This window comes from Nocardiopsis yanglingensis (genome assembly GCF_045809185.1).
Taxonomy (GTDB): Bacteria; Pseudomonadota; Gammaproteobacteria; order Xanthomonadales; family Xanthomonadaceae; genus Stenotrophomonas; species Stenotrophomonas yanglingensis.
The window spans coordinates 1-47,937 of sequence record NZ_JBJNRH010000013.1 but is presented as its reverse complement, the minus strand read 5'-3'; the positions used below and the strand labels follow the sequence as shown (position 1 = coordinate 47,937).

Below are 47,937 nucleotides of genomic sequence, written 5' to 3'. Positions count from 1 at the left end.
AATGCGGGGAGGGTCCGGTGGCAGGGGTGTGAGCGGCATGGATGCCGCGACCAAGCCCCCATGGACGGGTTTACGGCGTCCCCTGCCACCGGACCCACCCCGCCATCCCACAGTAAGCCCGCTGTTGCTGTTGCTGTTGCTGTTGCTGTTGACGTTGCTTGAGGCGGGTGCAGGGCGCAGCCCTGCCAGTACCCCCCACCCCGGCCGGGCTGGCAGAATAGGCGTCTCTGCCGTTATCCGAAGCCGACGATGCGCCTCTCCCAGTTCCACCTGCACACCACCAAGGAAACCCCCAGCGACGCCGAGCTCACCAGCCACCGACTGATGCTGCGCGCGGGCATGATCCGCAAGCTGGCATCGGGCCTGTACACCTGGTCGCCGCTGGGCCTGCGCGTGCTGCGCAAGGTTGAACGCATCGTGCGCGAGGAAATGGACCGCGCCGGCGCCGTGGAATTCCAGATCCCGACCATCCAGCCGAAGGAACTGTGGGAGCAGACCGGACGCTGGCAGAAGTTCGGCCCGCAGCTGCTGAAGATCAAGGACCGCAAGGACCAGGTGTTCTGCTACAGCCCGACCGCCGAAGAAGCCGCCTGCGACTTCGCGCGCAGCGAGTTGTCCAGCTACAAGCAGCTGCCGGTGAACTTCTACCAGGTGCAGACCAAGTTCCGCGACGAGATCCGTCCGCGCTTCGGCGTGATGCGTTCGCGCGAGTTCCTGATGAAGGACGCCTATTCGTTCCACCTGCACGATGAGTGCCTGGTGCGCGAGTACGAGAACATGAAGTCGGCCTACAGCCGCATCTTCACCCGCCTCGGCCTGGACTTCCGCATGGTGCAGGCCGACTCCGGCGCGATCGGCGGCGATGCCTCGCAGGAATTCCATGTCATCGCCGATTCCGGCGAGGACGCGCTGGTGTTCTCCACCGGTTCGGACTACGCGGCCAACATGGAAGCGGCGATCGCCGCCGATCCGGCGCCGCGTGCGGCCGCCGGCGAAGCGATGCGCAAGGTCGACACCCCTACCCAGAAAACCTGCGAGGATGTCGCGGCGCTGCTCGGCATCGACCTGCAGCGCACGGTGAAGTCGGTGGCGCTGATCGCGGGCGAAGGCAAGGCACAGCAGTTCGTGCTGGTGCTGGTGCGCGGCGACCATGAGGTCAACGAGATCAAGCTGGCCAAGGTTGCCGGCCTGGACGAACAGCGCTTTGCCAGCGAGGCGGAAATCGCCGAGCACCTGGGCAGCGTGCCGGGCTTCCTCGGCCCGGTCGCCCCGGCCAAGGCCATCCGCGTGGTGGCTGATCGCGAAGTGGCGGCGATGTCCGACTTCGTCGTCGGCGCCAACGAAGCCGGTTTCCACCTGGCCGGCGTCAACTGGGGCCGCGACCTGCCGGAACCGGAAGTGGCCGACATCCGCAACGTGCGTGCCGGTGACCGCGCGCTGGACGGTGGCGAACTGAAGATCGCCCGTGGCATCGAAGTCGGTCACGTGTTCCAGCTGGGCCGCAAGTACGCCGAAGCGCTGGATGCCACCGTGCTGGACGAGAACGGCAAGGCGGCGGTGATGGCGATGGGCTGCTATGGCATCGGCATCTCGCGCGTGGTGGCTGCCGCGATTGAACAAAACCATGACGATGCCGGCATCATCTGGCCGGACGCGATGGCGCCGTGGCAGGTGGTGGTGTGCGTGATCAACCCGAAGGGTGATGCCGCTGTGGCCGATGCAGCCGCCAACCTGCTGCAGGAGCTGCGCGATGCCGGCCTGGACGCGGCGCTCGACGACCGCGGCCTGCGCCCGGGCGCGATGTTCGCCGACATGGAACTGATCGGCATCCCGCACCGCGTGGTGGTCAGCGAACGTGGCCTGGCCGCCGGGACCTACGAGTACCGCTCGCGCCGCGCCAGCGAAGCGGAAAGCCTGGACAAGGCCACCCTGCTGCAGCGCCTGCAGGGTTGATCAGGAAAAGACCGGGGCATGCCCCGGTCTTTTTTTAGCTGACGCCCATTTGAGCAATATTGCAGCGGACATAATCCGGTCAAAATAGACGCAATGCAGCCGGGATGCTGGCCAGGCCATGACCCGTCTGCATTTGTGCTGGGATTAATTCATCTTTATTCTGTCCCGCGACGCCATGGACTGGCTCGTCCCGTCCACTTATTAGTTTCCGGAGTAACCGTAAATGAGCATTGACCTGACCGGCCTGTCGGCACGCGAGCTGGGCGCCCTGATCCGCACCGCCAAGAAACAGCAGACCATCGTCGCCAAGCGCCGGCCGATCACCAAGGTCCGGGCACAGCTGAGCAAGCTGGCCAAGACCGAGGGTTACACCATCGAGGAACTGTTCGGCGACGCCCCGGCCCCGCGCGCACGCAAGGTGGCCAAGGTCGCCAAGGCTCCCTCGAAGACCGCTGGCCGCAAGCTGGGCAAGGTTGCGCCGAAGTACCGCAACCCGGCCAACCCGAAGGAAACCTGGACCGGCCGTGGCAAGCAGCCGCGCTGGATGGCCGAGCTGACCGCCAAGGGCAACAAGAAGCCGGAAGATTTCCTGATCAAGAAGGCCTGAAGCCGGATCGGGATGCAATGAAAAACGCCGGCGAAAGCCGGCGTTTTTCATTCTTCGGTGTGTGGACCAACGGTCCACACCTACAGGGTTTTGCGGGCCGGCATCAGCAGGTTGCCGAACAGCAGGCCGGCGACCAGGGCCATCACTACATTGAGCACAGTGAGGAACACGCTCTGGCCGGCGCCCACGTCCTGCTGCTGGACTAGGGTCAGCACGCCGCGCAGGCTGGTGCTGCCTGGCACCATCATGATGATGCCAGGCAGGCGGATGATCGCACCCGGTCGGCCAACGAGGCGGCCGAACAGATTGCCACCGGCGGTCAGCAGCATCGCCGACAGGAAAATGCCGGCCGGCGCACCCCAGGCGTGGCCACCGAACTTGGAGATCGCGTAACCGGCCACCGAGGCCGCGATCACCCACGGGTAATCGCGGCGGTTGGCCTTGAACAGCATCGCGAAGGCGAACGCTGCGGTCAGCAGCGAGCCCCACTCCACCCACGGCCCCTGCGGCCGCGTGGCGCGGATCACCGGGTCAAGGCCGAGCACGTCGGCCAGGGTCACCGCGATCATCGCGCCAACGCTGAGCTTCATTATGGTGGTCAGCGCACCGGCGAAGCGCGCGGTACCCGATACCCAGTGCTGGCTGGCCAGTTCGTTGACCGCATTGGTCAGCGACATGCCGGGCAACAGCACCACCAGCGAGGCAATGATCACCGTGTTGAGGTTGAGCGCGCCGATGAAGGACGCGACCAGGGTGGCGACCAGGCCGGCCAGCAGTGCGGCCAGCGCCTCGGCCGCTTCGCGGGTGGCCGGGCGACGGTCGGTGACCATGCCGAGCAGGCCGATCATCAGGCCGATGACACCGGCGGTCGCGATGTCCAGCCACGGCAGCTTCCACATGCCGGCCACGCCGGCCGCACCGAGGGTGAACGAGAGGATGGTGCGCAGCTTGCCGCGCCGGCCCGGATCCTTGTCCAGCTGGCGCAGCGCGGTGTGGCCCTGGGCGATGCTCATCCGCCCGTTGGCCACTTCTTCGGCGATATGGTCGGCGACGCTGAGCTTGTGCAGGTCGTTCTCGCCGGGCGCCAGGCGGATCACGCGGGTGATGTCACTGGAGCCGATCGCCTGCGCCGGGTCGCTGAAGCTGAGGATGATACCGGTGGGATTCGACCACGGTTCACAATCCAGATCGAGCTGGCGGGCCAGTGCCACCACCGCTGTTTCCAGGCGCTGAGCCGTTGTGCCATAGCTGTGCAGGCGTCCGGCGATCTCGGAAACGAAGGCCACGCGCTGCGCGTAGGTGGCCTGGGGCGTGGGGATCGTGTGAGCGTCTGCGGACATGCGCCGTAGTATTACCTAGGCTGGGCCTTACCGGAGAAATTCATCCGAGTTCGACGCGATGCCCAATACAGAACGGTTATGCTGCGACCCGAATGGCCCAAGTGACCCCGAACCACGCCCCCCAGCTCGAACAGGATGCCCATGACCCGGGCGTGATCCACCTGTCCGGCACCTGGACCCTGAAGACCGCGCTGGCCGCGGCCGAAGTCCTGCGCGGCGTTCCCGATACGCTGACCGGCATCGATGCCACCGCCATCGAGAAGATGGATTCGGCCGGCGTGCTGCAGGTGCTGCGCGTGGCCCATCGCGCCGACCTCGGCGAGGACGCACTGAAGTTCCGCCCGGATCACCAGGCGCTGGTGTGCACCATCGAAGAAGTCGCCGACGACCGGCCCAAGCCCAAGCGCGACTTCGGCGTGCTGGCGGCGCTGGAACGACTGGGTGTCAGCGTCCATGCCACCGGTCACAACATCAAGGCGCTGTGCAGTTTCCTCGGCGAGAACCTGGTCAAGGCGGCGCGCCTGGTCAAGGAACCCCGCCGTTTCCGCCTGACCGCCACCGTGCACCAGATGGAGCAGGTCGGGCTGGACGCGGTACCGCTGGTGGCGCTGCTGTCTTACCTGGTCGGAGCGGTGATCGCCTTCCTCGGCTCGACCATCCTGCGCGACTTCGGCGCCGAGATCTATGTGGTCGAACTGGTCAACATCGCGTTCCTGCGCGAATTCGCGGTACTGCTGACCGCGATCGTGCTGGCCGGTCGCACTGCCAGTGCGTTCACCGCGCAGATCGGCGCGATGAAGGCACGCGAGGAAATCGATGCGATGCGCACCCTGGGCCTGGATCCGATCGACCTGCTGGTGCTGCCACGGCTGCTGGCGCTGCTGGTCACCCTGCCGCTGCTGACCTTCATTGCAATGGTTGCCGGCCTGGCCGGCGGCATCACCGTCGGTGCGTTCGACCTCGACATTCCGCCGCAGATGTACATCGCACGCATGCACGAGACGATGGAAGTGCGGCACATGCTGGTCGGCCTGTCGAAGGCGCCGGTGTTCGCGCTGGTGATCGGCCTGATCGGCTGCCTGGAAGGACTGAAGGTCGAAGGCACAGCGCAGTCGGTCGGCGAACGCACTACCTCCAGCGTGGTGCAGACGATCTCGCTGGTGATCATCATCGACGCCTTCGCGGCGTTGTGGTTCATGCACATGGACTGGTGACATGAGCACGCATCCGACACCCGAAGAAATTCCCATGCAGGACGACGACGGCCACGACCTGGCCATCCGCGTGCGCGGGCTGGTCAACCGCTTCGGCAGCCAGACCGTGCACGAAGACCTGGACCTGGACGTGCGTCGCGGCGAAATCCTCGGCGTGGTGGGTGGTTCGGGTACCGGCAAGTCGGTGCTGATGCGCTCGATCCTCGGCCTGCGCGTGCCCGATGCCGGGCAGATCGAAGTGCTCGGCCGCGACGCGCGTGCCGACGATGCCGAGAGCCGCCTGCACATCGAACGCAACACCGGCGTGCTGTTCCAGGACGGTGCCCTGTTCTCATCGCTGACCGTGGGCGAGAACGTGCAGGTGCCACTGAAGGAGCACCACCGCGAGCTGCCCGAGCGCTGGCATTACGAACTGGCGCTGCTGAAGGTGAAGCTGGCCGGCCTGCCCGCCGATGCGATCAACAAGCTGCCCTCGCAGCTGTCCGGTGGCATGCGCAAGCGCGCCGGCCTGGCCCGGGCGCTGGCACTGGATCCGCCGCTGCTGTTCCTGGACGAACCGACCGCCGGTCTCGACCCGATCGGTGCGGCGGCGTTCGACCGCCTGATCAAGACCCTGCAGGAAGCGCTGGGCCTGACCGTGTTCCTGATCACCCATGATCTGGACACGTTGTACGCCATCTGTGACCGGGTGGCAGTGATCGCCGACCGCAAGGTCGTGGCCAATGCGCCGCTGCCGGAGATCGAGAAACTGGATCATCCGTGGATCCAGGAATACTTCCACGGACCGCGCGCGCGCGCCGCGCGTGGCGAACAGATCGAGAGTGCCTGAGCCATGGAAACCAAAGCCAACTACGTGCTGATCGGCGCGTTCACCCTGATCACCGGCCTTGCCCTGCTGGCCTTCGGCCTGTGGGCCGCCAAGTACTCCTCCGACCGCACCTGGCAGGAATACCGCGTGGTGTTCCGCGAAGCGGTGACCGGCCTGTCGGTGGGCAGCCCGGTGCAGTACAACGGCATCGCCGTGGGCTCGATCACCGAACTGAACCTGGTACCGGACGATCCGCGCCAGGTCGTCGCGCGCATCCGCCTGAACTCCAACACGCCGGTCAAGACCGATACCCGTGCCAAGCTGGCGATCACCAGCCTGACCGGCCCGTCGATCATCCAGCTCAGCGGCGGCACGCCGCAGTCGCCGGCGCTGACCACGGTCAACAAGGACCCTGCGCCGATCATCCCGACCACGCCGTCGGCCCTGCAGAACATCACCGACGTCGCCAACCGCATTGTCGAGCGCATGGACCAGATCCTCAGCGACCGCAACGTGGCCTCGATCAACGCGACACTGGCCAACCTGGAAACGATCAGCGGCGGCCTGGCCGACCGCGACCAGGGTACCCAGGCGCTGCTGCTCAGCGCGCGCGATGCCGCCCGCAGCCTGGACACCACGCTGAAGACCACCAACGGCACCATCGAGCGCCTGGACAAGAACCTGGTGCAGCAGCTGCCCGGCATCATCGACAAGCTCGACGGCACCCTGGCCAAGCTCGATTCGGCCGCCGGCAACGCCGATTCGATCCTCGGCGAGAACCGCGCCGCGATCAACAGCTTCGCCAACGATGGCCTCGGCCAGCTGGGCCCGACGCTGACCGAACTGCGCGGGCTGATCCGCGACCTGCGCCGGGTCAGCGACCGCCTCGAGAACAACCCCGCGCGCTACCTGCTGGGCCGCGACGCACCGAAGGAGTTCGAACCCAAATGAGCCCGACCACCCTTCCGCGCCTGCTGCTGGCCGCTTCGATGGTCACCCTGCTGGGCGGCTGCTCCATCCTTGGCAGCAGCGAGAAAACCGCGGTGACGCTGTACTCGCCGTCCGTGCAGGTCAAGGCGGACCCGGCGTGGCCGCAGGCCAGCTGGCAGCTGGTGCTGGCCAAGCCCAGCGCCGCGCGCATGGTCGACAGCCCGCGCATCAACGTGCGGCCGACACCGTCGCAGATGGAGATCTACAAAGGCGCCAGCTGGGCACAGCCGGCCACCGACATGATCGAGGACACCCTGCTGCGCGGCTTCGAGGATTCCGGCCGCATTCGCGGCGTGGCCCGCAGCACTGCCGGCATCCGTGCCGACTACAAGCTGTCCACCGACGTGCGCCGCTTCGAGTCCGATTACCAGGGGCAGGCCACGCCGACGGTGGTGATCGAGGTCAACGCCAAGCTGATCCACGTGGCCGACCAGCGCGTGGTCGCCGACCGCACCTTCCGCCAGGCGCAGCCGGTCGGCAGCACCGACGTACCGGCGGTGACCGCCGCGTTCGAGCGTGGCCTGCAGCAGCTGGCGCAGGATGTGGTGGGCTGGACGCTGCTGAGCGGACAGGCCGACCAGCCGACCGTCGCGCGCTGACCGATCAGCGCGGCGTGATCCAGCGGAACGTCAGGTTGATCCGTTCTCCCTGCACCCGCGCCATCTTCGGCAACGCGTGCTGGTAGAACCGCTGCGTCTGCCCCGCCATCACCAGCAGATCGCCATGGCCGAGCAGATACTCGGCCTTCCGCGTCGGGTCGTCGCGCCGGCGCAGCAGGAAGCGGCGCGCCGCGCCCAGGCTCAGCGAGGCAATCACCGGAGCAGGCCCCAGCTCTGGCTCGTCATCGCTGTGCCAGCCCATGTAGTCGCCGCCGCCGCGATAGCGATTCAGCAGTACGCTGTTGAAGCGGCCCAAGCCTTCGGTTTCCAGACGATCGCGCACGCTCTGCAGGGAAGGCAGCCAGGGGTGCGGCACGAATTCAGCACCGGAATAGCGGTAGCGCGCCTGCGGGTCACCGATCCAGCAGCTCAACCGCGGCGAATCCACCCAGCTGCCGAACATGCGGATGCGATGGATCTCCCAGGCCACGTCGGTCTGCAGCGCGGGCATGAGCCCGTCGGCATCGGCGGCAGCCAACCAGCCCGGCAGGTGCTGGACATCGGCATCGGGCAGGTCGTGGGGGAACAGCATTGAGACCCCGCAGGATGAGGGCGGCACCGGGCCGCCCTCACGACATCAAGCGCGTTGAAACACCACGCCACTCTTTTCCTTCAATTCGTCATCGCTGACACCCGGTGCCGCTTCCACCAGCAGCAGGCCCTTGTCAGTCACGTCGAACACGGCCAGGTCGGTGATGATGCGGTCGACCACGCCCACGCCGGTCAGCGGCAGCGTGCATTCGGCCAGGATCTTGTGCTCGCCGTTCCTGGCGGTGTGCTCCATCAGCACCACCACGCGCTGCACGCCGGCCACCAGGTCCATCGCACCGCCCATGCCCTTGACCATCTTGCCGGGCACCATCCAGTTGGCCAGGTCACCCTTGTCGGTGACCTGCATGGCGCCGAGGATGGCCAGGTTGACGTGGCCACCGCGGATCATCGCGAAGCTGTCGTGGCTGCCGAAATAGCTGGCACCGGCACGCGCGGTGACGGTCTGCTTGCCGGCATTGATCAGGTCGGCGTCCACTTCGGCGTCGGTCGGGAACGGGCCGATGCCGAGCAGGCCGTTTTCCGACTGCAGCCACACGTCCACGCCATCGGGAATGTGGTTGGCGACCAGGGTCGGCAGGCCGATGCCCAGGTTCACGTATGCACCATCGGTCAGTTCGCGGGCGGCACGCGCCGCCATTTCATCGCGGGTCCACGCCATGTCAGTTGCCCTCCGCGCGGATGGTGCGCTGTTCGATACGCTTTTCAGGATGCGCGTTGTGCACGATGCGGTGCACGTAGATGCCCGGCAGGTGCACCTGGTCCGGGTCGATGGCACCGACTGGCACCACCTCTTCCACTTCCACGACGCAGACCTTGCCGGCCATCGCGCAGGCCGGGTTGAAGTTGCGCGCGGTCTTGCGGAACACCAGGTTGCCTGCCTCGTCGGCCTTCCACGCCTTGACCAGTGCCACATCGGCGCGCAGCGCGGTTTCCATCACGTAGTGCTTGCCGTCGAACTCGCGGGTTTCCTTGCCTTCGGCCACCACCGTGCCGTAGCCGGTGGCGGTGAAGAACGCCGGAATGCCTGCACCGCCGGCACGCAGGCGTTCGGCCAGGGTGCCCTGCGGATTGAATTCCAGCTCGAGCTCGCCGGCCAGGAACTGGCGCTCGAACTCCTTGTTCTCGCCCACGTAGGACGAAATCATCTTCTTGATCTGGCGGGTTTCCAGCAGCTGGCCCAGGCCGAAACCATCGACGCCGGCATTGTTGGAGATCACGGTCAGGCCCTTGGCGCCACTGTCGCGCAGCGCGGCGATCAGGGCCTCGGGAATGCCACACAGGCCGAAGCCGCCCACGGCCAGCGTCTGGCCATCGGCGACCACCCCTTGCAGGGCCTCCGCCGCACTGGCGAAGCGCTTGCCGCGCTTGCCGGTGGAAGTCGATTGCTGCATTGCTGTACTACCCTGCACGTTGAGGATGACCGCATTCTAGCTGGACGGCGACGAAGGGCCTGGATGCGCCGCAGCATTGCGCGGGCATCGCACTGGGTTCCGTAGAATGCTTGGTTCCCCTGCCAATGGCTGGCCCCATGCCCGGCCCACCCTCGTTGATGGCCCAGACCTACACCGAAGAAGACCTGCTCCGCCGGATGGACGCGTGGACACTGGAAAAGAGCGAACGTTGCCTGTCCGGTGTCCGCAACATGCATCTGACCAGTGGAATGCTCATTGCCGAAGTGAAAGGCTCGGCCAGATACCCCTACCGGGTGGAAATCGATCTGGAAGCCAGCCTGCGCCATCCTCGCAGCCGCCTGCAAAGTGAATGCTCGTGCCCTGTCGGCCATCACTGCAAGCACGTGGCGGCCGTGCTGGTCGCCCACATGCTGGACGCAGCAGACCTGGGCGATGACGATCAAGCGTCGGAGCACGAACCGGTACAGTCGCCACGCCGCGAACTGCTGGAACAGCTGTCACGCTGGCAGGCCGTCAGAGCCCAGCCTCCACGGTCACGTAGAAACGGCATCATCTTCGAGCTGTCCACGTTCAATCACCGGCCTTCCATCCTGCTCCGTCGCGTCAAGTACGCCCTCGACGGCACGATCGAGTTCGACAAGTGGCAGGAAATCACCCCTCAGCTGTTGCTGGAACCGCCCGCCTACCTGACGCAGGCCGACCTGGCCGCGGTGGCGCAGCTGTGGGCCCTGCATCAGTCCGTGAAACCGCCGGAGTGGTTCGACGTCGGCACGATCCTGCAGTCGATCGTGTCCAGCGGACATGGCTGGGTGTCATGTGGCATGCATGATCGCGTGCCGGCCAGGCCCGGCGCACCACGTCGCGGTACGTTGGAGTGGAGCGCGGAGACGACTCACGGCAGGTTGCTGCTGGCGCCGGCACTGAGCGTGGAAGGCGACGCGGAAGGCCTCGTACTGGGATCTAGTGCCGGTTACTTGGATCCGGTCTCCGGTGAAGTCGGCCTTCTCCTGCTGGACGTCAAGCCGGAGGACGCGGACGCGTTCCTCGCCCTTCCCCACCTGCTCCCCGATGAGGAACCGATCGTGGCGCAACTGCTGCAACAGATCGACCCTGCACTGCCGCGCCCCGGTGCAAGCGACACACTGCCCACCCTGCAGGTCAGCGCGATGATCCCCGTGCTGCGCCTGCATACGATTGAGTTCCGGCCGGCGTGGCTCGGCCGCCGCGACCCGTCGCAATGGGCCGATATCGCGACCGTGGCCTTCGAGTACGACGAGCACGTGCGGTTCCTGGATGATCCGAGCCTGTTCGCACACGATCCGGAGGGCCAGCTCGCCCTGCTGCCCCGCGACCTGGCTGAGGAATCACGGCGCGAGGCCGAGCTGCGCACGGTGGGATTGCATCGCGACACGGCCCCGCGGGCGCCATTGGAGGGCGCTGGACCTCAGTTCCAGCTGCGCACCCATGACTGGACACGGTTCCTGCTGGACGACGTGCCGCGCCTGGAAGCACTGGGCTGGAAGGTGGAGACGGACGACGATTTCCGCCATCGCATCACCCGGGTCGACGAGATCGATCTGGACATCCAGGCAGAGACCGGGGACACCGGCTGGTTCAATCTGGGCCTGGAGGTCGAGGTGAACGGCCACCGGGTCTCCATGGTTCCGCTGCTGCAGCAGGTGCTGCAGTCCGATCCCCGCTGGATGCGTGGCCAGCTGGACGCCATCGGCGACGACGAGAACATCCTGTTGATGGCAGGCGACAACACCCGCCTGGCACTGCGGGCCGCGCGACTGAAGCCGATCATGGCCCTGTTGGCGGACCTGTTCGCCCAGCGTGGCGCGCCGCTGCGCTTGTCAGCGCTTGATCGTGGCCGCCTTCAGGCACTGCAGGACACCGCGCGCCTGCAGTTCCGGGGCCGCAAGGATACCCAGGCGCTGGTGCAGCGGCTGATGCAGGCACCCGCACTGGGTGAAGTGCCACCGCCGGCGGGGCTGGTGGCGACGCTGCGTCCCTATCAGCTCGAGGGCCTGTCCTGGCTGCAGTACCTGCGCCAGCAGGGGCTGGGCGGGGTGCTGGCCGATGACATGGGTCTGGGCAAGACCCTGCAGACGCTGGCGCATCTGCTGGTCGAGAAGGAAAGTGGCCGCCTGGACCGGCCGGCGCTGCTGGTGGTGCCGACCTCGCTGCTGCACAACTGGCAGAGCGAAGCGGCACGCTTCACCCCGGGCCTGCGCGTACTGACCCTGCACGGACCGGCACGTGAAGCGCTGTTCGAGGCGATTCCCGAGAACGACCTTGTACTGACCACCTATCCTCTGCTGTGGCGAGACGAGCAGGCGCTGCAGGTTCATGCCTACCATCTGCTGATCCTCGACGAGGCCCAGCAAGTGAAGAATCCGAAGTCACGCGCTGCCGTCACCCTGCGCACGCTGCAGGCCCGCCATCGCCTGTGCCTGACCGGTACGCCGCTGGAAAACCATCTGGGCGAACTGTGGACGCAGTTCGACTTCCTGCTGCCCGGCCTGCTCGGCAGCGAAAAACAGTTCAACCAGCATTGGCGCCACCCGATCGAGCGCGGCAGCGACCACCGTCGTGCCCAACTGCTGGCGCAGCGGCTGCGCCCCTTCATCCTGCGCCGACGCAAGGACCAGGTCGCGTCAGAGCTTCCGCCCAAGACCCTCATTACCCGTGCAGTGGAAATGGAAGGCGCCCAGCGCGATCTCTATGAAACCGTGCGTGCGGCGATGGAAAAGCAGGTGCGCGAGGCCATCAGCGGCAGCGGGCTGGCGCGCAGCCATATCGTGGTGCTGGATGCGTTGCTGAAGCTGCGCCAGGTCTGCTGCGATCCGCGCCTGCTGCCGGGCGACGCCCCGGCCCGTAGTGCCGGTTCGGCCAAGCTGGAACTGCTGCGCGACATTCTGCCATCGATGGTCGAGGAAGGCCGGCGGATCCTGGTGTTCTCACAATTCACCGGCATGCTGGCGCTGATCGCGCAGGCGCTGGACGATCTGGGACTGGCCTATGTGACCCTCACCGGCGACACCCAGGACCGGGCCACGCCGGTGCAGCGTTTCATGCAGGGTGAAGTCCCGGTGTTCCTGATCAGCCTCAAGGCAGGTGGCGTGGGGTTGAACCTGACCGCAGCCGACACCGTCATCCACTTCGATCCCTGGTGGAACCCGGCCGCCGAAAACCAGGCCAGTGACCGCGCCCATCGCATCGGCCAGCAGCAGCCGGTGTTCGTCTACCGGTTGATCGCCGCAGGCAGCATCGAAGAGCGGATTGCCGAGCTGCAGGAGCGCAAGGCCCTGCTGGCCGAATCGATTCTCGAAGGCGGTGGCAGCGCCGGGCCGCGCTTCAGCGAAGAAGACGTGCAGGCGCTGCTGGCGCCGTTGCCGGGCCTGCCAGCCAGACGCACCCGCAGGCCGGGCCGGCCGTCCAACACCCGCAGAGGAACGTAGAATCAGACTTATTCAACTGGAGCAAAAAAACCGCAATCTGAATGGCTCCAACTGTTTTTGCTGGCTTGGCGAGCCAGCGTCCGATCGCCAGGGACAGCAGCCCTGACCTGTCCGGCCAAGGGCGACTTTTGCCTTCCATTATCGCCGAACCTGCATGGACAGTACGGGCTCAGCCGTTGGCCGGAATCAACTCCGACACTACCCTCTTCAACCCGTCCTGCCAGGATGGCAGCACGATGCCGAAATCCTGCTGCAACCGACGGTTGTCCAGCACCGACCAAGCCGGGCGCCTGGCCGGCGTCGGATATTCGGAGCTGGGAATCGCCTCGACGGCGGGCACCTTCGGCAACACGCCCGTCGCCAGCGCCTCGGCAAAAATCGCTTCGGCAAAGTCATGCCAGCTGGTCTGGCCACTGGCGGTCAGGTGCCAGGTGCCCGACAACTGCCCCGGGTGCTGCAGTGCCTGCGCGGTGACATCGGCGATCAGCGCCGCCGGCGTCGGCGTACCCACCTGGTCAGCTACCACGCGCAGCTGCTCTCGCTCGGCGCCGACACGCAACATGGTGCGCAGGAAATTCGCGCCATGCGAGGCATACACCCATGCCGTGCGGAAGATCAGGTGGCGTCCTGCCGCTGCCCGCACGGCGTCCTCACCATCACGCTTGCTGGTGCCGTAGACACCCAGCGGCGCGGTCGGTTCGTCCTCACGGTACGGGGCGGTGCCCTGTCCATCGAACACATAATCGGTGGAGTAATGCACGAACGGCACACCATGCGCCGCACACCAGCGTGCGATCACGCCCGGCGCCTGCGCGTTGGCGGCAAAGGCGGCGTCGACCTCCTGTTCGGCACGGTCGACGGCAGTGTAGGCGGCCGCATTGACCACGATCGACGGCTGCAGCCGGTCAAGCAGGGCTGGCAAGCTGTCCGGCTGGCTGAAATCGGCGGTTTCGCAGGCGCTGCCATCGGGCAGGACGCCGCTGCGGGTGGTCGCGACCACCTTGCCCAGCGGTGCCAGCGCGCGCAGCAACTCCTGGCCGACCTGGCCGTTGCCGCCGAATACCAGAATGGTCATGGCATGTAGACCGGTAGGCGGTCTTCAGCGATGTCCTTCAGGAAGGGGGCGTTCTCGTCCTTGGCCGACAGCATTGGAGAGCCCAGCGGCCAATTCACGGAAATCTCGCTGTCATTCCAGCGAATACCTGCATCTGCCTCGGGCACATACACATCAGTGCACAGGTAGTGGAAAAGCGCGCGCTCGGACAGCACCGCAAAACCGTGGGCAAAGCCCTCCGGAATCCAGAATTGACGCTTGTTGTGCGCACTCAGCACCGCCGCCTCCCATTGCCCGAAGGTCGGGGAGCCGTGGCGAATGTCGACGGCCACGTCGTAGACCTCACCTTCAAGAACGCTCACCAGCTTTCCCTGCGGGCGTGGCCATTGGTAATGCAGGCCGCGCAGGACCCCCTTGCTGGAAGAGGACACATTGCTCTGCACGAACCGCGTCGGCAAACCCAGATCACCGAACCGCGCGGCATTCCAGCCCTCAAAGAAGAAGCCGCGCTCGTCGCCGAACACTTTCGGTTCAATCACGACGCAACCCGACAATCGGGTTTCAATGACTTTCACGGAACCACCCCACGCAATGCCAGCTTCTGAAGATATTGGCCATAGGCATTCTTGATCAGTGGCGCGGCCAGTGCCTCCAACTGCTCGACGGTGATCCAGCCACGGCCGAATGCAATTTCCTCGGGGCAGCAGACCTGTAGGCCCTGCCGGGTCTGGATGGTCTCAATGAAGTTGGAGGCCTCCAGCAACGACTGATGCGTGCCGGTGTCGAGCCATGCATAGCCGCGCCCCAATGCTTCCAGATGAAGACTGCCTTCATCGAGATAACGCCGATTGAGATCTGTGATCTCCAGCTCGCCGCGCAGCGAAGGCTTCAGTTCGGCGGCGTGGTCGCTGGCATTGCCATCGTAGAAGTACAGCCCGGTCACCGCGTAATTCGAACGCGGCTTTTCCGGCTTCTCGACCAAACCGACGACTTTGCCAGCCGCATCGAACTCAGCCACACCGTAGCGTTCCGGATCATTGACCCAATAGCCGAATACAGTGGCACCCTGATCGCGCTCATCGGCTCGCCGCAGCATTGCGCTCAGGCCATGGCCATGGAAGATGTTGTCACCCAGCACCAGGCAGCTCGGCTTGCCGGCCACGAAGTCACGTCCAATCAGGTAGGCCTGGGCCAGGCCATCGGGACTTGGCTGCACGGCATACTGGATGTCCATGCCCCACTGCGAACCATCGCCCAGCAGCTGCTGGAACAGGGCCTGCTCGTGCGGCGTGTTGATGATCAGCACTTCACGGATGCCCGCCAGCATCAGCACGCTGAGCGGGTAATAGATCATCGGTTTGTCATACACCGGCAACAGCTGCTTGCTGACGCCCTTGGTGATCGGATACAGCCGGGTGCCGGAGCCGCCGGCGAGGATGATGCCCTTGCGCTGGGTCATGAGGTCTCCTGGGTTCAGGCCGCGGTGCCGATGCGCTGCAGACGGTAGCTGCCGTCGAGCACGCCGTTGACCCATTCCTGGTTGTCCAGATACCAGTCAATGGTGAAGGTGATGCCCTGCTCGAAGGTGTAGGCCGGTTCCCAGCCCAGGTCGTTCTTCAGCTTGGAGGCATCGATCGCGTAACGGCGGTCATGGCCGGGGCGGTCGGTGACGTAGGTGATCTGGTTGCTGCGCGGCTGGCCGTCCGCGCGCGGGCGGCGCTGGTCCAGCAGTGCGCAGATGGCCTGCACCACTTCGATGTTCTGCTTTTCCGAATTGCCGCCAACGTTATAGGTCTCGCCGACCTGGCCCTTGGCCAGCACGGTGCGGATCGCTTCGCAGTGGTCGGACACGAACAGCCAGTCGCGCACCTGCTTGCCATCGCCGTACACCGGCAGCGGCTCGCCGGCCAGCGCCTTGGCGATCACCAGCGGGATCAGCTTCTCGGGGAAGTGGTAGGGGCCATAGTTGTTGGAGCAGTTGGTGGTCAGCACCGGCAGCCCGTAGGTGTGGTGGAAGGCACGGACCAGGTGGTCCGAAGCAGCCTTCGACGCCGAGTACGGGGAATTCGGAGCATACGGTGTGGTTTCGCTGAACTTGCCGGTCTCGCCCAGGGTGCCGTACACCTCGTCAGTGGACACGTGCAGGAAGCGGAAGGCCGCGCCCTGCTCGGCCGGCAGCGCCTTCCAGTAGTCGCGCACCGCTTCCAGCAGGCCCAGGGTACCCACCACGTTGGTCTGGATGAAGGCGCCCGGCCCGTCGATGGAGCGATCCACGTGGCTCTCGGCAGCAAAGTTGAGCACAGCGTCCGGCTGATGCTCGGCCAGCAGGCGGGTGACCAGCGCCTGATCGCCGATGTCGCCCTGCACGAACACGTGATTCGGGTTGCCGTCCAGGCTGGACAGGGTCTTCAGGTTGCCGGCGTAGGTCAGCACATCGAGGTTGATGACCTTGACGCCGCGCGCGACGGCCTCGAGAACGAAGTTACCGCCAATGAATCCGGCGCCGCCGGTGACAAGCCATGTGGGCACTACCTGTTCTCCTGTTCGACCGATCGCACCGGGCGCCGACAGCACCGGATACAGCGCGACAGGATACATGGCGCCCCTTCACGGCTGACATCCGCACGTAAACGGGCCCCCTTGCCCTTCTTTTTTTCTGCGCCGCAGCAAAACCATACGCATTCGCATGGTGGCTTCCAGCCAGTTAGAATCGGGGTCCCACCCCCGAACCGGTTGCTGTGCGAGGACCGGACGTTCTCCCCGTTATTGAAGGACCCCGTACCAGATGAAAATCCTCGTCGCGTACAAGCGCGTGGTGGACTACAACGTCCGCATTCAGGTCAAGCCGGACGGTTCCGGCGTGGTCACCGACGGCGTCAAGCTGTCCCCCAATCCCTTCGATGAAATCGCCCTGGAAGAAGCCCTGCGCCTGCGCGACAAGGGCATCGCCAGCGAAGTCGTGGTTGCCACCATCGCCCCGGCCGATGCCCAGGCGCACCTGCGCAACGGTCTGGCCATGGGCGCCAACCGCGCCATCCACGTCGTCACCGACCAGGCCATCCAGCCGCTGACCGCGTCGCGCACCCTGCTCAAGCTGATCGAGAAGGAACAGCCGGACCTTGTGATCCTCGGCAAGCAGGCCATTGACGACGACGCCAACCAGACCGGCCAGATGCTGGCCACGCTGTGGGGCCGCCCGCAGGCCACCTTTGCCAGCAAGCTGGAGATTGCCGACGGCAAGGCCACGGTGACCCGCGAAGTCGACGCCGGCCTGGAAACGCTGGAAGTGGACCTGCCGGCGGTGGTCACCACCGACCTGCGCCTGAACGAGCCGCGCTTCATCAAGCTGCCAGACATCATGAAGGCCAAGGCCAAGCCGCTGGAAACCCTGCAGCTGGCCGATCTCGGTGTTGACGCCGCCGACACCTTCAAGACCACCCACTACGCCGCGCCGTCCAAGCGCAGCAAGGGCGTGATGGTCAAGGACGCGGCCGAACTGGTCGCCGCACTCAAGCAGAAGGGGCTGCTGTAATGAGCAAGATTCTCGTCATCGCCGAGCACCACGACGGCAAGCTCAACGCCGCCACCGCCAAGACCGTCAGTGCCGCCGCCGCCATCAGCGGTGCCAGCATCGATGTGGTGGTGCTGGCTGCCGATCCGGCCGCCGTCGCCGCTGAAGCCGCAAAGATCGCCGGCGTCGCCAAGATCCTGACCGTGGCCAATGCCGCCAACGCGCGGGCCATCGCCCAGGTACTGGCACCGCAGATCGCGCAGCTGGCCAAGGGCTATACCCACGTGTTCGGCCCGTCGACCACCTTCGGCAAGGACCTGATGCCGTGCGTGGCGGCCCTGCTCGGGGTCAACCAGGTCTCCGACCTGATGAGCGTCGAAGGCAGCCACACCTTCAAGCGCCCGATCTACGCCGGCAACGCGATCATCACCGTGGAAGCCCCGGCCGACCAGATCGTAGTCGCCACCGTGCGTGCCGCGTCGTGGCCGGAAGCCGCCCAGGGTGGCAGCGCCGCCGTGGAAGCCGCCAGCGTCGATGCTGCGCTGCCGACCCACACCCGCTTCATCGGCCTGGCTGCCGGTGCCAGCGACCGTCCGGACCTGCAGAGCGCCAAGCGTGTGGTCTCCGGTGGCCGTGGCGTAGGTTCGGAAGAGAACTTCAAGGTGATCTTCCAGCTGGCCGACAAGCTCGGCGCCGCCGTCGGTGCTTCGCGCGCTGCGGTCGATGCCGGCTACGTGCCCAGCGACCTGCAGGTTGGCCAGACCGGCAAGATCATCGCGCCGGAACTGTACGTGGCCGTCGGCATCAGCGGCGCGATCCAGCACCTGACCGGCATCAAGGATGCCGGCACGATTGTCGCAATCAACAAGGACGGTGATGCGCCGATCTTTGAAATTGCCGATATCGGCCTGGTGGGGGATCTGTTTGCGATCCTGCCGGAGCTGGAAACGGCGCTGGGCTGAGCTGAGCGCAGGGATGCCACGTAATCAACAGGTTACGTGGCATTCATGACCCTGTTCGGGTTTGGGGATCGATCACTCGTCCTTGCAGCTCCTGTCGCTATAATCCGGGGTCAACCTGTGTAAGGACTGCATTGATGACGCTCCCGTGTTTCAAGGCCTATGACATCCGTGGTCGCGTTCCGGATGAACTGGATGAACGCCTTGCCTGCCGTATCGGCGCTGGCACTGCCGCGTTGCTGGGCCCGGGACCGGTGGTGGTTGGACACGACATCCGCCTGAGCAGCCCTGCGCTGCTGCAGGCTGCCATCGAGGGCCTGACCGCCAGCGGCCGTGATGTCATCGACATCGGCATGTGCGGCACCGAAGAGGTCTATTTCCAGACGTTCCACCGCCATGCCGCCGGCGGCATCATGGTCACCGCCAGCCACAACCCGATGGACTACAACGGGATGAAGCTGGTGCGCGACGGTGCCAAGCCGATCAGCGGTGACTCCGGCCTGTTCGATATCCGCGATTTCGCCGCCTCCGATGCCGCGCTGGGCAACGGCACCGGAACCGTGACCCAGGATGCCGACAAGTCGGCCTACATCCAGCACCTGCTCGGCTATGTCGACCTCGCCAGCCTGAAGCCGCTGAAGATCGTCACCAACCCCGGCAACGGCGGCGCGGGACTGGTCATCGACCAGCTGGCTCCGCTTCTGCCGTTCGAGTTCATCCGCATACAGCATGAAGCCGACGGCAATTTCCCGAACGGCATCCCCAATCCGCTGCTGCCGGAAAACCGCGCGGCCACGCGCGATGCCGTGCGCGCCCATGGCGCCGACTTCGGCATCGCCTGGGATGGCGACTTCGACCGTTGCTTCTTCTTCGATGCCGAAGGCAGCTTCATCGAGGGCTACTACCTCGTCGGCCTGCTGGCCACCGCCCTGCTGGCCCGCCAGCCGGGTGGCAAGATCATCCACGACCCGCGCCTGACCTGGAACACCGTGGAAATGGTCGAGCAGGCCGGCGGCGTGCCGATCATGAGCAAGACCGGCCATGCGTTCATCAAGGAACGCATGCGCGCCGAAGACGCCATCTACGGTGGTGAAATGAGCGCGCACCACTACTTCCGCGAATTCGCCTACTGCGATTCGGGGATGATCCCCTGGCTGTTGATCGCACAGCTGGTATCCAGCACCGGCAAGTCGCTGGGCGAGCTGGTGGCCGACCGCATGAAGGCTTATCCGTGCAGCGGCGAGATCAACTTCCGCGTGGACGATGCCAAGGCCACGGTCGCGCGCGTGCTGGAACATTTCGAGGCACAGCAGCCGGTCCTGGATCGCACCGACGGCGTCAGCGCCGACTTTGCCGAATGGCGCTTCAACCTGCGCAGCTCCAATACCGAACCGCTGCTGCGACTGAACATCGAAACCCGTGGCGATGAAGCATTGCTGCAGGACCGAATTCGCGAGCTGACCGCCCTGATTGGCGGCACGCCAGCCAATCATTGAAAAGGACATACGTCGCATGACCCCAATTGTTCCCGTCATCCTTTCAGGTGGCTCCGGCACCCGGCTGTGGCCGCTGTCGCGCGAAGCCTATCCAAAGCAGTTCCTGCCGCTGGTCGGTGATGACACGATGCTGCAGGCCACCTGGAAGCGCGTCGCTTCCATCGCCGGTGCGGCACCGATCGTGGTCGCCAACCAAGAGCACCGCTTCATGGCGGCCGAGCAGCTGCGCGAGTGCAAGGTAATGCCGCAGGCGCTGATCCTGGAGCCGGTGGGCCGCAATACCGCTCCAGCCATCGCCATCGCCGCGCTGCAGGCGCTGGCCAACGGCGACGATGCTCTGCTGCTGGTGCTGCCGTCCGACCACGTGGTCCGCAACGAAGCGGCCTTCCACGCAGCGGTCAAGCAGGCCGCCATTGCTGCCGAGGCTGGCAAGCTGGTCACCTTCGGCATCGTGCCGACCGCACCGGAAACCGGCTACGGCTATATCAAGGCCGCTGCTGGCGAGGGCGTGCGCGCCGTCGACCGTTTCGTCGAGAAACCCGATCTGGCCACCGCCGAGCAGTACGTTGCCTCTGGCGAGTATTTCTGGAACAGCGGCATGTTCCTGTTCAAGGCCTCGCGCTACCTGAAGGAGCTGGAAGCCCTGCAGCCGGCGATCCTGGCTGCGTGCCGCCAAGCACTCGACAAGGCTGCCCGCGACAACGACTTCATCCGCCTGGATGCAGAGGCCTTCGCCGCCAGCCCGAACGACTCCATCGACTACGCCGTGATGGAAAAGACCGTCGACGCCGCCGTGGTACCGCTCGATGCCGAGTGGAACGACGTCGGTTCGTGGTCAGCCCTGTGGGAAGTGTCCGACAAGGACGCCGATGGCAATGCCTGCCATGGCGATGTGATCGCCCTGGACTGCAAGAACAGCTACGCCTATGGCAATCGCCTGATTGCAATGGTTGGTCTGCAGGACATCGTGGTCGTTGAAACCGATGACGCCGTATTCGTGGGCCACAAGGACCGCGTGCAGGACGTCAAGGAGATCGTCGGCCAGATCAAGCGCGATGGCCGCAGCGAAGCCGCCGCCCACCGCAAGGTCTACCGCCCCTGGGGCGCCTACGACTCGATCGACAACGGCGCGCGGTTCCAGGTCAAGCGCATCACCGTCAAGCCGGGCGCAACGCTGAGCCTGCAGATGCACCACCACCGTGCCGAGCACTGGATCGTGGTCAGTGGTACGGCCGAGGTGACGCGTGGCGATGAGGTGATCCTGCTGTCGGAGAACCAGAGCACGTATATTCCGTTGGGCGTGACCCATCGTCTGAAGAACCCGGGCAAGCTGCCGCTGGAACTGATTGAAGTGCAGTCCGGCAGCTATCTGGGCGAGGACGATATCGTGCGCTTCGAAGACCAGTATGGCCGCGCGGGAGCCTGATCGGTGACAGCATCCGGTGTCGGCCACTCACGGCCGCTGTGTGTTGATCTGGACGGCACTCTGCTGCGCAGCGATCTGCTCTATGAAACCTTCCTGCGGATGCTGGCACGCCAGCCCTGGATGCTGTTCGTGTTGCCGTTCTGGTTGCTGCGCGGCAAGGCCCATCTGAAGCGCCAGCTTGCCGTGCACGGTGCGGGCGATCCTGCATTGCTGCCCTACGACCGACGCGTAGTTGATCTTCTGCGCGCCAGCGGCGATCGTCGGCGCGTACTGTGCACCGCATCCGATGCAGAACTGGTAGAGCCGATCGCTCGCCACTTGGGCGTGTTCGACGATGTGTTTTGCAGTGATGGCGAGACAAACCTAGCGGGGCATCGCAAAGCCGAGCTGCTAGTCAAGCAGTTCGGCGAGCGCGGCTTTGACTACATGGGCAATGCACGGGTCGATCTTGCAATCTGGAAGCACGCCCATTCGTCATGGGTGGTCAATGCAAGCGCGGGCGTGGCGCGCGCTGCAGCAGGTTGCTCACAACTTGCTGCTCATTGGCCTCGCGAAAGTGGCGGCCTTCGTGCCTGGCTCAAGGCAATGCGCATCCACCAGTGGCTGAAGAACCTGCTGGTCTTCGTGCCATTGCTAGCCAGCCACCGCTTCCTTGAATTCGATGCGTTGCTTGAGGCAGCACTAGCCTTCCTCGCATTCGGTTTGTGCGCATCGGGCGTGTACCTCTTCAACGACTTGCTTGATCTCGATTCAGATCGCCAACATCCACGTAAGCGCACGCGCCCATTCGCCTGCGGCCGGCTGGATCTGCGCTCGGGGCTGCTGGCAACGCCGGTGCTTACCGTTGCCGGCTTCGCACTGGCCGCACTGGTGGCACCGTCGTTCCTGCTGGTGCTCTGCATCTATTTCTGCCTTACCCTTGCCTACTCGTTGCGACTCAAGCAGATCGTGATGATCGATGTGGTGATGCTTGCCGCCCTGTACACCATTCGTATTGTTGGTGGCGCGGCGGCGATCGATGTGACGCTGTCGTTCTGGTTGCTGACGTTCTCGATGTTCATCTTTCTCAGTCTGGCCATGCTGAAGCGGTACACGGAGCTGCGCCTGACACTGGCAAGTGGCAAACAGAAGCCCAGTGGACGTGGCTATCACGTCGAGGACCTTGGCCTGGTGCAGAACCTGGGTACCGCTTCGGGTCTGGCCTCGGTGCTGGTGCTGTGCCTGTACATCAACGCACCCGAAAGCCAGAGCCTTTATGGTCACCCGCTATTCCTTTGGCTGCTTTGCCCGATCCTGCTTTACTGGATCTGCCGCGCGTGGCTGCTGGCTCACCGCGGCCAGATGCACGATGACCCTGTTGTGTTCGCGGTGAAGGATCCTGGCAGCCTGGTCACAGTGCTCGTTGGAGGCTTGTCGGTTCTCGCTGCGATCTGAACTCTGGTTCAGGCAATCTCGCGCCGCTCAAGCACCAGAATGACCGATTCGCCGCTGCCTGCGGGCAGCAGTGGGCGGGCCAGCAAGAATTGCGCCAGGGTTGGCCAGCCGAGCAGAAAGACTTCGGCCTTGCCCATCCATGGAAGGATGTAGGGAAAGTCCCAAAGGCCATCGGCAAAACGGTGCTGGACAATGAATCCGGCCGCACTGAACGAGGCCTCCCATTCCACATGGGACTTCAGGTTGATGTGGGTTGGATCAGTGAACGCGATCCATTTGCTGCCCTTGCGACGATGCGCGAATCCCTTTGCATCGGGCGTGATCACCAAGGCGCGACCACCCGGGCGCAGAACCCGATGCCATTGGCCAAGTATCGGCTCAAGCGCTGGATCCTCGATGTGCTCGATTACATGAACTGACACCAACGCGTCGATGCTGGCATCGGCCACCTCGTCAAGCGAAGCATGCACGGCGACTCCGGTGCGGCGCCTCGCCTCGGCACTGGCCCATGGGCTCTGTTCGATGCCCATTGCTTCGAAATGATGCCGTAGATGATCCAGAAAAAAGCCTGGACCGCAGCCGAAATCCAGAATACGCCCAGCGGGTAGATAACGCCTGGCCAAACGCGTGAATAACTTGAGGGCAGGACGATCACCATCCTGACCGTTGCCACTATAGTATTCTTGGCCGTACTGCTCCGACATCTCCGGCATCCTACCCTCCAGCCGTTGCGCAAATGCAATCGACGGCAGCACATCGGCTGCCGCAAGGAAGGGCGGTGAAGATGACACGACGGGGGCACCGACCCTTAGTCAGAGTGCCCTGAACAAGTTATAACCGCAAGTAGATGTGATCAGACCTTAGCGCACGACCATGGACTCAGTCCGACGTAGCCTGCACCGGGTAGCCCAGCAACATAGCTTCCTGCAGGTCGAAGAAGCGCCGCAGCGGGTAGGCCTGTAATGCTCGTTCCCGGACCCAGACCCGGGTCACGCCTTCCCGAGTAGCAAGCAATCGCTCCATTGCCTGCGCCAAGGCAGTAGCATCGCCAATAGCCACCACTTCACCATTGCCGCTGTTCTGCACAATTGTCCGTACACCAGGCAGGTTGGAAGCAATTACCCGTGCACCGCTGAGCATCGCCTCCAGTTGCACCATGCCAAAGGCCTCATAACGATTGACACTGGGCAGGACGAGAACATCCAGGTCCGCGTAGAAGGCCTGAAGCTCCTGCTCGCTGACTCGTCCTCGCACTTCCACCGCATCTCCGAGCGCCGCAATGTTCTCATGGATGGCATCCATGATTCCGCCACCGGCGATGTTGTGGGTATCGCCCACCAGCACCAGACGCACACGCTCGCCATGTCGCGCATGGACTTCGGCAAATGCCTCAAGCAGCACAGGCAGGCCCTTCTCGGCGACAAAACGTCCAACGAAGCCGAACCGGAATACACCATCAGTATTCGTCTGGCTATCGCGCCAGGGCATCGCCTTCATTGGGGCCAGTACCTCGTGCTGCTTGCTGCGGGTACCGGACAACCAAGTCGATGAACTGGCGTAATCATGGGTGAGGACACCAATGTCCCGGGCGCGCCGCGTGGCAAACCAGCAGGATATACGGGTGAGATTGACCGCGATCCGGTCTAGCAATCCTCCCACCACAGCCATGTCACACTGGTAGTTCACCACCAGCTTGCGGCGCTCCACCAGCATCGATAGCAGACCAGATTCGAGCATCGGCATATGCAGGTTGACCACATCGTGCTGCCGGGCAAGGCGGCGGAACGAGGTGATGAACTTCCAGCTCAGTACGCCCTTGTGCATGCGAGCGAAGACCGGGGCACGCACCACGCGTACGCCGCTCACTATTTCATCCTCCGGCAGCCCCGGATCGTGCTGGGTGGTCAGTACCGTGACGTGATGTCGCTGTGCAAGGTCCTCCGCCAGCATCCGAGCGAATTCGGTTACCCCACTCATGTAGGGGGAATAGTAGGTCAGAACGATCAAGATCTTCATGCTCAGCTCGCGCTCACCAAGATTACGCCAAGGACAATCAGGCCGATACCAGCCATACGCAACGGCCCGATATGTTCTCCCAGGAACAACACCGCCAACACCGGTGTCACCACATAGGTCAGGGCGATCATCGGCTGCAGCTTGGTCAGCGGCATGAACTTGAGCAGCACCACCCAAGACACCAGCGGTATCATCTGCAAAATAAAACCGCACACCAGAGGCGCATTCCTGACGGCGGTGAGCAGCATCGGCAGCAGACCATCGGCATAGCTCACACGCTCGGCCCCGATTTTGAGCAGAACCGTGCCACAAGCGCCTAGAAGGACCAGTCCGAAGACAAGCAGAAGTTGCATGGAAAACTGCCTCTTTAATAGCGTCAAGCGAATTGAAACTGAGTAGGACTAGGGTCCTGCATCTTCTGTATGACAGGTACTGGAAATCTTGTGCACCATCCATAGAGCACCAGGTGTACCCTGCGGATCATCCAGCCGGATCCGCTGCCAGCCTGCAACGAGTGGAATTTTCATCCCGTTAGGCAAGAGGCTACCCACTTTCAATAGCGTATCGCCACTGTGGATGGACGTTTCCACAGAGGGGTACTCAGGTGCATGGTCGGCATACACCGTCAGATGGCAGCGTTCGGTCGGAGGCGCCGAGACGATCGCCTCGATTTCAAACCCCGATGTCACTGGACACCCTTCAACCCTGCAAGGCAACCATCCTGCCCCGGATACGGCCACAACAGAGCCGGACTTGGCAAGATCGATCACATTGTATTCGGTGGACTCCTTCATTGAGCCTTTCGGATACTCGAAAGGCGACTTAACCCCGGTGAATGATTTCAGCTGAACAACCCAGCGAGGGAATTTTGCATTCTTCAAAGTGTCGCCGAGGGGAATTCTCGCATAACCTCCACGCATGCCTTCTGCGTCGAGGTTCGGCAGGTAAGCGTGCGACTTCCGTTCATGCGCGAGATAAGAAACGTAGTGCGACTTCTGGAATCGCTCAACACCTTCAGTGCCCGCGTCATCCAACACCCACTCCTGCGCAGCTTCCTTTGGAAGATCACGCTCAAAGTCGAGCGAAAGGCCGTGCATGCCCTTCCATCCTTCCACGACATGCATTGATGGCCGAACGTGATTGACGATGGCCAAGAGCAACAGCAGGAAGACAACGCCCGCATAAACAAGGGCACCTCCGCGTACTCTCGTGTTCCGATCGGCTTCTCCAAAAATACGCAGGCAGTTGAGAATCAGCACCGCCGCGAGCACACATGCAGCAGGGCCTATCATCTGCACAACCTTGTGCTCACCATATGCGTAATCCCGGATTTCGACGAATCCGATCAGGAGCGATGACACCAACAGGAATGAAATCATTGCCACGCGGGTCGAGAGGATCCTCGCACATCCCAGCCCGACAAGCAGGGTCAGGAGCCAGCCAATGTTGAGCATGCGATGGCTGACGTAAGGATTACCATTGACTACCATCCCGGCAAACGGGGATGCCAACCAGGTCAGCGGATTGGCATGCAGGTAGCGCCCCTCCCATGTGCCGCCGCTTGCAATTCCTTCGACGTCACTGGCAGATTGCAGGAGCTCCAGGACCAGGACGTTGGATGCGAGGAAGAACGCTGCGGCACAAAGCAGCCCCCCCTTGATGAACTCTCCCCAAGAGCGGTTGTACACAGCGCCGGAAGCAACGCCAAATGCAGCAAAAATTACCGCTGCTGCGGCGGCTTCGCCATAGCAATGCGCCGCCAGGGAAGCACCCAGGCCCAGCACCAATGCTCTACGCCACCAGCATCGATCGGCGGATGCCGCGATGGCCAGCAGCATTGCAGCAGCAGATGCGCCGATGGTAGTCGCCACGTTGCTATTGATCGCCGCAGCCAGCATGCTGGGAGAGAAATAGATCACTACAATCAGTGCAGCTAGCACCGGCAGCCACAGGAATCGCGCGACGCTGGAACCGGATCGACTTAGCGCGGCAACCGGGAGCAGCCCCAGACCGATGAAAAGGGCGCCCAAAGCTGAGGCGATGATCATCTCGTTCGCTGTACCGCCTCCACCATACGCCAGCGCCATCCCAAGCACCGAGTAGCTTCCGCCCCGATAGACGGGACAATCATTACCGATGTAGACCGCGCCCGATCGGCATCCACCGAGGTTAAGCGTGTCAGCAACTAGATCTGGGGAGACGTATATCGGGTGCTGCGGAGCCCAGCGAGAACCTTCGAAGTAAAAGAGTGTGTCGTGGTTTGAGGTTTCAACAAGCCAGTAGTTCGCGGCGTCCAGCCGGATGCCAACGCCCAACGCAATGACAGCAACTGCTGCGGCCAGTACCAGCGTCCATAGAAGTAGATCAGTACCACCAGTCCGTCGCAGCCTGACCAGCCTGAGCAGACCATAGGCACCAACGGGCACCAGCCCGTAGTAGATCCAGTTCCCCGGAAACCAAAGGTTAAAGTTGATCACCAGCAGCATCATGGCGACTACGCCAAGAACGAGACTGGCGGTGGCTACGACTGCTCCCTGTCGACCGGCAGCCACCAGCACTCCATCGTTCATACGAACGAATAGCGATCCACTGACAAGCAGGAGGAAGGAGCACGCTGCTACGCTGAGCACCGTCATGAGATACGGGTACATTCTTCTAAACCACCTGTGTTTGAAACCGCCCGCGAAGACAGACAGGGCGGTTCAGTGGGCAATTGCCCTGAAACAGATCCCTGCCACAGTCCGAAACGACAGCCGGCCAGGGAAATGACCGTTGGTTTCCACGGACAACCGCAGGCATCGCATTACTTCGCGTTCAACATCCACTCGAGCGTCTGATTGATCTCCGGGCAACTCCAATCGCCAATCAACTGCTTCAACCTGTCATTGCTGCCTCGAAGCACCCGAACTTCATTTGCCCTAACAAAAGCCGGATTGACCCGTATGTCGATGTCGTGACCAGTGATCTGACGGCAGAACTCAACGATTTCACGCAACGAATGAGCGCTACCGGAACAAACGTTGACCGTCGCCGATGCTGACTCCGGCGTGATCATCAGACGCGAATAGGCATCGACCACTGCCCGAACATCACCGAAGTCCCGCCAAACATCGATGTTTCCCAATTCCATGGTCCTTTCTCGGCGCATGAAATGCGAAACGATCTTCGGAATCAGGTACTTTTCATCCTGACCGATGCCGGTGTAGTTGAACGGGCGGGCAATGACGATCGGATACTTGTCGCTCCACAGCCGCGACACATATTCCATGGCCAGCTTACTAACAGCGTAATCGTTTGCAGGATTGGGGGACTCGTCCTCACGGATCACTCCCTCCGTCGCATTGCCGTACACGTTGGCACTGCTGGCGACAAGTACGCCCAGAGGGCGGTGACCTACATCCTGCATCGCCTGGAAGAGGTTTCGAGTCCCCATCAGATTGATCTGATAGAAATCTTCAACCTGGCCGTGGGCGACAAAAGCCAGCGCGGCAAGGTGCACGACGTAGTCTGGGCGTACCTCGTCCATGACCCGCGTCAGCGCGCGTAAATCCCTCAGATCAGCGCGCCCCGCGTGGCCAGCCAGAGCATTGGAATGATCCACTGAGAAGGAGGGGTGCGCTCCTCCCAGTGAGATGACTGAGTATCCCTGATCCTGAAGGGCCCGCACCATGTAGCGTCCGGTGAAGCCGGAAGCACCTGTTACAAGTACGGTCCTATTGTTTACCTCAGAACGAGAAACCACGCTCGTTCCTCTTGAGATCAGCTTCCACCATCATCTGGCACAGCTGTTCCAATGTGGTCTGCGGCTTCCAGCCCAGGATGCGCTCTGCCTTTTCCGGGTTGCCGATCAGCAGATCGACTTCCGCCGGGCGGTGGAACTTCGAGTTGATGCGCATCACGGTCTTGCCGCTCGCGGTATCGATGGCAACTTCATCGATATCCTTGCCCTTGAACTCGACGTCGATGCCGGCACCCTTGAACGCCATGCTGACGAAATCGCGCACGGTTTCGGTACGGTTGGTGGCCAGCACGAAGGTATCCGGCTGGTCGGCCTGCAGCATGCGCCACATGCCTTCCACATATTCCTTGGCAAAGCCCCAGTCGCGCTTGGCATCCAGGTTACCCAGCTCCAGGCAGTCCAGCTGGCCCAGCTTGATCTTGGCCACCGAGTCGGTGATCTTGCGGGTCACGAACTCGCGGCCGCGCAGCGGGCTCTCATGGTTGAACAGGATGCCGCTGGAACCAAAGATGTCGTAACTCTCGCGGTAGTTCACCGTGATCCAGTGCGCGTAGAGCTTGGCCACGCCATACGGGCTGCGTGGGTAGAACGGGGTGTCCTCCACCTGCGGCACGGCCTGCACCTTGCCGAACATTTCCGAAGTCGACGCCTGGTAGAAACGGATCTTCGGGTTGACCAGACGGATCGCCTCCAGCAGGTTCAACGCGCCCACACCGGTGATCTGCGCGGTGGTGGTCGGCTGTTCGAAGCTCACGCCGACGAAGCTCTGCGCGGCAAGGTTGTAGATCTCATCCGGCTGGATTTTCTGCACCATGGCCAGCGAGGTGCCCAGATCGGTCAGGTCATACTCGACCAGGTGCAGGTTCGGGTGATTGGTGACACCCAGTTCGTCCAGGCGCCAGAAATTGACGGAGCTGGTGCGGCGATAGGTGCCATACACCTCGTACCCCTTCTCAAGCAGCAGCTCGGTCAGATAAGCACCGTCCTGGCCGGTAATACCGGTGATAATCGCCTTCTTATTGCTCATTCCGATCTCTCTTCAAAAGTCTGGTTTGGCGGGGTCCGCCAGATCGCGGGGGCAACTGTCTCCTGAGTGCCCGCTCGCCCATGCAACGGTGGATCATAGCTCAGGAACAATGAGGGGATCGTTCAGAGAGAGAGCCGCCTGACAGCAACACCCGCTGCAGCTGCTCAGCGCTCTGCGTCCAGGTCAGCCAGGGCATGCGGTCTGAACGGGTCTCTGCGCCCTGGGCGTGGAGGGGCAACCATTCTCGGATCGCCTGCGCGATGGGGGCGTCGCCGTGCCCCGAGAAGAAGTGTGCATGCCCACCCGCCACTTCCCTGAATACGGGAATATCGCGGGCGATGATCGACAGGCCACGCTGCGCTGCCTCGATCAGCGGCAACCCGAACCCCTCACCTTCCGAGGCAGCCATCAGGCAGCTGGAATTGGCGTAGATCGCATCCAGGTACTCGTCACTGGCACTCTCGAACCAGAACAGCTGGCGACCGAGCCGCGCATGGCCCGCCAACCGGCTGCACAACGCGTCAACCAACCACCCCTTGCGACCGACGATGACCAGATTCACGTCATGCCCTTCCGCCCAGAGCGTCTCGAAGGCCGACAGCACCATCTCATGACCTTTTCGGGGTTCAATCGTCCCAACCATCAGGAAGCTGGGAACGGCAGCGATCCGCTCAATCACCTGCTCCGCATCATCCGGAAGCCCCTTCGACGGCACGCTGCCATCCAGATCGGCACCAAGGTGGAACCAGTCAATGGAGGCTGGGCTTTGCACCTGCTCCTCTTCCATCCAGGCACGGACATCATCGGCCACGGCCCTGGAAATGCAGATGAGCTGGTCGGCGCAGCCAAGGATTTCACGCAGCCACGCTTCATGGTGCTGACCACCGCCGCCCGGCCACCATTCCGGATGCCTGACCGGCAGGATGTCGTAGACCACGAAGCTGATCTTCACGCCACTGCGGCGCAGGTAGCGGAACCACTCGCTTCCCAGCCTCACCGCAGACCCCGTCAAGTCCAGCCCAAGGAACACGTCACCCGCGTGGCAGACCACCGGCACATCGGCCTGCTGTTGCACACCCAACAGCGTTGCCGCATACATGTTGGCGCAGACGTACTGCCCGGAACTGCGATCCAGGCGCACCAACTGCAGCCGATAGCCCGTCGGCGCAAGCTTCGCCCACTCAGCCACCACCGCACGCGTGACGCGCTGGATGCCCGTGCGCAGATCCTTGTCCGCCAGCTCGGTCACATCAACCAGCAGCTGCGGCTCAGCCGTGCAGCTGCGATCAAGCGCATCCGCAGCGCTCAGCAGATCGGTGTTCTGGACATCGGGGAGCGCGCCCAGGCGGGTCGTCGCGATGTTGATCGCTGCCTCGGGCGAGGAGCGCTCCAGTCCCAGTCCAACCACGTGTTCGCATGCATCGACGAAGACCGAGGCCACCCTGTCCCACGAGAACGCCTGCGCCCTCTCCAGTGAATAGTCACGCAGGCGCTGGTTCTCTTCCGGATTGGAGAGAAAATGAGCCATGCGCGCACGGAGCGAATCGACATCCATGGGATCAAACAACGCGGTGGGCTCCGTTGCGATCTCACGGATGCTCGAAGCGTCCGACGCGATGACTGCGGCACCGCAGGCCATCGCCTCCAGCACGGGCAGGCCGAAGCCCTCGTGCCACGAAGGAAACGCAAAGAGACTGCATTCGTTGTAGAGCGCGACCAGTTGCTCATCGGAAACATACCCGGTGAAGACCAGGTCCCTCTCCGCCAAGCCCAGCGACGTCGCCAGCCGCTGCAGTTCATCCACGTGCGGTCCGGGCATATGTCCGGCGAACACAAGCTGCATCCCGGCGCGCAGCTGCGCGTCCAGTCCGGCGTAGGCTTCCACCAGACGCGGCAGATTCTTGCGGCGGTCCGCGCCACCGGTATACAGCACGAAGCCGGCGGTCACCCCAAACGCAACTCGGATCAGGATGCGCCGGGAGTCCAGGGTATCCATCGGACGGAACACCGGATCGCAGGCTGCAGACATGTTGAAGATGCGTTCTGCCGGGAATCCGGCAACGTCGTGCGCTTCCTGCGCCGAGCTTTCCGAGATGGCCACCAGTGCGTCGGCACGCGCCAGCTGTTCCAGCTTGCCGTGATAGAACTCGCGATAGCGCGGATCGGGGTCCAGGTACAGCTTCGGATTCATCAACGGAATCATGTCGTACAGCGTGACGATCGTCGGCACGCGGCAGTGCTGGCTGATGGTTCCCACCGCATTGTCGGCAAAGCCCTCAAACAGGCTGGAGACATGCACGATATCCGGCTGCAGCGTCGCAATTGCAGCCTCACGGACGATTTCGGCCTGAGCCCGACGCAGCGCATTCTCGCCCTCACGCTGGGCAACGGGCAGCGGAACGTGCAGCACGTGGATGCTGGCCCTCGGCAGTAGGCCGGCGAAGGCCTCGCGGATGTGATCGATGCCTTCGGGGAAGGCGCCATTGACCAGAATGTGGACGTCATGGCCACGCGCATTGCGTGCTACCGACAGGGCCAATGACAACGAGTAACGGCCGATGCCTCGCAGGCGGCTTTCACCTTGGGCACCCTGCAGGTCCAGAAGAATCCGCATCATCTACTCTCCCTGCGATTGCCAGCTGCGATATCCGTGTAGAACGCCTGTCCGCGCATGGACAGCTGCTCCAGAGCCTGCACTTCGGTGAGACCCTCGAACGAACCAACCCCGCCGACCAGGCCTGCATGCTGCATGGCTCCCGGCACCTGGGCGATGATCCGGTTGTTGACCGCCACCGAAATCAGCTTGGCGTGCAGCCGCGGCAGCCGCTTCAACAGCGCGTTCAGCGGGCGCGCGACTGCGGGGCGCCGGGCAACACGACGCATGGCCGCGAGCACCACGCGACGCGCAAACATCGTCGGCTGCGTGACCAGATACTTCAGCCCGCGCAACGGTCGGGTGATCCGCCACGAGGTGCTGGTCAAAAGCGCGTGCACGATCTCATTCAGGCGCACGACTTCAGCATCGCGACGTCCGATCTCAACGGCGAACACCTGATTCTGTGCCACTGCCCGCTGGAACTCTTCGCGATACTCTCCGGCCGCTTCCACGATCAGGTTCTTCTCGCGCTGGAAGGCGGCTTCTGAAGCACGCTTTGCCTGCAGCTCTCCCTCCAGCAGTTCGATCTTCCGGGACGCTTCGGCCAACTGCGCACGCTGCTGCCCCTCGACTTCGGCAGCGGCGGACCGCTGTTGCGCTGCTGCTTCAGCAGCAGATGCTCTCAGCTGCGCCATGGCTTCGGCAGCAACTGCATTGGCGGCCGCACAGAACGCCGATTGTGGCGCCAGGACGAAATCATCGAACACATTCGGCCCGCACGTCAGCACGGCGGCCAGCTCAGGATGCGCGTCGCTTACATAGAAGCGATTCAGCCCGTCGAAGTACGCATAGGAGTACCCCTTGGCCAGGACCATCGGATCCCACTGATGGTGGTTCAGTTCCGGACTCTGCGGCCGTGTACCCTCGATTACCAGTACCCAGGGCCGACGCGACCCATTCCAACCTGCGATGACCTCCCGCTCGGCGCCCTCGACATCAATCTTGAGCCAGTGGATCTCACCAGGGCCCGCCATTTCGAACACACTGTCCAAGGTTACTGCCGGGACACGCACTTCACTGACGTTGAAGCCAGCATCGCGATGCTCTTGAGCGATCTGCTCATCCAGCGTGCTCAGACCGGTGTCGGCGACGTCGAAGAAACGGAGCTCACCGGGAACATCGGTGACGGCCACCTGCAACACCTGCTCGTCCGGACGCCGCGCTCGCAGCAGATCCGAGTAGCGCTGGGTGGGCTCAACATGGATGCCGCGCCAGCCACGCTCGTAGAAAGCGAGACTGACAGAGTCGATATCCGGACTCTGCGCGCCGACATCAATGTAGCGGCCACCTTCAATGTGACCCAGTACACGCCACAGGATGATGTCTTCAAAATTCTGGGCGTAGGAAATGAGCTTGGACATGGGTACCCGGAAAATTCAGATGACGGTGCTACGTTCGACAGCAAACTCAGCATCCAGCCAGTTGCTGCCGATAAACATGGGGTGATCCGCGTTCATGACTTCGAAGACCAGCAGATTGTCGACCCATTCGAAGTTGTCGATCATGTGCGTATCGCTGCTGACCAATGCCGGTGAAACCGAGTACGAACCCGGCCCCATGCGGCAGGTGAAATCCAGCGTATAGCGCAGCCGCTCGCCTGCCGACACGTGGCTCTGGACCTGCTCGGTGTGCCAGGTATTGCTGCCCCAGACCACATGCCCTTGCTTGTCGCGGATCATGAAACCCAGCACCAGGCTGGGCAGCGGCGCCCGTACTTCTGCTTCGAGCACCAGCCTGAGCTGCTGCCCCACCATCGCCAGGGCAACCTCGCTGCCCGTGGCTGCATCGACCAGCTTGAGGCTGCTGACCACGGCCTGACCGCTACCACTGCGCGTGGTGATCCAACCCGATTCGTCACGTCGTTGCTCAACGCTGAGCTTCTCGTTCTCCTTGCGGGCGATCAGCGCGTTGTAGAAATCGATCACCTCGTCCGGCGCACCGTCCTTCAGCACCTGTCCCTTGTCGAGCAGGATCACCCGGTCACACAGGGCCTTGACGTCGCCGGGGCTGTGGGAAACCAGCATGATGGAGGTGCCTTCCTCGCGGAAGCGCCGCATGCGGTCGAAGCTCTTGTGCTGGAAGTAGCTGTCACCCACGGAAAGGGCTTCGTCGACGATCAGCAGGTCTGGCGTGAACGCCGTCGCGACCGCGAATGCGACGCGCACCTGCATGCCACTCGAGTACGTCCGCACCGGCTCGTCGAAGTACTCACCGATCTCCGCGAACGCCTCGATCCCCGGCATGGCTTCGGCGATCTGCTCCTGGCTGTACCCCATCAGACCTGCGGAATGGAAGGCATTCTGCCGGCCCGTCAGGTCCTGGTTGAAGCCCATTCCCAGCTCAAGGATGGCCGCGACCCGGCCGGTACGCGTGACTCTCCCCTCGGTCGGCTGTGCGGTACCGGTGATCAGCTTGAGCAACGTGCTCTTGCCGGCGCCATTCTGCCCGATCACACCCACCGCTTCGCCGGGCGCGATCGAGAACGACACGTCCCGGAGGACCCAGTGCTCTTCACGCGGGCGGGTTGGTAGGCCAAACCAGCTCGCTGCGCGCAGCCATTCGCTGCCCCACACCCGGTAGGCCTTGCCCACGCCTTCAACACGCAACTCACCACTCATAGTGCATCCACCATCTCGGGACTGGCACGACGGAAAACGATCAACGATGCCAGCGCCAGCACGCATGCGGCGCCAATCAGCCAGGCCAGGTCAGCCCACACAGGCGGTTGGTCGTAGAGCAGGACGTTCTGGTAGCTGCTCACCAGCGGATACAACGGATTCAACTTGAACAGGCCCTGCACGTGCTCAGGCAGGATGCGGATGTTGTAGACGATCGGCGTCAGCCAGAACAGCGCCTGCAGCACGACGGGCACCACCTGCCCGATGTCACGCATGAACACGTTCAGCACACCCAGCAGCAGTCCGATCGACATCGCAAAGAAGAGCGTGACCAGGATCAGGACCGGCAGCCAAAGCGCCTGCGCTCCCGGGTAGTGGCCGAGCACGGCGAACACCACGAAGATCGCAACGAGCAGCAGAAGGTTGTTGACCAGCATCGTGCCGCCGGCGATGAAGGGCAGGCAGATGCGCGGGAACGCCATCTTCTTCATCAGGTTGCCGCTGTCCACGAACAGCGACACGCATTTGCCGACCGTCTCGGAGAACATGCTCCAGCACAGCGTCCCCGCCATCAGGTACAACGCATAGGCGTACTTGTTGTCGATGCCGGGCAGCTTCGCCGAGAGTACCTCCGACAGGATGGTGGCAAAGATGACGACCTGCATCAGCGGGTGGATGATCATCCACAATGCGCCGAGCTTGCTGCGGATGAAGCGGACCCGCAGTTCATTCTTGATCGACGAAAGGATGAAATACCGGTAGGCCCAGATGGACCGGATCATGTCACTCATTGCCTGCCTCGTACTTCATTGTCTGCATTGATGTCCTGCGTTGTGCGGGCGCCTGCCTGGATCTGGCGAAGGCGTTCAACGACGCCGCGGGCGGCGGCGCGGGAGGATAGAACTGCCTCAACACGCCCGCGTCCTGCCAGCCCCAGCTTCGTGGCAAAGGCCGGCTCGTCGGCCAATCGGCGCATCCACGCCGCGGCCGCCGCAACATGCGCGTCCGCCCAGCGCTGGCCCTTACCTGCGGGGTACTCGCCGTCGCGCACCGGAACAAGTGTGAAATCGACCAACGCGGCCGAATCTGCATCCATGAACTCCATATTGCCCGACCACGCGGTGGCGATGACCGGCTTGCCCATGGCCATGCACTCGGCCAATCCCAGGCCGAAGCCTTCGGCGCGATGAAGCGACACATAGGCGTCACAGCATCGCTGCAGCGCATTGAGGTGCTCGCGTGCAATGACTTCGTCACGGATGATGATGCGCTCGTCATTCTCGGCCAGAACCAGGAGGTGCTTGAGCAAATGCGGGAAGCGATGACCGTTGCTGCTCTTGACCAGCAATCGCACATCACGGCGCTCTGGCGGAAATGCCTCCCGAAATGCGCGGATCACGGCCTCCGGATTCTTGCGCTCCATCCGCGAGCTGAAATCGAAGGACGTGAGGAAGATGAATGCATCCTCCGACAAGCCGAAGTCCGCACGCTGCAGCCCGCTGTCGTGCAGGACACCAAGCGGCATCGGGATACGCGTCACCGGCTTGCGGGTCGCTTCCGCCACTGCATCCTGGATGAAGCGGGTTGCCACCAGTACCTCGTCCACCAGCTCCAGCGCCGGCAACCAGCTGTCAGGGAGGCGTTCGAGCTCCCAGAACCAACAGGCAATCAGGTAACGCCCCTGCCCCCTGGCCAGCGAAATACTGGCCAAGGCCTGCTCAAGATAATCCGGATTGATGAAGATGATGCTGACCGCATGCGGCATCCGATCATCGATATAGGCATCCAGTACATGCTCGTCGCGAGCGTTCGGCAAGCCAAGATCGATATCGCGAAGCGCAACCGGCACACCCTGTTCAATCAGCGCGCGCGCATAGCTGCGGGCAGCTTCGGCCAACCCGAACTGGCCGTGGATGTAGCCCAGGATGTTGACCCCGGGCTGTTCTGCCGCACTGCTTGCAACACGAACGACTACCTCATCGGCAGAGCGCAGCTGCCTCTGCCAGGCTGCGGTGCGCACAAATCGTGTCTGTGCCTGCAACCGGCGCGAGAACAGCCGCAATGCGCGCTCGCGCAGCCCGATGGGCAGCAGATGAAAGGCAACACGCAGCCACGGCTGGCTGCGCAGCCACGTCAACGCGCGCACCGAAGCAGCAGCCGAAATGGAATCCGGACGAGTCATGGGAAGAGGGTTGGGCAGTCAGCCGCCCAGCGCCCTTTCCAGATCCACCTGCAGATCCCCCAACTCCTCAACGCCCACGCTCAGCCTTACCAGCGCATCGCTGATCCCCAGCTGTTCCCGCCGCGCGACCGGAATCGAGGCGTGCGTCATCACCGCCGGGTGGTTGACCAGGCTTTCCACGCCGCCCAGCGACTCGGCCAGGGTGAACAGCTCGGTCTTCTCGCAGAAACGCTTGGCCGCCTCGAACCCGCCCTTGAGCACGATCGAGACGATGCCGCCGTAACCGGACATCTGCTTGCCGGCCAGCTCATGCTGCGGGTGCGAGGCCAGGCCCGGGTAGATCACCTTCTCCACCGCCGGGTGCTTTTCCAGCCACTGGGCCAGCGCCAGCGCGTTGGCGCAGTGCGCCTTCATGCGCAGCGGCAGGGTCTTCAGGCCACGCAGGGCCAGGAAGCTGTCGAACGGGCCCTGCACGCCACCCACCGAGTTCTGCAGGAAGGCCATCTGCTCGGCCAGCTCGGCGTTGTCGCCGACCACGACCATGCCACCGACCATGTCCGAATGGCCGTTGAGGTACTTGGTGGCCGAATGCAGGACCAGGTCCGCGCCCAGCTCCAACGGACGCTGCAGCATCGGCGAGGCGAAGGTGTTGTCGACCACCACGATCAGGCCATGGCGTTTGGCGATGGCGGTGACCGCGGCGATGTCGACGATCTTCAGCATCGGGTTGGTCGGGGTCTCGATCCAGACCATCTTCGTCTTCGACGTGATGGCGGCCTCGAACGCGGCCAGATCGGTCAGGTCGACGAAGCTGAAGTCCAGCGCAGCGGTACGGCGACGCACACGCTCGAACAGGCGGAAGCTGCCACCGTAGATGTCATCCATCGCCACCACGTGGCTGCCGGCGTCCAGCAGCTCGATCACGGTCGAGCTCGCCGCCATGCCCGAGGCGAAAGCGAAGCCGCGGGTACCGCCTTCCAGCGACGCCACGCAACGCTCATAGGCGAAGCGGGTCGGATTGTGGGTACGCGAGTACTCGAAGCCTTGATGCTCGCCCGGGCTGGACTGCGCATAGGTCGAGGTGGCGTAGATCGGCGGCATCACCGCGCCGGTGCTGGGGTCGGGCGACTGGCCACCGTGGATGGCCAGGGTAGCCAGGGCCAGGGCGCGATCCTGGGAAGTAGCGTTGGACATGTTGTTTCCTGAGGGGCGCCGACGCACGGCGCCATCGAAGGTGCGGAAGTCTACCAGCGCGGCCTTAACGACCTTTGACGCGGATAAACCGGAATTCAGCAGCGAACGTCTTCGATCAGCGGCTTACTGCACGCGACGGCGCAGGTAGTTCAGCAGGTCGATGCGGGTGATCAGGCCCAGGAAGGCGTCGCCGTCCATCACGATGGCCACCTGGCCGCGGTCGAACACCGGCAGCAGCGCCTCGATCGGCGATTTCACGTCCAGCCGGTCCAGCTTGCTGACCATCGCGGTGGCGACGCTGTCGCGGAAGCGGGCCTCATCGCCATACACGTGCAGCAGCACGTCGCTTTCGTCGACGATGCCGACCAGCTGGTCACCATCCATCACCGGCAGCTGCGACACGTCGTACAGCTTCATGCGCTGGTAGGCCGTGGTCAGCAGGTCGTTCGGACCGATCACGACTGTGTCGCGCTGGCCGTACGGGCGCAGGATCAGGTCGCGCAGGTCGCCGTGCTGCGGGCGCTGCAGGAAGCCGTTGTCCAGCATCCAGTAGTCGTTGTACATCTTCGACAGGTACTTGTTGCCGGTATCCGGTACCAGCACCAGCACCTTCTTCGGCATGGTCTGCTCCTTGCAGTACTTCAGGCCGGCGGCCAGCAGGGTGCCGGTGGACGAACCACCCAGGATGCCTTCCTTGCCCAGCAGTTCGCGTGCGGTGTGGAAGCTCTCGGCGTCGCTGATGGCATAAGCCTTCCTGACCCGGCTGAAATCGGAGATCGACGGCAGGAAGTCCTCGCCAATGCCTTCCACCAGCCAGCTGCCCGACTTGTCGTTCAGATTGCCGTCGTTGATGTACTCGGCCAGGATCGAGCCGACCGGGTCGGCCAGCACCAGCTCGGTCTTCGGCGACAGCTTGGCGAAGGCGCGCGACAGGCCGGTCATGGTGCCGGAGCTGCCACAGCCGAACACGATGGCGTCGAGGTCGCCGCCCATCTGCTCGAGGATCTCCGGGCCGGTACCGAATTCATGCGCCGCCGGGTTGTCCGGGTTGCCGAACTGGTTGATGAAGTAGGCGCCCGGGGTCTGCTCGGCGATGGTCTTGGCCAGGTCCTGGTAGTACTCGGGGTGCCCCTTGGCCACGTCCGAGCGGGTCAGACGCACTTCAGCGCCCATCGCCTTCAGGTTGAAGATCTTTTCGCGGCTCATCTTGTCGGGAACGACCAGGATCAGCTTGTAGCCCTTCTGCTGGGCCACCAGGGCCAGACCGAGGCCGGTGTTGCCTGCCGTGCCCTCGACCAGGGTCGCGCCCGGCTTCAGGTCGCCGCGCCGCTCCGCCGCCTCGATCATCGACAGGCCGATGCGATCCTTGATCGATCCGCCCGGGTTGGCGCTCTCCAGCTTCAGGTAGAGCTCGCAGACGCCGGTGTCCAGGCGCTGGGCCTTGACGATCGGGGTCTGGCCGATGAGTTCGAGGACGGAAGAATGGATGGGCATTCGGAGGACTTTCGGTTCGCGCCACACAGGGCCGGACCGATGATTATCCGACGGATGGCGATGAAAGTCAGGTCGCCGCGGCAGTGACCTGCCCGCCGTAAAAAAGAGATGCGGACGGCCCCGGATCGACGAGGAGACCGGTACCGCCCGCATCGGTGAGTTGTGCCTGCAGGCCAAGGCACCACCGCTTGTGGTGCCTTGGCGCGGCCGCCTCATCGGCGGTACCGCGATGCCGGGGCAGGAGCGCCCGGCGGGGCCATCGATGGCCGGGTCACGCCGTTCCGGGCGTGACGGAGTGCGTCAAAGCGTGGGGGACGTCGTTGGGAGCGGTGTTTCGTACATTCGCAGAAGTCGTTGCTTGGCCAGCAGCTTCTCGCGCTTCATGCGACCCAGGGTGACATCATCGATCGGGAGTACACCCAACTCCGCGTCCATGCACTTCTTGTTCAACTTGCGGTGCTGGTCATGGAGTGCCCTGAACTCCGGATCACGCGCGCGACGGGCGTCGATCTCGCTCTGGGGCTGATCTTCAAACATGATGGACCTCCTTCGACAGATACACGAACGCCCCGGCCGCAAGGCACGGGGCGTTGTTCATGGAGGAGCGCCGGTCGATGGCCACCTGGACGCCTGCAACGACCTGCGGCACTGGCCTGCGCACGTCGATTTGCTGCGGTTCGCGCCCTGTTTGCATCGGCCCGGCCCTCCCATCGTCCGGTCCGCGGCATTGCGTCCCGGACGATTGACCCTACGCCTGCTCAAGGCGGGGTACAAGACCCCTGCGGCAAAAAGACCGAACCCCGCCGGGGCGGGGTTCAGGCTGAATGCTCATCGCAACGAAAAACAAACAATATCAAGCAATTACGGGGCGATGATGACCTCGGCCGAACGCGCCCGGGTGGACGCCGCCTTCTTGCCGCTGAGCTGGATCCGGTTGCTGGCGACACCCGCCGCGACCAGGGCATCACGCAGGGCCTCGGCACGCTTCTGACCGACCCCGTTGGCGCTGTCATAGGCCTCGATCCTCAGGCGGCCCTTCTTGCCGATGTTCAGGTACTCGGCCAGCGCCTTGGCCTGGTTGCGGGCGCCACCGGACAGGCTGGAGGCGCCAGTGGCGAATGCGTCACCACTGAAGGTGAAGACTTCGCCACGGCCATCGAACTTCGAGCCAGGCAGCTTCTGCCCCGACACCAGTTCGGCTTCCTCGCGGGCCAGCTTGGCGGCATTCTGCTGGGCGGCGCTGAGGCGCTGCTGCTGCTTGCCGGCCACGCTGGTCAGGGCGTTCTCGGCGTCCTGACGGGCCAGGGTCTCGGCCTCGGCGGCCTGGCGCAGACGCTCAGCCTCCTCGGCCTGCATCTGCGCCTGCATGCGCAGCTGCTCGGCTTCCTGGCGGGCACGGGCGGCGTCGCGGCGGCTGGCCTCGATCAGCAGGTCACTGCGGGTACGTTCCAGGCGGTCGACCTCGCGCGCGGCCATCGCGGTGCGCACGGCAGTCTCGGCGATCTCCACCCGGCGCTCGGCCAGATAGGTGGCCAGCTCCTGGTCGCGGCGCTTGGCCTTGTCCAGGGTGGCGATCGCCTGCTGGGCCTGCATGCGCTCGAAGGCGCCCAGCTCAGCGGTGTCGGGATTGGCCTGGATGGCCATCAGGCGCTGGCTCAGCTGCGCCACCATCGGGTTGTCGGCGGCCACGGCCAAGGTCGGCAGCGCCAGCAGCGCGGCCAGGGTTGCGGCGGTCATCGGCTTCACCGGCGGTCCTCCCCGGTCGACAGCTGGCGTTGCAGCTGGTTGACCTCATTGCGGCGCAGCTGCAGCTGCGCGGATACGGTGGCTTCCTCGCTGCGGACGCGGGCCAGGTCGGCATCGGCGGCGGCGCGCAGGGCCATCGCCGAGGCATTCTTGCGCTCGCGGCGGTCGCCGGCAGCACGCTGGGCCTGCTCCAACCCCTGCCGGGCCAGCCCGATCAGGTCGGGGGCGTACTGGTCGGCGTCGGCCTGGGTGGCCTTGTCGACCGCCTGCCGGGCCTGGGCCAGTTCCAGTGCGCCGTCCTGCGCCCAGGCGGGGGCAGACAGTGCGAATGCAAACGCCATCACATACAGGCCATGGCGCATTCGTGCGAAGCTAAGTCGTTTCATTGGGGAGGCCGTACCGGTTGTCGGTTCACGGCCATTGTCGTCAAGCCGACACCGTGCTGGCAACGGGCGTCGGCCGTTTCGTTGGGGAAAATTCGCAATGGATATCGGCTACTTCCTGAAGCTGATGACCGAAAAGAACGCTTCGGACATGTTCCTGACCACCGGAGCACCGGTCTACATCAAGATCGAGGGGAAGCTTTATCCGCTGGGCAACACCGGCCTGCCGCCGGGCATGGTCAAGAAGATCGCCTACTCGCTGATGGACGAAGGCCAGGTGCCGCAATTCGAGCGCGAGCTGGAGCTCAACATGGCCATCGCCCTGCCTGATGCGGGGCGCTTCCGCGTCAACGTGTTCAAGCAGCGGGGCGAAGTCGGCATGGTCATCCGCGCCATCCGCAGCCGCATCCCGAGCATCGAGGAGCTGAACCTGCCGCAGGTGCTGAAGGACGTCATCATGACCCCGCGCGGGCTGGTGCTGGTGGTGGGGTCCACCGGTTCCGGCAAGTCCACCTCGCTGGCGTCGATGATCGACCACCGCAACAGCACCACCACCGGTCACATCCTCACCATCGAGGACCCGATCGAGTACCTGCACAAGCACAAGATGTCGATCGTCAACCAGCGCGAAGTCGGGCTGGACACCCATGCCTTCCACAACGCGCTGAAGAACGCGATGCGTGAAGCACCGGACGTGATCCTGATCGGCGAGATCCTGGATGCGGAAACGATGGAGGCGGCGATCGCCTTCGCCGAAACCGGCCACCTGTGCCTGGCCACCCTGCACTCCAACAACGCCGACCAGACCATCGAGCGCATCCTCAACTTCTTCCCGGAAAGCGCGCACAAGAACGTGCTGATGAACCTGGCGCTGAACCTGCGGGCAGTGATCAGCCAGCGCCTGGTGAAGAACAAGGAGGGCCGTCGCCTGCCGGCCACCGAGGTGCTGATCAACACGCCGATGATCCGTGACCTGCTGCGTCGCGGCCAGGTGCACGAGATCAAGGCAGCGATGGAAGGCTCGCTGGAAGAAGGCATGGAGAGCTTCGACCAGTGCCTGTTCCGGCTGGCCAAGGCGGGCATCATCGAGCAGGAGGAAGCGCTGCGCGCGGCCGACTCGCGCGATGGCCTGGCCCTGAAGTTCCGATTGTCCGAAGGCAGCAGTGGCGAGCACGACCCGTACGCGGATTTCTCGGCGGGCGCGCCGAGCATCACCCACGGGTTCTGATCCCCGCACTGCTCTTTCGATACCGGTAGCGCCGGGCCATGCCCGGCGGAAGCCTGAAGGATTCAGGGGCGGTCTCATCCAATGAGACCCCTCATCCGTAGGTTTCCGCAATGGAAACCATCCGCAAGCTTGCCATCCTGGCTGACGCCGCCAAGTACGACGCCTCCTGCGCCTCCAGTGGCTCGGGCAAGCGCGATTCGCGCGCCAGCCGCGGCATCGGCAGCACCGAAGGCATGGGCATCTGCCACAGCTATACACCGGACGGCCGCTGCGTTTCGTTGCTGAAGATCCTGCTGACCAACTTCTGCATCTACGACTGCGCCTACTGCGTGAACCGGGTCTCCAGCAACGTAGCCCGTGCGCGCTTCAGCGTGGACGAGGTGGTCGCGCTCACCCTCGACTTCTACAAGCGCAACTACATCGAGGGGCTGTTCCTGTCCAGCGGCATCATCCGCAATGCCGACTACACCATGGAGCAGATGGTGGAGGTGGCGCGGCAGCTGCGCGAAGAACACCGCTACGCCGGTTACATCCACCTCAAGACCATTCCCGAGGCTTCGCCCGAGCTGCTGGCCAGCGCCGGTCGCTACGCCGACCGCCTGTCAATCAACGTGGAACTGCCCACCGAGGCCGGGCTGAGCGCGCTGGCGCCGGAAAAAACCGTGCACTCGATCCGTGGCGCGATGGGCGAGCTGCGCTGGCGCATCGAGGAAGCGAAGGAGGCGCGCAAGGCGCCGGCCGTGGTCGCGCCAACGACCACCCGCAGCGCGCGCCCTCGCCCGCCGCGCTTCGCCCCGGCCGGGCAGAGCACGCAGATGATCGTCGGCGCGGACGGGGCCAACGACCAACAGATCCTGGCCAGCGCCGATGCGCTGTACGGCAACTACCGCATGCGCCGGGTGTACTACTCCGCGTTCAGCCCCATTCCGGACGCCAGCCGGCAGCTGCCACTGCAACCGCCCCCGCTGCAGCGCGAACATCGCCTCTACCAGGCCGACTGGTTGCTGCGCTTCTACGGGTACGGCGTGGATGAAATCACCGATACCACCCAGAACGGCATGCTGGACCTGGATATCGATCCGAAGATGGCCTGGGCGATCCGCCACCCCGAACGCTTTCCCGTGGACCTCAACCGCGCACCGAAAGAGCTGCTGCTGCGTGTGCCCGGGCTGGGCGTGCGCAACGTGAAACGGGTGCTGATGGCGCGCCGGCACGGCCGCCTGCGCGTGGCTGACATCGCGCGCCTGAAGGCCCCGATGAGCAAACTGCTGCCGTTCGTGCTGCTGGCTGACCATCATCCGCGCAAAGCGCTGGACGACCCGGCGGCGCTGCGCGCGCAGCTGGCCCCGCCCCCGCGGCAGGGTTCGTTGTTCGATGCCCCGCCCGCCGCCTGACGCGCAGCGCTGGTCGCTGCGTGTGGACCCGCCGTGGTCGCTGGAGCCTTGGCGCGAGGCCGCGCGCGAGGCACTGCTGCGCGACGTGGCACCGCCGCAGCTGGACTGGATCGAAGGCAGTGAGGTTTCGCTGCTGGATGCGCCGGCCGTACAGCTGGCACCGATGCCTGCCGATGCCGCTGCGCCCAGCGTTCCGCGCGACTTCCTCGACCTGGCGGCGACCTGCCTGTGTCATCGCGACCCCCAGCGTCTGGCCCTGCTGTATCGCCTGCTGTGGCGCATTACTCATGGCGAGCGTTCGGTGCTGACCAACCCCGCCGATGCCGATGTCCTGCGCGCGAACGGACTCGCCCAGGCCGTTCGCCGAGATACGCACAAGATGAAAGCGTTCGTGCGATTCCGCGAGGTGCCTGGCCAGCCCGATGCCTTCATCGCGTGGTTCGAGCCAGAGCACCACATCGTTGATCGGGTAGCCCCCTTCTTCGCACGCCGCTTCACCGGGATGCGCTGGGCGATACTGACCCCTTCGCGCAGCGTCGCCTGGGATGGGCAGGCGCTTGCCTTCGGCCCCGGCGCGCGGCGCGAGGATGCCCCAGCCGAGGATGCACTCGAGTCGCTGTGGCAGACCTACTACGCCAACATCTTCAATCCGGCGCGGCTCAACACACGGATGATGATGCAGGAGATGCCGGCCAAGTACTGGCGCCACCTGCCCGAGGCGCAGTTGCTGCCGCGGCTGGTGCGCGATGCGGGCGATCGCGTGCAGGAAATGCATGACCGGCCCGCGCAGGCACCGCAGCGCAGGATTCCCATGCGTAGGGACGCTGCGTCGGCGCCCCCCGATACCGGCAGCCTGCAGACGCTGCGACAGCAGGCCAGCGCCTGCCGCCAGTGCCCGCTGTGGGAGACCGCCACGCAGGCGGTGTTCGGCCAGGGGCCGGCCGATGCGCGGGTGATGGTAATCGGCGAGCAGCCTGGTGATACCGAGGATCTGCGCGGCCAGCCATTCGCCGGCCCGGCAGGCCAGCTGCTGGACCGTGCCCTGGCCGAGCTGGGAATCGATCGCGCCACGCTGTACCTGACCAATGCGGTGAAGCACTTCCACCATGAGCGCCGCGGCAAGATCCGGCTGCACAAGCGTCCGGAAAGCCGCCACATCCAGGTCTGCCGGCCATGGCTGATGGGCGAGATCGCGCGGGTGCGGCCGCAGGTCATCGTCTGCCTGGGCGCTACCGCGGCAGCCTCGGTATTTGGCCGTGATTTCAATCTGACGCACGACCGTGGACGCTGGCACACGCTGGAGGATGGCACCCGCGGCTACGCCACCGTGCATCCGGCGTGGGTACTGCGGCAGGGCGATGATGCACGCCGCGAGGATGCCTACCGGTTGTTCCGCGATGACCTCGCGCGATTGCTGCAAAAAGGGGACGGAGGGGATTAAGTCGTATGTGCACTTACGACGTAATCCCCTCCGTCCCCTTTTTTGGGATCAGGCGGCGTCGGGCTGGTTTTCCGGACGCGCGCTGTCGAAGGCGTCCAGCGCTTGGCAGGCCGCCTCGATACGGCGCAGGGTCGGGTACGGCGTCAGGTCCAGGCCGAAGCGGTGTGCGTTGTACAGCTGCGGCAGCAGGCAGATGTCGGCCAGTCCGGGGCGGTCGCCGTGGCAGAAGGTGCCGGTGTCGCGGCTGTTGGCCAGCATCGCTTCCATCGCAGCAAAGCCTTCGGCCATCCAGTGCAGGGTCCACTGCATGCGGGCATCGGCCGGCAGCTGCAGGTTGCGCTCCAGATACTGCATCACCCGCAGGTTGTTGATCGGATGGATGTCGCAGGCCACCAGCTGGGCCAGGGCCCGCACCCGCGCGCGGCCGGCGGCGTCGGCCGGCAGCAGCGGCACCTGTGGGAAGCGCTCATCCAGGTATTCGAGGATCGCCAGCGACTGGGTGAGCGTATGCCCGTCATGCAGCAGGGTGGGCACCAGCTGCTGCGGATTGAGGGCGCGATAGGCGTCCAGGTGCTGCTCTCCGCCTTCGCGCACCAGGTGCACCGGCCGCGCCTCCCAGGCCAGGCCCTTCAGCTCCAGGCCGATGCGCACGCGGTAGGCGGCGCTGGATCGCCAGTAGGTGTACAGCACGATGCCGTCGTCAACCAGGATGTCCATCGCCGCCTCCATGCTCAGGGCTTGGCCGCCTGTTCGATGCGCTGCTCGATCGCACCGAAGATGCTGTTGCCCGCGGCATCGAGCATCTCGATGCGGACTACGTCGCCGAAGGACATGAACGGCGTGCTCGGCTTGCCGTCACGCAGGGTTTCGACCACGCGCTGCTCGGCGAAGCACGATGCGCCCTTGCTGGTGTCTTGGTTGGCGATGGTGCCCGAGCCGACGATGGTACCGGCGCCCAGCGGACGGGTCTTGGCCGCATGCGCGACCAGCTGGGCGAAGTTGAACTGCATGTCCACGCCCGCTTCCGGCGCACCGAACCATTTCCCGTTGATGTGGGTCAGCAGCGGCAGGTGCACCTTGCTGTCCTGCCAGGCCGCACCCAGCTCATCGGGGGTGACGAACACCGGCGACAGCGCCGAACGCGGCTTGGACTGCAGGAAGCCGAAGCCCTTGGCCAGCTCGCCCGGGATCAGGTTGCGCAACGAAACATCGTTGACCAGGCCGACCAGCTGGATATGGCCCGCAGCCTGTTCCGGGGTGGCGGCCATCGGTACGTCGTCGGTGATCACCACGATTTCCGCTTCCAGGTCGATGCCGTAGTCCTCGCTGACCACCTTGACCGCATCGCGCGGGCCGTAGAAGCCGGCGCTGGTGGCCTGGTACATCAGCGGATCGGTGTAGAAGCTTTCCGGCACCTCGGCGCCACGGGCGCGGCGCACACGCTCGACATGCGGCAGGTAGGCGCTGCCATCAACGAATTCGTAGGCGCGCGGCATCGGCGCGGCCAGCGCCTGCGGGTCGAGGTCGAACACGCCATCGGCGTCGCCGGCGTTGAGCGATTCGTACAGCGCGTTCAGGCGCGGCGCGATGTGGCTCCAGTCCTCCAGGGCCTGCTGCAGGGTGGCGGCAATGCCGGTGGCGCGCACGCCGTGGCGCAGGTCACGCGAGACGACGATCAGGGTGCCGTCGCGGCCGCCTTCCTTCAAAGAACCAAGCTTCATGGGTGGGTGTCCGGAGTCGTGGGCAAACAAGTTTCAAGTGTAATCAAATATGCGACGGCGCCAAGCTGCAGCGCGGCATCGTGCCACCCTACCGTAGTGGGGTTCGGCAGGGCTTGCAGCCCTGCACCTGCTTTGCAAGCCAAAGCAACGTCAAATGCCAGAGCGGCTCTGGTTTGCTGTGAGTTGGGCGGGGGGGGGGGGGGGGGGGGGGGGGGGCGC

The 47,937-nt window shown here is 64.1% G+C and carries 41 protein-coding genes; 15 read left to right on the top strand and 26 right to left on the bottom strand.

Features of this window, described 5'->3' with window-relative positions; translation table 11 throughout:
* The first annotated feature begins 249 nt into the window (after positions 1-249).
* Together ACJ7C5_RS16270 and ACJ7C5_RS16265 are read left to right on the top strand one after the other, a co-directional pair.
* Complete coding sequence (locus ACJ7C5_RS16270) at positions 250-1,953, top strand: proline--tRNA ligase (RefSeq protein ID WP_412704480.1); 1,704 nt, start codon at positions 250-252, stop codon at positions 1,951-1,953.
* Between the two features lie 223 nt (positions 1,954-2,176).
* Complete coding sequence (locus tag ACJ7C5_RS16265; RefSeq protein WP_088024088.1) at positions 2,177-2,560, top strand: H-NS histone family protein; 384 nt, start codon at positions 2,177-2,179, stop codon at positions 2,558-2,560.
* Positions 2,561-2,640: 80 nt separating this feature from the next.
* Here the strand turns inward: ACJ7C5_RS16265 and ACJ7C5_RS16260 are convergent, their stop codons facing one another.
* Positions 2,641-3,900 carry a threonine/serine exporter family protein gene (locus tag ACJ7C5_RS16260; RefSeq protein ID WP_049398420.1) on the bottom strand — a complete coding sequence of 420 codons (1,260 nt, stop codon included), beginning with the start codon at positions 3,898-3,900 and terminating at the stop codon, positions 2,641-2,643.
* A gap of 92 nt (positions 3,901-3,992) precedes the next feature.
* Between ACJ7C5_RS16260 and ACJ7C5_RS16255 the strand changes: the two genes are divergently transcribed.
* Genes ACJ7C5_RS16255 through ACJ7C5_RS16240 form a run of 4 tightly spaced genes read left to right on the top strand, consistent with a single transcriptional unit; the run spans position 3,993 to position 7,511 of the window.
* A complete protein-coding gene (locus tag ACJ7C5_RS16255) occupies positions 3,993-5,114 on the top strand; it encodes an ABC transporter permease (protein ID WP_057500365.1) in 1,122 nt (373 codons plus the stop codon).
* Position 5,115: 1 nt separating this feature from the next.
* Positions 5,116-5,943, top strand: a complete 828-nt coding sequence (locus tag ACJ7C5_RS16250; protein ID WP_412704479.1) for an ABC transporter ATP-binding protein — start codon at positions 5,116-5,118, stop codon at positions 5,941-5,943.
* Between the two features lie 3 nt (positions 5,944-5,946).
* Positions 5,947-6,873 carry an MlaD family protein gene (locus ACJ7C5_RS16245; protein WP_014035909.1) on the top strand — a complete coding sequence of 309 codons (927 nt, stop codon included), beginning with the start codon at positions 5,947-5,949 and terminating at the stop codon, positions 6,871-6,873.
* A complete protein-coding gene (locus ACJ7C5_RS16240) occupies positions 6,870-7,511 on the top strand; it encodes an ABC-type transport auxiliary lipoprotein family protein (RefSeq protein WP_088024083.1) in 642 nt (213 codons plus the stop codon). The genes ACJ7C5_RS16245 and ACJ7C5_RS16240 overlap by 4 nt, the downstream gene beginning before the upstream one ends.
* A 4-nt stretch (positions 7,512-7,515) precedes the next feature.
* Here the strand turns inward: ACJ7C5_RS16240 and ACJ7C5_RS16235 are convergent, their stop codons facing one another.
* Genes ACJ7C5_RS16235 through ACJ7C5_RS16225 form a run of 3 tightly spaced genes read right to left on the bottom strand, consistent with a single transcriptional unit; the run spans position 7,516 to position 9,514 of the window.
* Positions 7,516-8,103 carry an alpha-ketoglutarate-dependent dioxygenase AlkB family protein gene (locus tag ACJ7C5_RS16235; protein WP_412704478.1) on the bottom strand — a complete coding sequence of 196 codons (588 nt, stop codon included), beginning with the start codon at positions 8,101-8,103 and terminating at the stop codon, positions 7,516-7,518.
* A gap of 45 nt (positions 8,104-8,148) precedes the next feature.
* Positions 8,149-8,781, bottom strand: coding sequence for a CoA transferase subunit B (locus ACJ7C5_RS16230; protein ID WP_412704477.1), 633 nt, complete (start codon positions 8,779-8,781; stop codon positions 8,149-8,151).
* Between the two features lies 1 nt (position 8,782).
* Positions 8,783-9,514, bottom strand: coding sequence for a CoA transferase subunit A (locus tag ACJ7C5_RS16225; protein WP_125431453.1), 732 nt, complete (start codon positions 9,512-9,514; stop codon positions 8,783-8,785).
* A gap of 137 nt (positions 9,515-9,651) precedes the next feature.
* Here ACJ7C5_RS16225 and ACJ7C5_RS16220 point away from each other — a divergent pair, with 137 nt between their 5' ends.
* On the top strand, positions 9,652-12,999 hold the full coding sequence (locus ACJ7C5_RS16220; protein ID WP_412704476.1) for a DEAD/DEAH box helicase: 3,348 nt from the start codon (positions 9,652-9,654) through the stop codon (positions 12,997-12,999).
* Positions 13,000-13,168: 169 nt separating this feature from the next.
* Here the strand turns inward: ACJ7C5_RS16220 and rfbD are convergent, their stop codons facing one another.
* From rfbD to rfbB, 4 genes are read right to left on the bottom strand one after another with little or no spacing between them, the layout of a single operon-like run.
* Positions 13,169-14,074: a dTDP-4-dehydrorhamnose reductase gene (gene rfbD / locus ACJ7C5_RS16215; RefSeq protein ID WP_412704475.1), complete on the bottom strand. Its 906-nt coding sequence runs from the start codon at positions 14,072-14,074 to the stop codon at positions 13,169-13,171.
* Complete coding sequence (gene rfbC, locus ACJ7C5_RS16210; protein ID WP_412704474.1) at positions 14,071-14,628, bottom strand: dTDP-4-dehydrorhamnose 3,5-epimerase; 558 nt, start codon at positions 14,626-14,628, stop codon at positions 14,071-14,073. Before rfbC ends, rfbD begins: the two co-directional genes overlap by 4 nt.
* Entirely contained in the window at positions 14,625-15,512 is an 888-nt protein-coding gene (rfbA, locus tag ACJ7C5_RS16205; protein ID WP_412704473.1) for a glucose-1-phosphate thymidylyltransferase RfbA, read from the bottom strand. The genes rfbC and rfbA overlap by 4 nt, the downstream gene beginning before the upstream one ends.
* Positions 15,513-15,526: 14 nt before the next feature.
* Positions 15,527-16,651 (bottom strand): dTDP-glucose 4,6-dehydratase, encoded by a 1,125-nt coding sequence (rfbB, locus tag ACJ7C5_RS16200; RefSeq protein ID WP_412704472.1) that lies wholly within the window; start codon positions 16,649-16,651, stop codon positions 15,527-15,529.
* Positions 16,652-16,838: 187 nt separating this feature from the next.
* Between rfbB and ACJ7C5_RS16195 the strand changes: the two genes are divergently transcribed.
* The 5 genes from ACJ7C5_RS16195 to ACJ7C5_RS16175 all read left to right on the top strand — a co-directional run bounded on the left by ACJ7C5_RS16195 (position 16,839) and on the right by ACJ7C5_RS16175 (position 22,879).
* Positions 16,839-17,585, top strand: a complete 747-nt coding sequence (locus ACJ7C5_RS16195; protein WP_057500379.1) for an electron transfer flavoprotein subunit beta/FixA family protein — start codon at positions 16,839-16,841, stop codon at positions 17,583-17,585.
* Complete coding sequence (locus ACJ7C5_RS16190; protein ID WP_412704471.1) at positions 17,585-18,526, top strand: electron transfer flavoprotein subunit alpha/FixB family protein; 942 nt, start codon at positions 17,585-17,587, stop codon at positions 18,524-18,526. The genes ACJ7C5_RS16195 and ACJ7C5_RS16190 overlap by 1 nt, the downstream gene beginning before the upstream one ends.
* Before the next feature lie 134 nt (positions 18,527-18,660).
* Positions 18,661-20,019 carry a phosphohexomutase domain-containing protein gene (locus ACJ7C5_RS16185; RefSeq protein ID WP_412704470.1) on the top strand — a complete coding sequence of 453 codons (1,359 nt, stop codon included), beginning with the start codon at positions 18,661-18,663 and terminating at the stop codon, positions 20,017-20,019.
* Positions 20,020-20,035: 16 nt separating this feature from the next.
* Complete coding sequence (locus ACJ7C5_RS16180) at positions 20,036-21,445, top strand: mannose-1-phosphate guanylyltransferase/mannose-6-phosphate isomerase (protein WP_412704469.1); 1,410 nt, start codon at positions 20,036-20,038, stop codon at positions 21,443-21,445.
* Positions 21,446-21,448: 3 nt separating this feature from the next.
* Positions 21,449-22,879 carry a UbiA family prenyltransferase gene (locus tag ACJ7C5_RS16175; protein ID WP_335755733.1) on the top strand — a complete coding sequence of 477 codons (1,431 nt, stop codon included), beginning with the start codon at positions 21,449-21,451 and terminating at the stop codon, positions 22,877-22,879.
* Between the two features lie 8 nt (positions 22,880-22,887).
* Here the strand turns inward: ACJ7C5_RS16175 and ACJ7C5_RS16170 are convergent, their stop codons facing one another.
* From ACJ7C5_RS16170 to ACJ7C5_RS16095, 16 genes are all read right to left on the bottom strand, one after another.
* Complete coding sequence (locus ACJ7C5_RS16170; protein WP_412704468.1) at positions 22,888-23,592, bottom strand: class I SAM-dependent methyltransferase; 705 nt, start codon at positions 23,590-23,592, stop codon at positions 22,888-22,890.
* 166 nt (positions 23,593-23,758) lie between these two features.
* Entirely contained in the window at positions 23,759-24,895 is a 1,137-nt protein-coding gene (locus ACJ7C5_RS16165; protein WP_412704467.1) for a glycosyltransferase family 4 protein, read from the bottom strand.
* Between the two features lie 2 nt (positions 24,896-24,897).
* Positions 24,898-25,248 (bottom strand): EamA family transporter, encoded by a 351-nt coding sequence (locus ACJ7C5_RS16160; RefSeq protein WP_088024041.1) that lies wholly within the window; start codon positions 25,246-25,248, stop codon positions 24,898-24,900.
* Between the two features lie 48 nt (positions 25,249-25,296).
* Positions 25,297-27,546 carry a hypothetical protein gene (locus tag ACJ7C5_RS16155; protein ID WP_412704466.1) on the bottom strand — a complete coding sequence of 750 codons (2,250 nt, stop codon included), beginning with the start codon at positions 27,544-27,546 and terminating at the stop codon, positions 25,297-25,299.
* A gap of 152 nt (positions 27,547-27,698) precedes the next feature.
* Positions 27,699-28,637 carry a GDP-mannose 4,6-dehydratase gene (locus ACJ7C5_RS16150; RefSeq protein WP_412704465.1) on the bottom strand — a complete coding sequence of 313 codons (939 nt, stop codon included), beginning with the start codon at positions 28,635-28,637 and terminating at the stop codon, positions 27,699-27,701.
* Complete coding sequence (gene gmd, locus ACJ7C5_RS16145; protein ID WP_088024032.1) at positions 28,621-29,661, bottom strand: GDP-mannose 4,6-dehydratase; 1,041 nt, start codon at positions 29,659-29,661, stop codon at positions 28,621-28,623. Before gmd ends, ACJ7C5_RS16150 begins: the two co-directional genes overlap by 17 nt.
* Before the next feature lie 100 nt (positions 29,662-29,761).
* Positions 29,762-32,278 (bottom strand): glycosyltransferase family 4 protein, encoded by a 2,517-nt coding sequence (locus ACJ7C5_RS16140; RefSeq protein ID WP_412704464.1) that lies wholly within the window; start codon positions 32,276-32,278, stop codon positions 29,762-29,764.
* A complete protein-coding gene (locus ACJ7C5_RS16135; protein ID WP_412704463.1) occupies positions 32,275-33,678 on the bottom strand; it encodes an FkbM family methyltransferase in 1,404 nt (467 codons plus the stop codon). Before ACJ7C5_RS16135 ends, ACJ7C5_RS16140 begins: the two co-directional genes overlap by 4 nt.
* Positions 33,679-33,693: 15 nt before the next feature.
* Positions 33,694-34,935, bottom strand: a complete 1,242-nt coding sequence (locus tag ACJ7C5_RS16130) for an ABC transporter ATP-binding protein (protein WP_412704462.1) — start codon at positions 34,933-34,935, stop codon at positions 33,694-33,696.
* Positions 34,932-35,717 (bottom strand): ABC transporter permease, encoded by a 786-nt coding sequence (locus ACJ7C5_RS16125; RefSeq protein WP_094000649.1) that lies wholly within the window; start codon positions 35,715-35,717, stop codon positions 34,932-34,934. Before ACJ7C5_RS16125 ends, ACJ7C5_RS16130 begins: the two co-directional genes overlap by 4 nt.
* Before the next feature lie 5 nt (positions 35,718-35,722).
* Entirely contained in the window at positions 35,723-37,117 is a 1,395-nt protein-coding gene (locus ACJ7C5_RS16120) for a glycosyltransferase family 4 protein (protein WP_412704461.1), read from the bottom strand.
* Positions 37,118-37,135: 18 nt separating this feature from the next.
* Positions 37,136-38,311: a cystathionine gamma-synthase gene (locus tag ACJ7C5_RS16115; RefSeq protein ID WP_412704460.1), complete on the bottom strand. Its 1,176-nt coding sequence runs from the start codon at positions 38,309-38,311 to the stop codon at positions 37,136-37,138.
* Between the two features lie 123 nt (positions 38,312-38,434).
* Positions 38,435-39,805, bottom strand: coding sequence for a pyridoxal-phosphate dependent enzyme (locus ACJ7C5_RS16110; protein WP_412704459.1), 1,371 nt, complete (start codon positions 39,803-39,805; stop codon positions 38,435-38,437).
* A 300-nt stretch (positions 39,806-40,105) separates the two neighbouring features.
* A complete protein-coding gene (locus ACJ7C5_RS16105) occupies positions 40,106-40,342 on the bottom strand; it encodes an HP1242/YdcH family protein (protein WP_005407964.1) in 237 nt (78 codons plus the stop codon).
* Positions 40,343-40,666: 324 nt separating this feature from the next.
* Positions 40,667-41,542, bottom strand: coding sequence for a hypothetical protein (locus tag ACJ7C5_RS16100; RefSeq protein ID WP_412704458.1), 876 nt, complete (start codon positions 41,540-41,542; stop codon positions 40,667-40,669).
* 5 nt (positions 41,543-41,547) lie between these two features.
* The gene (locus ACJ7C5_RS16095; RefSeq protein WP_412704457.1) at positions 41,548-41,937 is read right to left on the bottom strand and encodes a DUF4398 domain-containing protein; all 390 of its coding nucleotides are present in this window, start codon (positions 41,935-41,937) and stop codon (positions 41,548-41,550) included.
* A gap of 97 nt (positions 41,938-42,034) precedes the next feature.
* On the opposite strand from ACJ7C5_RS16095, the gene ACJ7C5_RS16090 reads away from it, so the two are divergent.
* The 3 genes from ACJ7C5_RS16090 (at position 42,035) to ACJ7C5_RS16080 (ending at position 45,997) form a co-directional block, all read left to right on the top strand.
* Positions 42,035-43,162, top strand: a complete 1,128-nt coding sequence (locus ACJ7C5_RS16090) for a PilT/PilU family type 4a pilus ATPase (protein ID WP_014645840.1) — start codon at positions 42,035-42,037, stop codon at positions 43,160-43,162.
* Between the two features lie 110 nt (positions 43,163-43,272).
* Positions 43,273-44,556, top strand: coding sequence for a putative DNA modification/repair radical SAM protein (locus tag ACJ7C5_RS16085; protein ID WP_412704456.1), 1,284 nt, complete (start codon positions 43,273-43,275; stop codon positions 44,554-44,556).
* Complete coding sequence (locus ACJ7C5_RS16080) at positions 44,537-45,997, top strand: UdgX family uracil-DNA binding protein (protein ID WP_412704455.1); 1,461 nt, start codon at positions 44,537-44,539, stop codon at positions 45,995-45,997. Before ACJ7C5_RS16085 ends, ACJ7C5_RS16080 begins: the two co-directional genes overlap by 20 nt.
* Positions 45,998-46,045: 48 nt before the next feature.
* On the opposite strand, the gene maiA is transcribed toward ACJ7C5_RS16080, so the two are convergent.
* Together maiA and ACJ7C5_RS16070 are read right to left on the bottom strand one after the other, a co-directional pair.
* Entirely contained in the window at positions 46,046-46,714 is a 669-nt protein-coding gene (gene maiA / locus ACJ7C5_RS16075) for a maleylacetoacetate isomerase (protein ID WP_154348453.1), read from the bottom strand.
* Between the two features lie 14 nt (positions 46,715-46,728).
* Positions 46,729-47,718, bottom strand: a complete 990-nt coding sequence (locus tag ACJ7C5_RS16070; RefSeq protein WP_100442658.1) for a fumarylacetoacetate hydrolase family protein — start codon at positions 47,716-47,718, stop codon at positions 46,729-46,731.
* Positions 47,719-47,937 lie beyond the last annotated feature (219 nt).

Bases quoted from the DNA above. Each gene is read 5' to 3' on its own strand.
- ACJ7C5_RS16090 (WP_014645840.1), top strand. From the start codon at position 42,035: ATGGATATCGGCTACTTCCTGAAGCTGATGACCGAAAAGAACGCTTCG.
- ACJ7C5_RS16235 (WP_412704478.1), bottom strand. From the start codon at position 8,103: ATGCTGTTCCCCCACGACCTGCCCGATGCCGATGTCCAGCACCTGCCG.
- ACJ7C5_RS16110 (WP_412704459.1), bottom strand. From the start codon at position 39,805: ATGCCCATCCATTCTTCCGTCCTCGAACTCATCGGCCAGACCCCGATC.
- gmd (WP_088024032.1), bottom strand. From the start codon at position 29,661: ATGAGCAATAAGAAGGCGATTATCACCGGTATTACCGGCCAGGACGGT.
- maiA (WP_154348453.1), bottom strand. From the start codon at position 46,714: ATGGACATCCTGGTTGACGACGGCATCGTGCTGTACACCTACTGGCGA.
- ACJ7C5_RS16220 (WP_412704476.1), top strand. From the start codon at position 9,652: ATGCCCGGCCCACCCTCGTTGATGGCCCAGACCTACACCGAAGAAGAC.
- rfbA (WP_412704473.1), bottom strand. From the start codon at position 15,512: ATGACCCAGCGCAAGGGCATCATCCTCGCCGGCGGCTCCGGCACCCGG.
- ACJ7C5_RS16230 (WP_412704477.1), bottom strand. From the start codon at position 8,781: ATGGCGTGGACCCGCGATGAAATGGCGGCGCGTGCCGCCCGCGAACTG.
- ACJ7C5_RS16185 (WP_412704470.1), top strand. From the start codon at position 18,661: ATGACGCTCCCGTGTTTCAAGGCCTATGACATCCGTGGTCGCGTTCCG.
- ACJ7C5_RS16195 (WP_057500379.1), top strand. From the start codon at position 16,839: ATGAAAATCCTCGTCGCGTACAAGCGCGTGGTGGACTACAACGTCCGC.
- ACJ7C5_RS16125 (WP_094000649.1), bottom strand. From the start codon at position 35,717: ATGATCCGGTCCATCTGGGCCTACCGGTATTTCATCCTTTCGTCGATC.
- ACJ7C5_RS16135 (WP_412704463.1), bottom strand. From the start codon at position 33,678: ATGTCCAAGCTCATTTCCTACGCCCAGAATTTTGAAGACATCATCCTG.
- ACJ7C5_RS16085 (WP_412704456.1), top strand. From the start codon at position 43,273: ATGGAAACCATCCGCAAGCTTGCCATCCTGGCTGACGCCGCCAAGTAC.
- ACJ7C5_RS16165 (WP_412704467.1), bottom strand. From the start codon at position 24,895: ATGAAGATCTTGATCGTTCTGACCTACTATTCCCCCTACATGAGTGGG.
- ACJ7C5_RS16190 (WP_412704471.1), top strand. From the start codon at position 17,585: ATGAGCAAGATTCTCGTCATCGCCGAGCACCACGACGGCAAGCTCAAC.
- ACJ7C5_RS16250 (WP_412704479.1), top strand. From the start codon at position 5,116: ATGAGCACGCATCCGACACCCGAAGAAATTCCCATGCAGGACGACGAC.
- ACJ7C5_RS16140 (WP_412704464.1), bottom strand. From the start codon at position 32,278: ATGATGCGGATTCTTCTGGACCTGCAGGGTGCCCAAGGTGAAAGCCGC.
- ACJ7C5_RS16130 (WP_412704462.1), bottom strand. From the start codon at position 34,935: ATGAGTGGTGAGTTGCGTGTTGAAGGCGTGGGCAAGGCCTACCGGGTG.
- ACJ7C5_RS16270 (WP_412704480.1), top strand. From the start codon at position 250: ATGCGCCTCTCCCAGTTCCACCTGCACACCACCAAGGAAACCCCCAGC.
- rfbD (WP_412704475.1), bottom strand. From the start codon at position 14,074: ATGACCATTCTGGTATTCGGCGGCAACGGCCAGGTCGGCCAGGAGTTG.
- ACJ7C5_RS16120 (WP_412704461.1), bottom strand. From the start codon at position 37,117: ATGACTCGTCCGGATTCCATTTCGGCTGCTGCTTCGGTGCGCGCGTTG.
- ACJ7C5_RS16245 (WP_014035909.1), top strand. From the start codon at position 5,947: ATGGAAACCAAAGCCAACTACGTGCTGATCGGCGCGTTCACCCTGATC.
- ACJ7C5_RS16180 (WP_412704469.1), top strand. From the start codon at position 20,036: ATGACCCCAATTGTTCCCGTCATCCTTTCAGGTGGCTCCGGCACCCGG.
- ACJ7C5_RS16240 (WP_088024083.1), top strand. From the start codon at position 6,870: ATGAGCCCGACCACCCTTCCGCGCCTGCTGCTGGCCGCTTCGATGGTC.
- ACJ7C5_RS16160 (WP_088024041.1), bottom strand. From the start codon at position 25,248: ATGCAACTTCTGCTTGTCTTCGGACTGGTCCTTCTAGGCGCTTGTGGC.
- rfbB (WP_412704472.1), bottom strand. From the start codon at position 16,651: ATGTATCCTGTCGCGCTGTATCCGGTGCTGTCGGCGCCCGGTGCGATC.
- ACJ7C5_RS16260 (WP_049398420.1), bottom strand. From the start codon at position 3,900: ATGTCCGCAGACGCTCACACGATCCCCACGCCCCAGGCCACCTACGCG.
- ACJ7C5_RS16225 (WP_125431453.1), bottom strand. From the start codon at position 9,514: ATGCAGCAATCGACTTCCACCGGCAAGCGCGGCAAGCGCTTCGCCAGT.
- ACJ7C5_RS16105 (WP_005407964.1), bottom strand. From the start codon at position 40,342: ATGTTTGAAGATCAGCCCCAGAGCGAGATCGACGCCCGTCGCGCGCGT.
- ACJ7C5_RS16115 (WP_412704460.1), bottom strand. From the start codon at position 38,311: ATGTCCAACGCTACTTCCCAGGATCGCGCCCTGGCCCTGGCTACCCTG.
- ACJ7C5_RS16100 (WP_412704458.1), bottom strand. From the start codon at position 41,542: ATGACCGCCGCAACCCTGGCCGCGCTGCTGGCGCTGCCGACCTTGGCC.
- ACJ7C5_RS16080 (WP_412704455.1), top strand. From the start codon at position 44,537: ATGCCCCGCCCGCCGCCTGACGCGCAGCGCTGGTCGCTGCGTGTGGAC.
- ACJ7C5_RS16095 (WP_412704457.1), bottom strand. From the start codon at position 41,937: ATGAAACGACTTAGCTTCGCACGAATGCGCCATGGCCTGTATGTGATG.
- ACJ7C5_RS16170 (WP_412704468.1), bottom strand. From the start codon at position 23,592: ATGCCGGAGATGTCGGAGCAGTACGGCCAAGAATACTATAGTGGCAAC.
- ACJ7C5_RS16255 (WP_057500365.1), top strand. From the start codon at position 3,993: ATGGCCCAAGTGACCCCGAACCACGCCCCCCAGCTCGAACAGGATGCC.
- ACJ7C5_RS16265 (WP_088024088.1), top strand. From the start codon at position 2,177: ATGAGCATTGACCTGACCGGCCTGTCGGCACGCGAGCTGGGCGCCCTG.
- ACJ7C5_RS16155 (WP_412704466.1), bottom strand. From the start codon at position 27,546: ATGTACCCGTATCTCATGACGGTGCTCAGCGTAGCAGCGTGCTCCTTC.
- ACJ7C5_RS16070 (WP_100442658.1), bottom strand. From the start codon at position 47,718: ATGAAGCTTGGTTCTTTGAAGGAAGGCGGCCGCGACGGCACCCTGATC.